Here is a 57,671-nt window from a genome sequence, read left to right as displayed (position 1 = left end):
GCCGCCGCGGTACGGGCCATGGCGGTCGGTCCGCTGGCCGATGGCCGACCCACCCTGGTGACCGGCTCGGCCAACGGCACGATCCGCCAGTGGGACGTCGAGACGGGCAGCCGATCGGGTCGGTGCGCCAGCACGGCAGCGGCGCGGTATGGGGCCTGGCCATCACCGTGACTGTCGCGGCAACGCCCTGGAACGCGCGACCGGCTGTGTCCGTCCGCGCGCAGATCGACTCCGCCCGGGTCGAGGACAAGCTCGGCCGACGGATTCTCGCCGCGCACCTGGAGGGGCTGCTGGGTCAGCTGGCCGCGCACTCCGACAGCACCAACGCGGTGGTGCACGTCGACGGGCCGTGGGGCGGGGGCAAGAGCACGCTGGTCAAGCTGCCCCTGCACGACGAGCACACGCACGGCCCGTCCTGGACCCCGCCGGTCGTGGGGGACTACGAGGCGTGGCGGGACGGCGCGGTGGCGCCGGAGTGGTGGTCGCTGGGCGCCGCGATCGAGCGGGAGGTGCGCCGGTCGAGGCCACGGGTCGTCCGCGTCGTCATGCAGGCGTGGTCGGTGGTGGCGCGGACGCTGCGGTCGCCCGCGACCCTGGTTGCCCTCGCTGGCATGGTCGCCTGGCTGCGCCGCTGGACGCGGGAACAACTCGGGTACGTGCGCAGTGAGGCCACCCCGGAGGCCCTGCGGGCGCGCGGCGACCACTTGCCGCACACCTACGCGGACCTGGTCCCGCCCAATCCCCGCATGATCAAACGCGTCGCGAACGCGCTGGGGGTGCTGCTGGTGGTCCAGATGCACGTCCGACACACCGAGGGTCTCGGCGCCATCGTCATCGGCGGCGCCCTGTGGCGGCGGAGGTCTCCGCGCGCACCCGGGAAGCGGGGGTGAGGACGGCGAAACCACCAGCCGCCAAAACCGTCGTCTTCGTCGCGATCTACCTCGTCGCGGCCGTCTTGGCGATGACCTTCCTGCACGACAAGGTGCCCGGGATCGGCGGCATGGTCGGCGGTCTGACAGGGGGCTTGATCGTCGGCGCGCTCGTGAAACGCCACCGACGCGACGACTCCACCCCGAGCCCGTTATCCGACTGCCGAGGGGAAAAGAGGCCGCAATGAGCGCACGACGAGACCCGGGCACGATAGTGGTGTGGGCGCTTGCCGTGATCGGTGTGACGCTGATCGTCGTCTCGGTAACCCTCACCATCATCGGTGACGCGGACCCGAACCGGCGGGAGTGGACCGGGACGGCCGTCCTGTCGCGGATCGAGTCAGACGTCACCGAACCCGGGTGGGCGTGTCTGGTTGGATCGGTGAGTGCTCTGGTTCGATGAAAACGACGTCGCCCGGCTCGCCGGCCCCGGGTACAGGGAGCTCGCCTACCCGTACCTCTACCTCGCCGACCCTGTTCTGTCCCGGGACGAGTTGGTCGCGGACGTCGTCGGCACGGACGAGCGAGTCCGGTTGGCCAAGGCCGACGGCGGAATGGACCACTCGTGCACGTGCCCAGCAGGCCTGGCAGGGGTGTTCTGCGCGCACTGCACCGCCACCGCCCTGTCCGCGCTCGCGCAGTTCGGGCCGCCGGACGTCGTGTCGCTGCGGCATCGGATTGGTGATCTGGGCCGGTTCGGCAGGATCGCGAGCACGAACCTCGCGCGGTGGTCGGAATTGCTCGATGCACTGCTGGCCGACCTGGAGGTATCCAGCCAGGAGGGCTACCCCGCCCTCGTTCGGCCGTGCTACCAGGACCTGCTTGGGGTCTTGGTGCGCCAGCAGGTCTACGTCGACTCCGAGGAAGTGGAGGAATCCGTTCTGCGCAGCCTGGAACGGGTCATCGCGGGATTCACCGACACGTGCCGCGCCGAACCAGCGCGCGGTGACGAGCTCGCCGAATGGGTGATCGACCTCCAGACACAGACGGATTCGCTGTTCGCGCTGGAGCTCGCCGATGTCGTCGACATCCTGGGCGAGGACGGTCTGGTGTCCTACCGCCACCTGGTGAACGAAGCGCGCCGCCGCGTCACCGACGATGACGACGACCATTCGCGGACCATCCGCTACCTCCACGACGAGCTCCACCCCGACGTGCACGACGACCCGAGCCGCCACGCGAGGGCCATGGCACGGCGCGGCGATCACCGGGAGCACGCCCGTCGGTGCTGGGACCTGTTCACTCGGCACCCGGACGAACGCCGCTACCGCGAACTCCTCGCCGCTTCGGCCCCGCTCGGCGCAGAGACCTACGCCACCGGTCGAGTCCTGGCCCACCTGCGCGAACTCGCGGCGGGACCGGGCCCCAGAGCGTGCACACCCCTGGTCGACCACTTGGTCGCGGGTGGCGACATCGCGGGAGCCTGGGCCGCGGCGCGCGAGTTCGGTCTCGACAGCGCGGACCTGCTCGCCCTTGCCCGCCGCCGGGCCGCCACCCACCCGGCGGAGGCGATCTCGACCATCCTCCACGCCGCCGTGCAGACGGTGGACCACCGCAGCGGCCACCTCGGCTTCGCGCGCGCCGCGGGCCTGCTCGCCGAGGCGGCCCTCCTGCACGACCGGGCAGGCCTGGACTTCGAACCAGTCAGGAGCCGCTTCACCGCGGTGTACGCCCACCACCCGCTCCTACTCGCACTGATCGACGACTGCCTCCCGAGCAAGGCGACGCCACCGGACTGACACCCCGTGGCGGCCCGCCCGGGTGCGCTCCGCCAACACATGCTGGGGGCGCCCGGCGATCGCCACATCCGCACGATCTCGGCGCGGGCGAGCTCCGCGACGCGCTCGACGCCGCCTTCGCCACCGACCACGGGTCCGCGCCGGTGGACGTGGACCTCACAGGGGTGACGTCCACGGACTCGGCCGGGTTGTCGGTGCTGCTGCGCCCCACCAGACGCGCCACGGCCACCGGGCGGCGGCTCGTCGTGGCCGCCACCCCGGCGGACCCGGTGCGGCGGGTGCTCGACCTCAGCGGGCGCGGCACGATCTTCCCCTTCGTCGACCAACCGGGGCACCGGGACGAATAGCGGCGCTCTACCGCGGCACCTCGGTGACGTAGACGCGTGCGCTGCGCCGGGCGAGGACTGCTTGGAGCTGGTCGACGCTGTCAAACTCGTTGCACAGCAGGAAAAGGTGCCGCCCCTCGGGGCCGCCGAGCGCGCACGAGGAGCAGGGCAGATCGGTCTCGACGTGGTGGGTGATGTCACCGCCCCCGCGGGGGCCGCTTCCCGTGTGTGCTCGGGTGTCGGCGGTTTGGCACCAGATGCCGCCATCGGCGTCGACGCAGATGCCGTCGGGCCCCAGGCCTTCCGCCCAGGCGCGGCGGCCGGACAACGTGCCGTCGGCGGCGATGTCGAAGGCGGTGAGTCGTCCGGCGAAGGACTCGGCGACCACCAGGGTCGGGCCGCCGGGGGTGGGCACCATGCCGCCGGTGAACAGCTGCGGGGAGGGGAGCGAAACGACCACGGTAGCCTCCAGGCGGAAATCGCGCCGACCGCAGGCAGGCGGCGATCCTCGAGGCGGCCGCCACAGCGTTCCTCGACAACGGGTTCCGCGGGACCAGCATGGACGCGATCGCCCGCACCGCGTACGTCGCCGAACAGACCCTCTACCAGCACTTCGGCGGTAAGGAGTGACTCTTCGCCGAGATGGTCTGCGGGGCCGTCAACGCGGTGGCCGACGCCCTTTCCGCCGGGATCGAGCAGCTCGGCGCCTGCGACGACCTAGCCGCGGACCTCAACCGGCTCGCCGTGCTCCAACCCCGCGTACTCGCCCTGCGCCGTTTGGTGATCGCCGAAGCGTCCCGTTTTCCCGAGCTGGGGCCGGGGCGGACGATGACCCCGCAGCCCGCGGGTTACCCGGAGGAGGATGACCCGTGGGCTGCGGGACTGAGGGTGTTGGAGGTGCCTCCCGGGTGCGCGATGCGATCGCCGACGTGCCGGATGTGGCGGCGGTGGTGGGGGAGTTGGTGGCGTTGGCCGGTCGGGCCAGGAACGCGGGTCAGCCGCTGTTCTCCTGGGTGTGCCTGTACCCGATCTGCGGTCAGCGCGTTGTCGACGGTGAGCACTCCACGTACCTTGTGTCCACATGAGACCGCAGTGCGGTTTCGGTTGTCCGGACAACGCTGTCGCCGTGGCATGGGCACCACCACCAACACCAGTACCAGCAGCGCTTCGAACCCGATGCTGTCCACCATGCCCCACAGCGTGAACGGCACCTCCCGGGAGTTCTCCCGCCAGGTGCCGCAGGTGAGAGCCAGCAGCGCGCCGGACAGGGCGGTGACCAACAGCGTGCCGCCGGCAGGAGCGGGGATCGGTTGTCGGCGTTGCAGCGGCCGGTGGACGGCCTTGAACTCGGCTGGGGCGGTGTAGCCGTCGGCACCGCCGAGCCCGCGGCACGCCAGGGCCCGGCTCGCGGCGGTGCTCGAGAAGTTCGGGCAGGTGCCCGCGGACGTCCGTAGCGGACTGTGCGGTACTCGGGGCGCGGGCGTGGTTCTGCTCCAGCAGGACGCTGTTCAGGTCGACGTGGCAGTGCGCAGCGGGGCGCCGAGCCGGTGCAGGTGGCCGAGTACCTGCCGGTAGGAGTCCAGCAGACCGGTCTGGGTGTACGGGATGCCGTGCTCGCGGCAGAACTCCTCCACGATCGGCTGGGCGCGGCGCAGGTGCGGGCGGGGCATGTTCGGGAACAGGTGGTGCTCGATCTGGTAGTTCAGGCCGCCGAGGACGAAGTCGGTGAGCCTTCCGCCGCGGATGTTGCGCGAGGTCAGCACCTGCCTGCGCAGGAAGTCGGGCGGGTCCCCGGTCACGGTTGGCATCCCCTTGTGGTTCGGTGCGAACGCGCACCCCATGTACACACCCCAGAGCGCTTGGTGCACGACGATGAACAGCACCGCGACGCCCGGCGAGAGCACGATGAACACCGCGGTGAGGTAACCGGCGATGTGCGCGGAGAGAAGCGCGCCTTCCAGCCGGCGCGCCCTCGTCTCACCGCGCCACACCGCCCCGACCCCCGACACGTGCAGGTTCAGCCCCTCGAGCGTGATCAGGGGGAAGAACAGGAGGGCCTGGTGCTTGGCCATCCAGCGGAGCAACCCGCGCTTCCCGCTGGCTTGGCCCGCGGTGAAGGCCAGTGCCGAGATGTCGAGGTCGGGGTCGTGTTCCTCGTGGTTGGGGTTGGCGTGGTGCCGGTTGTGCCCGTGGACCCACCACTGGTAGCTCATGCCGACCAGACCGCCGTGCACGACACCGACCGCGTCGTTCGGTCGACGGGTGCGGAAGATCTGCTTGTGCCCGGCGTCGTGCCCGACGAATGCCAGCTGGGCGAACAGCACGGCCAGCAGCGCCGCGATCAGCAGCTGCCACCACGAGTCGCCCAGGAAGGCGAAGCCGACCCACGCCCCGGCGAACGCGAGCAGGTTGGCGGTGATCACGACGGCGTAGTACCCGTGCCTTCGGCGCAGGAGCCCGGCGTCGCGCACTTGCGCGAGCAGGTGGGCGTAGGTGGCGGTGTCGAGCGTGCCCGCGCTCACGGGCGCCGCGCCGCGGAGAACCCGATCTCGCGTGAGCGGAGCTGGTCGGCGGGGGTCGGGGTATGGCGGGCCGGTTCGGCCGCGGGATGGCTGAACACGACTGGTGAGACCGGCGGGCGCGCGGAGCCCGCGCGTGGGTGTGACAAGGGAACTCCTCAGGACTGGCCTGCGGCGGATCGCGCAGGCGGAGGGGTGAGCGGGGCCGGCGGCGTTGAGCGCCCAGCCGGGGCCCCGGAGTCGGGTGGGGTTCGGCATCGGCCGGGTGGCGTCGTCGAGGTCCTCATCACCCGGATTGGCAAGTTCGGCGCGAACCCGCAGTACGGACGCTACGCGCTCCGGTGGACAACCACCACCGCACGTGGGTGAAGGGTGGGCCATTCCTTGACCGCCCCGCGCGGGTGTGTTCCACTGGGACCGGTTGAAGATTTTTGTGTTCGTTGATCATCGACGCCCGCAGAGGTTTTTGGCGAGCGTCGCATCGGTGCCCATCCGGGCCTCTTGATCCCGCGCTCGCAGCCCGCCCACCTCGGCCGAGGTGGGCACATGTTACAGCGGCAAGGAGATTCCATGGCCCAGGGCACTGTGAAGTGGTTCAACTCGGAGAAGGGGTTCGGTTTCATCTCCCCTGACGACGGTGGCGCCGACCTGTTCGTCCACTACTCGGAGATCACCGGTGGCGGTTTCCGCAGCCTGGACGAGAACGCCAGGGTGCAGTTCGACGTCGGCCAGGGCAACCGGGGCCCGCAGGCCACGGCGGTGTCGGTCCTCTGAGCACCACCACGCCGCCGGTGCGCCCGCGTTCGTCGCGGGCGCCGGGCGGCGCCACCCGCGCGGTGGCGCTGCTGCGCCCCGCCCGGCGCGACCAGATGCACGCGGTGCCCGGCGCCGACCCGAAGTCCGCTGCGGACGCCGGGAGCCGGGAACTGGAAACCGCCCTCGCGGTGTACGTCCGCCAGGTGGCCGAGCGGATCGGTGTGCCCTCCGACGCGGTGACGCACGAGGTCACCGACACGGCCACCGCCTACATCGGACTCACCGCCCGCGTCGCCGCACTCCCGCTGCGCGACCTCATGCTCGTCTGGGACGAACGACTCGGCTGGTCCATCGCGATCGAGCCGTGCGGCAACGACCAACCCCCCGTGATCTGCCACCTCGGCGCCGAGATCGCACCTGCACCCGCCTCGGTCGCGCGGTTCGTCAGCGACGTCGTCGGCGGCCACCGGTACGGCGGCGGAGGGCCCACACCCACCCGGATCGATCGGAGCGCCCTGGCTGGGCGCATGGTCGCCCGCCCGGCGTAGGGAGCACGGCGGCACCGGGCATGCGCGAACGGATCCGCGCGAACCGCGTCGACAACGCCCCGACACGATCCTCGGTCGAGGGCCTGCTTGGCCGCGACATGTCCCAGTCCCGGATCGTCCTGTGCGCCGGAAACCGGAGTCCGAGAAGCGGAAACCCTTGGCGCCGTTGAACCTGACCGCTCTCCGCGCTGAACCCCCGACCGACCCACATCCGTCCACAATGGTCGGAGTGCCGGACCGGCTCCGCGCGCGGTCGGAACCGGTCCGGCGGTGCGCGACACGCGGGCCGGATCCGAACGTGGGCGCGTGGCGGTGGCGTGGGTGCTACGCTTCAGGTCCAGGGCCCGCCTGGTTCTGCCGCGGGTCCCATTGAGTCGGCGACCACGCGCCGCGGCCCGATGCGCCGGGCAGGACGCCCTTCCACGTTCGGAGAACTCCATGGCGGCGCGCCGCCTCACCACCCCTGCGGCCGACACCGGCCAGACCTCTTTCGACGCGCTCGGCGTGCCCGCCGCCCTGGTCCAGGCGCTGGCGGGCGCGGGTGTGCACCGGCCGTTCCCCATCCAGGCCGCCACCCTGCCGGACTCCCTCGCCGGACGCGACGTCCTGGGGCGGGGTCGGACCGGCTCCGGCAAGACCTACGCCTTCCTGATCCCGGTCCTGGCCAAGTTGGCGGCGGAGCCCGCGCGGCGGGCGCCCGGCCGACCGCGGGCGCTGGTGCTCGCGCCGACCCGTGAACTCGCCTGCCAGATCGAGGCGTCGGCTGCCCCGCTGGCCCGCGCGCTCGGCCTGCGCGTCCTCGCGGTGTTCGGCGGAGTGCGCCCCGGTCCGCAGATCACCGCCCTCCGGGCCGGGATCGACCTGGTGGTCGCCTGCCCCGGCAGGCTCGTCGACCACGTGGAGGCGGGCCACGTGCGCTTGGACGCGGTGCGCACGACCGTGTTGGACGAGGCCGACCACATGGCCGACCTCGGTTTCCTCCCGGTGGTCCGCAGGCTGCTGGACCGGACCCCGAGCGACGGTCAGCGGCTGTTCTTCTCGGCCACCCTGGACGCGGGGGTGGACGTCCTGGTGCGCCGGTACCTGCACGATCCGGTGACCCGCAGCGTCGACTCCGCGCAGTCCCCGGTCGACACCATGGCGCACCACATGCTGCACGTGCGCGCCGACGACCGGATGCCGGTGCTGGTCGACCTGACCTCGGCGCCGGGGCGATCCCTGGTGTTCACCCGCACCAAGCGCGCCGCGACCAGGCTGACGCGTCGGCTGGTGGCCGCCGGGGTGCCCGCGGTCGAGCTGCACGGCGACCTCGGCCAGAACGCCCGGACCCGCAACCTGGCCGCGTTCGCGGGCGGGTCGGTCACCACGCTGGTGGCGACCGACGTCGCCGCCCGCGGTATCCACGTCGACGGTGTCGAGGTGGTCATCCACGCGGACCCGCCGGAGGAGCACAAGGCATACCTGCACCGCTCGGGGCGCACCGCCCGGGCGGGCGCCGCGGGCACGGTCATCACGCTGATGACCGACGAGCAGGTGGCGGGGGCGCGCGAGCTGAGCCGCAAGGCCGGGATCACGCCGACCATCACCCGGCTGCTGCCCGGCCATCCGCTGCTCGCCGAACTCGTGCCCGGCGAACGCGTTCTCGTCCCCGCGTCGGCCGCGGCGCCTCCCGAGGACCGCGGTCGGCGTCAGCGGCGCGCCTCGGCCACACGGACGGCGCGGGCGGCGCGACCGGAGGGCCGCGACACCCGGGCGCCCGCCTCGGGTTCGGCCGCCGCGTTCTCCGCGGGTACGAAGGCCGGGCGTCGTCACCGCTGAGTCGTGCCACCGACAGTCGAGGCCACCGAACGGTGTCGGAGGTACGCAACGTGGCTCAGGCGGCCACGCGGGATGACAGCGAATCGTCCTAGGTGGATGGTTGCGGCGCGCTAGATGCGCTGTCCGTCAAGCCTTGGCGGTACAGCAGCCGGACTGGACACCAGGTTCGCGGCCGCGCGACAACGCGGGTGGCGCGTTGTCGCCCCAGCGACGACCGCGCTGTGGGATCGGGGTTGGTCGGTCGGGGACAAAAGGGATCCTGGCGGGAGTGCTTTCGTCGTGTTCTCCGGCGGTCCGGACGCGTGCGCAGGAAGCAGGTATCCGGTTTCAGGAAAATGTCGGACGAGCTCCGCCGCGGTCTCGGGGCGTAGGTCGTGGCGGCGGGGGCGTTACGTCGGGTGCAGGCCCGGCTCGTCGGTGAGGTCCGGGGCCAGGGGTGTGGGGCTGAGTGACGTGTCGTCCTCACCTTCTTCCAGCAGCGTGTTGGCCGCCCCGACGATGCGCCCGTCGGGGGTGCCGACGACGTCGAGGTCGCGGTCGGTGTAGTCCACCCTGGCCAGGAGGCTGCGCATGGCTTCGAGGCGGGCGCGGCGTTTGTCGTTGCTCTTGACGACGGTCCAGGGGGCTTCGGGGATGTCGGTGGCGCGGAACATCGAGACCTTGGCCTGGGTGTAGTCGTCCCAGCGGTCGAGGGAGGCGAGGTCGTTGGCGCTGAGCTTCCACCGGCGGACCGGGTCGACCTGGCGGGTGATGAAGCGGGTGCGCTGCTCGGCGCGCGAGACCGAGAACCACAGCTTCACCAGGATGATGCCCTCGTCGACCAGCATCCGCTCGAAGTCGGGGGCCTGGCGGAGGAATCGCCGGTACTGCTCGTCGTCGCAGTAGCCCATGACCCGCTCGACCCCGGCGCGGTTGTACCAGGAGCGGTCGAACAGGACCATCTCGCCCGCGGTGGGCAGGTGTTGGACGTAGCGCTGGAAGTACCACTGCCCGCGTTCGCGTTCCGACGGCGTGCCCAGCGCGACGACCCGGGCGCCGCGCGGGTCGAGGTTCTCGGTGAACCGCCGGATCGTGCCGCCCTTCCCCGCCGCGTCGCGGCCCTCGAACACGATCACCACCCGCTGCCCGGTGTCCTTCACCCAGTACTGCAGCTTGAGCATCTCGATGTGCAGCAGGCGCTTGGCCCGCGAGTACTCCGCGCGCCCCAGCCGCTCGGTGAAGGGGTAGTTCTCGCGCCAGGTGTCCACCACCGTCCCGTCCGGACGGAGCAGTTCCGGCTCCTCGCCGTCGGTGAAGCTGACCTTCACCTCGTCGGACAGTTCGGGGAACGCAGCCGCCGCGGACAGGAGTTCGTGCTCGGTCATGCCGTTCTGGTACCCGCGCACCAGGGAATCAACCAGACATTTCGCCTGATGTCCCGGTGTGCCGCACGCCGGAGTCGCGGACCCCGGTCGTCTGCCCGGTCCGCGCCGCGTGGGTGCGCGGCCGGCTCAGTCGTGTTCCTGGCGGGTGCAGACGGAGTGGAGCACGGTGAGGGCAGCGGTGATGGCGGGGCGGCGGCCGGTGGGCAGGCGCCAGACTCCGTAGATGCGGCGGATGGGGGGTGAGCGGATGGTGAGGGGGCGGACGGTCGGGGGGAGGGTGCCGCGGCCCATGCGGGGGACCAGGGCCAGGCCGAGGCCCTCGCCGACGAGTTGGATCTGGCTGGCGTACTCGCTGACGATGTGGGTGAAGCGGGTGGGGCTGGGGGTGCGGTGGAAGGCGTTGATCAGGAAGTCGTGGGCGACCGAGCCGGGTTCGTGCAGCCAGGACTCGTCGCGGAGTTCGTCGAGGTCGACTGACGGGCGGTCGACCAGGGGGTGGGCGTGGTGGGCGAGGACGTCGGACAGGTCGTCGCCGATGTGCCGGGATTGCAGGCCCTCGGGCAGTGCCAGCGGGATGGCCATCCAGTCGTGGGCGACGGCGAGGTCGGCGGTGCCGCGGGCGACGAGTTCGACGGCGCGGTGCGAGTCGGCCTCGATCAGCCGCAGGGACAGGGCGGGCCAGGTGTCGGCGAGTTCGCGCAGCGCGGCGGGCAGGACGCCGCGGGCGGCGGTGGGGAAGGCGGCGATGGTGAGGGTGCCGGTGACGGTCTCGGCCTGCGCCTGGAGTTCGGCGTTCATGCTCTCCAGCTCGATGACGATCCGCCCGGCCGACTCGGCGAGGACCCGGCCCGCCGGGGTCAGCGTGGTGCGGCCCGCCTGGTGTTCGACGAGCTGTTGGCGCACGTCCCGGCTGAGCCGGGCGATCTGCTGGGAGATCGCGGACGGGGTGTAGCCGAGCGCGCTGGCGGCGGCCGTCATGGACCCGTGGGTGGCGAGGGCGTCGATCGCGCGCAGTCCCGCCAGGCTCACCGTCAGCACGCCGGCGTCACCTCACTCTCCGTACCCGCCGCCAGGGGTCATCCTGGCACAACACCGGCACGATCCGGGCAACTGTCACGCACCGCCATCGATCGTCAACGGCAAGTGCAGTACCGCGTCCACCTCGACCTTCACCGACCGCAGCCCGACGACGACCGTCGTGCGGGCCGGCTTCCACTCGCCGAAGTGGGCGGCGTAGGCCCGGTCGAACTCGGCGAAGTCGGCCGCGTCGGTCAGGTACGCGGTCACCTTCACCACGTCGGTCAGGTCGCCGCCCGCCGCGCGCACGACCGCGGTGAGGTTGCGCAGTGCCAGCGCGGTCTCGGTGGCCACGTCGGCGGGCTCGTAGCCGCCGTCCGGCAGGCGCGGCACCTGTCCGGACACGTGGACGGTGTCGCCCGCGCGCACGAACGGCTGGTAGTGGCCCGCGGGCGGGATCATCCGCGGGTCACCCGGATCGCCTCGGAGAGCTGGTAGGCGTTGAACCGCTGGCCGGTGGCGAAGTCGGCGTCGATCCCGGCCAGGAACGCGAACGCGGGCGCCAGCCGGGACGGCGGCACGATCCCGATCCGCATCTCCTCGGTGTAGTGGGAGTCCGACATGGGTGTGTCGATGGGACGGCCGGTGGAGGTGGTGTTGACCGCGATGTTGTGCTCCTTCCCCTCCAGCGCCAGTACTTTCATCAGCCCTTCCTGCGCGTGTTTGCCCGGCGTGTACGCGGTCTCCTTGACGAAGCCGAACAGCGCGGACCCCGAGGACAGGAACACGATGCTTCCGTCCCGCGCCTGGACCATGTGCGGCCAGACGGTTTTCGTCAGCGCGTAGGCCGCGCCGAGGATGATGTCGACTTCGCGCCGCCAGTCCTCGAAGGTCACGTCCAACATGGACACTTCCTTGAGGACCGCGGCGTTGTGGATCAGCACCCGGGGCGTGCCGTAGTGCGCCAGTGCCAGCTCGACCGCGTCCGCCGCGGCCACGGGATCGGCCAGGTCCACGACGAGCGGCAGCACGTCCGCGCCGTCGGCGCGCAACTCCTCGGCCAGCGCGGTCAATTTCTCGCCCTGCACGTCCACCATCGCCACGCGCATGCCGCCCGCGACCAGCTCCCGCGCGATCTCGCGGCCCAGCCCCTCGGCGGCACCGGTCAGGAAGGCGACCTTGCCGTTGATGTCGATCACGCGGACACCCCTTCCCGGGTGGTTCGGATGGCTTCGGAGAGTTGGAAGGCGTTGAACCGCTGGCCGGTGGCGAAGTCGGCGTCGATCCCGGCCAGGAACGCGAACGCGGGCGCCAGTCGCGACGGCGGCACCATCACCGCGCGCAGGGCATCGGTGTAGGTGTAGGCCAGCGGGCCGTCGATGGGCGCGCCGGTGGTGATGGTGTTGACGGCGACGCCGTACTCCTTTCCCTCCAGCGCGAGCACCTTCATCAGCCCTTCCTGTCCGTGCTTGCCCGCGACGTAGGCGGCCTCGCCTGCGAAGCCCGACAGCGCCGAGCCCGACGAGACGAACACGATGCTGCCGTCCCGCGCCTGGACCATGTGCGGCCACACCGCCTTGGCCAGCACGAACGCGCTCTGCAGGATGCTGTCGGACTCGGCCTTGAACGCCGCGACGTCGAGCTCCAGCACGGGGACCTCGCGGAACACCGCCGAGTTGTGCACGACCAGGCGGGGCGTGCCGAACCGCCGCACCGCCTCTTCGGTGGCGGCGCGCAGCGCGTCCGCGTCGGTGAAGTCGGTGACGAACGCGTGCGCGGACGGCACTTCCTCGGCCAGCGCACGCACGGCGTCGGCCTGGTCGCACAGCACCGCCACGGTCATGCCCGCGGCGGCCAGCTCGCGGGCGACGGCGTGGCCGATGTCCTCGGCGTTGCCCGCCACGATGGCGAACCGGCCGGTGGGGTCGATCATCCTGGTTCTCCTAAACGATCTCGGCGACGAGGGCGACGACCTGGCCGGGCGACTCGATCCGGGCCAGGGTGGGGCGCAGCAGGGCGAGCGCGGTGCGCGGGAACGGCGCGCGGAAGGTCTCCAGGACCTCGTTGGACACCGGGTCGAGCAGGTGGCCGACGACCGTGCCCCCCTCGACCACGGTGCCGAGCGCGGACTCGCGCAGCACCGGCTGGTAGATGCCCGGCCGGGAGGTCGACAGCGGCAGCTTGCCGGTGGCGGGCGTGCCCGGCTCGTCGGGCAGGTCGGCCTCGGTCAGCACGCCTGCCTTGCCCAGGGCCCGGCGCAGGCCGCGGGTGACGGTGGCGGCTCTGTCCTCTTCGAACTCGCCGCGCCCGCCCATCTCGATCCACACCGCGACCGCGCCGCGCACGCGGGCGTACCCGGTGAGGCTGGACGCGCGGTCGGGGCCGTCGAGGATCAGCGGGGTGCCCATCCACTCGGCCACGTGCTCGCTGCCGGGGAACCGGTAGGTGAAGCAGTTGATGTTCCAGCTGCCGCCGCCGTGCACGTCGAGCACCACGTCGGCGCCGTCGACCGCGTGCTCGGCCAGCACCGCGGCCAGTCGCTGGGTGTGCGAGCCGCCGGGGTCGCCGGGGAAGGAGCTGTTGAGGTCGAGCAGGTCCAGGTGGGTCTGGCGGGCGTCGGCCTCGGTCGCCAGCGGGTGCGCCACGGGCACGACCCGCAGCGTGCCGAGCAGTTCCTCCCGCCGCACGGAGGCCAGCAGGCGGTTGACCGCGAGGGTGCCCCAGGGGCCCTCGTCGCCGTGCACGCTCGCCACGACCAACCCGACCGGGCCGCCGTGCCCGACCGTCCCGATCCGCACGTCGACGGTGCCGTAGGCCAGTGACGAGGCAACCGGGTGATCGTTCCACTCGATCGTCTCCGCGAGTGTCGGCATATTTCCCTCCTGATGTCCATTGCGCGCAACATTCGGTCGACGGATTCTGTGCAGACCCGATCGCCGAGCACAAGACAGAGTTCGGCAACGCGCCCGGTTACGTTTGCTTGACGCACACATCCCCAGCTCGGACCGCGATTAGCAGGTCTTAACGGGGGGCTTCACCGATTGTTGCTTGCCATTCCCGCGAACTCGCCTGTTCACTCTGATGACCTCGATCCGCCCCATCGTTGAGAGATGTGGAGCAGCATGAAAGGTCGAAAGATTTCCGCCGTACTCGCCGTCGCCGCGGTGGTGACCGCCTGTTCCACCGGCACCCCGGGGGGCGGCGCCGACACGGGCAACCTGGTCACGGGTGATCCCAACACGGTCAACACCGGCACGGCGAAGCAGGGCGGCACGATCACCTACGTCCTGGAACGCAACATCGTCAACTGGAACCCGCTCGGGGCCGACATCGGCGTGGCCACCCAACTGGTCGCCGACGTCTACGACCCGGCCCCGTTCGTCACCCTGCCCGACCTGAAGACCGTCGAGCTCAACAAGGACCTGCTGGTCAGCGCCGAGCAGACCGGCACAGCACCGCAGACACTGGTGTACAAGATCAACCCCAAGGCGGTGTGGAACGACGGCACCCCGATCACCGCGGCCGACTTCGACTACGTCCGGCGCGCCTCCGACCCCAAGCTGTGCCCGAAGTGCGAGGCCGCCTCCACGATGGGCTACGACCACATCACCTCCCTGGTCGGCACGGACGACGGGCGCACGGTCACGGTGACCCTCAGCGAGCCGTTCGGAGACTGGAAGTCGTTGTTCGGCCCGATCCTGCCCGCGCACGTCGCCCGAAAACTCGGCGACGACGGCACCCCCGAGGGCCTGGCCACCTCGTTCAACGACGGGTTCCGCTACAAGGACTCCTTCCCCGACTGGTCCGGCGGCCCGTTCATGTTCAAGTCCTGGGAGACCAACCAGGCCGCCACGCTCGTGCCCAACCCGAAGTGGTGGGGCAAGCCGGTCACGGTGGACAGCCTGGTGTTCCGCGTCATCACCGACACCTCGCAGGAGGTGCCCGCGCTGCAGAACAACGAGGTCCAGATCATCAACCCGGACCCGCAGGTCGACCTGCTGCGCAACGTGCAGGCGCTCGGCGGCGTGAAGTACCAACTCGTGCAGGGGCTGCGCAAGCAGATGATCCTGCCCAACCTGAACAACCCCGCCATGCGGGATCCCGTACTGCGCAAGGCGTTGTTCACCGCGATGGACGTCGGGCAGACCATCGGCAAGACCGTCGGCCAGCTCACCTCCGACGCCCGGCCGCTGCGCAACCGGATCTACGTACCGCAGCAGCCCGGCTACAAGGACAACCTGGGCACGCTGGGCACCGGCGACGTCGCCAAGGCCACCTCGATCCTCACCGACGCGGGCTACAAGATCGACGCGGGCAGGCTCATCGATCCCAGGGGCACGCCGGTCCCGCCGCTGACGATGCGCTACATCCAGAACAACCAGATCCTGCAGACGGTGTGCCAACTGTTCGCCGACACCGCCAAGAAGCTCGGCGTGACGGTGGACGTGCAGACCACCGACTCGGTCGGCGCGACCGTGACCCACCAGGCGGGCAAGGACTTCGACCTGTTCGCGATGGGCTGGATCGGGCAGACGTTCCTGGCCTCCCAGTACTCGCAGGCGTTCATGACCAAGGCGGGCCTGAACTTCGGCGGCTACTCCAGCCCGGTCGTGGACGACCTGCTCACCAAGGCGCTGCGCGCCACCGACGAGACCCAGGTCGCCGGGTTCCTCAACGGGGTGGACGCGCAACTGACCGAGGACGCCTACATCCTGCCGCTGTACCAGGTGCCAGACCTGTTGGTGTACAAGGCGAACCTGGTCAACGTCCGGGCCAACGGCACCTACTTCGGGCCGCCGTACAACGGCGGCGAGTGGGGCATCACCGGCTGACGCGTGGCGCGGGTCGCCCGACCCGCGCCACCCCAGGGGAAGGCAGGCAGCGATGTTGGCTTACGTGTTGCGGCGGTTGCTGCACGCGGTCCCGATCGTGCTGGTCGGCTCGTTCATCACGTTCGTCATGGTCAGCGCGTCCGGCGACCCGCTCGGCGACCTCAAGGCCAAGCAGCCGCCGGTGCCCAGGGCGGTGCTGGACGCCGAGGCGCACCGGATGCGGCTCGACCAGCCGGTGCTGGAACGGTACTGGCACTGGCTGACCGGCATCCCGCGCGGCGACTGGGGCCCGTCGGTCAAGAAGATCGACATCGGCGCGGAGATCTGGCCCCGGCTGTGGGTCTCGGCCCGCCTGGTGACCCTCGCCGTGCTGCTCGCGCTGGCGCTGGCCCTGGTGGTCGGCGTGGTCAGCGCGGTCAAGCGGTACTCCGCGGTGGACTACGCGTTCACCGCCATCGGGTTCCTGCTGCTGTCGATGCCCGCGTTCTGGCTCGCGATCCTGCTCAAGCAGCAGGCGATCGACCTCAACCAGGCCACCGGGTCCACCCTGGTCTACACGGTCGGCGAGGCCTCCATCCCACCGCCGACCGGGTTCTGGCCGACCGTGGCGGACGTGCTGGGCCACCTGGTGCTCCCGACCATCGTGCTGGCCATGACCGCCTTCCCGCCGTGGAGCCGGTTCGTGCGGTCCTCGATGATCGAGGTGCAGGAGAGCGACTACGTGCGGTTGGCCCGCGCCAAGGGGATCAAGCGGCGAAAAGTGCTGGTGCGCCACGCGTTGCGCACCGCGCTGGTGCCGCTGACCACGGTCGTGGCGCTGGACCTGGCCGTGCTGTTCTCCGGCGCGGTGGTCACCGAGACCGTGTTCCAGTGGCGCGGCATGGGCTCGTTCCTGCTGTCCGCGGTGCGGGACAAGGACATCTACGCCGTGATGGCGTGGCTGCTGCTGGTGTCGGTGATCGTCGTGGTGTTCAACCTCGTCGCCGATCTGCTCTACGCCGTGCTGGACAGGAGGGTTCGCCTTGGTTGAGATCACGCGGGCGGGCGGCGACGTGCCGGTCGCCACCCCCCGGTGGCGGCTGGTGGCGCGCCGGTTCCTGCGCCACCGGCTCGCCACCGCCAGCCTGGTCGTCTTTCTGCTGCTGGTGCTGCTGGCGTTCGTCGGCGGCGCGCTGTGGCACTACTCCTACGACGTGTACACCCCCGACAACTCCCACCCGCCGTCGCTCGAGCACCCGTTCGGCACCGACGCCACCGGCTACGACCTGCTGGCCCAGGTGCTGCGCGGCACGCAGCGGTCGGTCGAGATCGCGTTGTTCGTGGCCGCGGTGTCCGGGGTGTTCGGCAGCGTGTGGGGCGCGGTGGCCGGGCTGCACGGCGGCAAGGTCGACACGCTGATGATGCGCGTCGCCGACCTGGTGCTGATCTTCCCGGCGATCGCGGTGGCGGCCGTGCTGGCCAACAACGTCGGCGCTTCCAGCCAGGGCTGGCTGTTGATCGGCCTGGTGCTGGCCGCCCTCACCTGGCCCTACGTCGCCCGGCTGGTGCGCGGCCTGGTGCTGTCGCTGCGCGAGCGCGAGTTCATCGCCGCCGCGCGCACCTTCGGCGCGGGCTCGTGGCGGATCATCTTCCGGCACGTGCTGCCCAACGCGCTGGGCACGATCATCGTCGCGGTGACCATCATCGTGGCGGTCGCGATCCTGGCCGAGACGGCGCTGTCGTTCATCGGCTTCGGGGTGCGCCCGCCGGACACCTCGCTGGGGCTGCTGATCAGCCAGAACCAGACCGCGGTGGCCACCCGGCCGTGGCTGTTCTACTTCCCCGGCCTGTTCATCGTGCTCATCGCGCTGAGCGTCAACTTCATCGGCGACGGGCTGCGCGACGCCTTCGACAACACCCGGTCCCGGAGCAGGCGATGACCCGGCAGGCGACGACCGAGGTGCTCGGCGTCCACGACCTCACCGTGTCCTTCCCCGACGAGCGCGGCCGGGTGACCGCCGTGCGCGGGGTGTCCTGGTCGCTGCGGGCGGGGGAGGTGCTCGGCGTGGTCGGCGAGTCCGGGTGCGGCAAGTCCGCGACCGCGCTCGCGGTGATGGGGCTGCTGCCGCACGGCGCGCGGGTCGGCGGATCGGTCCGGTTCCGCGACCGCGAACTGCTCGGGCTGCGCGACGACGAGCTGGCCGCGGTGCGCGGCCGGTCCGTGGCGATGGTGTTCCAGGACCCGCTCTCCGCGCTGAACCCCGTCTACTCGGTGGGGTTCCAGGTCGCCGAGGCGGTGCGGGCGCACCACCCCGGCCTGGGCCGCGAGGAGGCCGTCGAGCGCGCGATCGCGCTGCTGGAGCTGGTCGGCATCCCCAACGCGCGCGACCGGGTCGCGGACTACCCGCACGAGTTCTCCGGCGGGATGCGCCAACGCGTGGTGATCGCCATCGCCATGGCCGACGACCCGGACGTGATCATCGCCGACGAGCCCACCACCGCGCTGGACGTCACCATCCAGGCCCAGGTCCTCGACGCGCTGCGCACCGCCCGCGAGCAGACCGGCGCGGCGACCGTGCTCATCACCCACGACCTCGGTGTGGTCGCCGGGCAGGCCGACCGGGTGGTGGTGATGTACGCGGGCAAGGTCGTGGAGTCCGGCACGGTCGAGGAGGTCTTCTACACCCCGCGCATGCCGTACACCCTGGGGTTGCTGGGCAGCCTGCCCCGCCTCGACGGCGCCCGGGACGCACGGCTGACCCCCGTCGCGGGCACCCCGCCCGCGCTGGACCGGCCCATCACGGGGTGCGCGTTCGCGCCGAGGTGCCCGCTGGCCACCGATCTGTGCCGCACCGAGGAGCCACCTCTGGCGCCGGTCGACGGCGAACACCTGGCCGCCTGCCACTTCAGCGCCGACCTCGTCGACAGGCGCCCGGAGGACGTGTTCCCACCGCGCCCCGCGCCCCTGCCGCCGGACACGCCCGTGGCCGAGCAGGCCACGCCGATCGTCACCGCGGCCGGGCTGGTGAAGCACTACCGGGTGCGCGGCGCGGGCCTGTTCCGCCGCGACCGGGGCGAGTTGCACGCGGTGTGCGACGTGTCGTTCGACCTGTCGACGGGGGAGACGCTGGGGCTGGTCGGCGAGTCCGGCTCGGGCAAGTCGACCATCGCGAGACTGCTGATGTCCCTGGAGGACCCGACCGGCGGCAGGGTGCTGCTCGACGGTGAACCACTGGCGCGCCGCGGGCACGCCCGGGACCTGCAGATCGTGTTCCAGGACCCGATGAACTCCCTGGACCCGCGGATGACCGCGGCCGACCTCGTCGCGGAACCGCTGCGGGTCAACGGGACCGGCCGCCGCGAGGCGCGGGTCCGGGCGCTGGAGCTGCTGCGGTCGGTGGGGTTGTCGGGGGCGGGGTCCGAGCGCTACCCGCACGAGTTCTCCGGTGGTCAGCGCCAGCGCATCGGGATCGCCCGCGCCCTGGCCCTGCGGCCCCGGGTGCTGGTGCTCGACGAACCGGTGTCCGCCCTCGACGTGTCCGTGCAGGCCGATGTGATCAACCTGCTGGAGGACCTGCGGGACGCGCTGGGGCTGGCGTACCTGTTCATCGCCCACGACCTGTCGGTGGTGCGCCACATCGCCGACCGCGTGGCCGTGCTCTACCTGGGGCGGGTGGTGGAGACCGGGGACCGCGACGCGGTGTTCGACCACCCGCGCCACCCGTACACGCGCGCACTCGTCTCGGCGGTGCCGCTGCCCGACCCGCGCAAGGAACGGGCCCGCGAGCGGATCGTGCTGACCGGCGACGTACCCAGCCCGGTGGACCCGCCGTCGGGCTGCCGGTTCCGCACCCGGTGCCCCGAGTACCTGGGCGGGTTGACCGACGCGCAACGCGCCCGGTGCGCCGGGGAGGTGCCCGCGCTGCTGGACGGCGTGGCCTGCCACTGGGCGCGGCCGTGAACCACCTGGACCACTCGACAGCAGAGGGAGACACCGACATGGCGGCAACCCGTGACACCGTGGAATCCCGGCGGGTGCTGCGCACGCACCTGCCGGAACGGGCCGACACGCTCGGCATGTCCGTGCGGGAGGCGGACCTGGGACTGCGGTTGGACGGCGCGGGCCACGGGCTGCTGGACACCACCCACTTCGACACCGTCCGCTTCCCCCCACCGCCCTGGGCGCTGACCGCGTTCACCGCCGCGGCAAGCGACGGCGAACTCGCCTACACCGGCTACCGCGGCAACGCGGCGGTGCGCGCGACGTGCGCGCGGTCGGTGTCCGGGCTGCTCGGCGTCGACGTCGACCCGGACCGCGAGATCATCATCACCACCGGCACCCAGGGCGGCCTGTTCGCCACGCTCAGCGCCCTGGTCGACGCGGGCGACGTGGTGGCGCTGGCGGACCCGGAGTACCTGTTCGTGGAACGGATGCTGCGGTTCCTGGGCGCCCGGGTGGTGCGCGTGGGCATGGTCGAGCACCCCGCCGGGCCGCAGCTGGACCTGGCCGCGCTGGAGACCGCGGCCCGCGCGGGCGTGAAGCTCGTGCTCACCTCGAACCCGAACAACCCCACGGGCACCGTGTACACCCCGGAGACGGTGCGCGGGCTGGCCGCGCTCGCCGTGCGGCACGACTTCCTCGTGGTCGTCGACGAGCTGTACTGCAGGCTGGTCTACGACGACGTCCCGTTCACCCACCTCGCGGCGGAACCGGGGATGGGGGAGCGGACGGTGACCCTGCTCGGCGGCTCGAAGACGGAGTCGCTGAGCGGGTACCGGGTGGGCGTCGCGATCGGCCCGGCCCCCGTGGTCGACGCGATCGAGCAGGTCATGGCGATCTCCTGCCTGCGCGCCCCCGCGTACTCCCAGCACGTGCTGACCCACTGGTTGGTCGACGACGTCGAGTTCGTCCGCGCCCGCGTCACCGAACTGGCCGCTCTGCGGGAGCTGAGCGCGCGGCGGCTGCGCCGGGTCGGTGGCCTGGTGGTGCGGCCCGGCGCGGGCACCGCCTACCTGTGGCCGGACGTCTCCGCACTCGGCCTCGACGACGTCCGGGTGGCGCGGGTGCTGCAGGAGCGGGCCGGGGTGGTCGTGAGCCCCGGGTACCAGTTCGGGCCGTCCGGCCACGGCCGGTTCCGGGTCTGCTACGCCCGCGAGGAGACCGGCTGGGCGGCGGCCCTGGACCGGATGGTCGACGCGCTCGGCGACGCGGCGGTGACCTCGTGACCAGGGTCGTGATCTGCTCACCGCTGGAACCCGACCTGGTCGCCCGCATCGCGGCGGTCGACCCTCGGGTGGAAGTGCTGTACGAACCGGAATTGCTGCCCGTACCGCGCTACGAAGGCGACCACGTCGGTGTCCTGCCGGAACTGACCGGCGCGCAGCGGGCCCGGTGGTTCGACCTCACCTCCACGGCCGAGGTGGCCTTCGACTTCGACCGCCGCGCCCCCGACCGGGTCAACGAGGACTTCCCCCGCCTGCGCTGGCTGCAGGGCACGAGCGCGGGCCTGGGCCGGTTCACCGACCGGTACCCGCTGGACCTGTCGAAGGTCGTGGTGACCACGGCCGCCGGGGTGCACGCGGTGCCGCTGGCCGAGTTCGTGCTGGCGGGCCTGCTGCACTTCGTCAAGGACATCCCCCGGCTCAAGGCGTGGCAGGCCGAACGCCGCTGGACCCGCTACACGAGCCGGACCCTCGCGGGCCAACGCGTGCTGGTGGTCGGCCTGGGTGCGGTCGGCCGCCACACCGCGGCGGTGCTGGCAGGTCTCGGCGTCGAGGTGATCGGCGCGATCCGCCCGGGCGGTACCGCCACCGCCCCCGGCGTCTCCGCGGTGGTGACCTTCGACGCGATCGGCCCGGTGCTGCCCACTGTGGACGCCGTCGTCCTGGCCTGCCCGCTGACCCCGGCCACCGAGGGCCTCCTGGGTGCCGCCGAGATCGCCGCCATGAAGCCGGACGCGGTGGTGGTCAACATCGCCCGCGGCCAAGTCGTCGACGAGCTCGCCCTGACCACCGCCCTGGCAGGCGGCGCCCTGCGCGGCGCGGTGCTGGACGTGGCCACCGTCGAACCCCTGCCGAACGACTCGCCACTGTGGACTCTCCCCAACGTCGTGATCTCACCGCACTCCGCCTCCACCGCCGCCAACGAGAACGCCCTCATCACCACCCTGTTCTGCGACAACCTCCGCCGCTGGCTGGACGGCACACCCCTGCGAAACGTGTATCGGCCGGATCTGGGCTACTAGCCATGGGCACCCCGCACGTCCACCACACTCCCCGACTTCCGCCCGGCTCTGCGGCCACCTGCCGACTGCCGATCACCATCCGGATGGCGGGCGCGGTCCTGGCGACACGGCCCCGGCAGTCGCAGGCCCGGCTGGCCGACCAGCCACGCCGGGAACGGCCGCTGGACGTACTGAGCGCGGCGAGCGGCGATGACGCGCGGGTCAGCTGTCGCGCTCGGCGTCACGTCGGGCAGCGGCGGTCGCGCGGTGATCGACCGACTGGTCGACGCGCAACTCCTGGAAGATGGCCATGGGCAGTCCGACTCGGCGGGACAACGCCGATACCGCTTCCACGACCTGCTCCGCGAGTTCGCCCGAGAACAGTCGGAGTCGACAGCGGACACTCGCGCGGTGGTGCGGGCTCTTCTCAGCCGGTACCTGCGCGAACAGGGGCGGTGGGCGGAAGTGCCCACCTCGATGGGACGATCTCGCAGCGGGACCGACGCACCCCGAGCGACCGTTGACGCGCTGGTGCCGTGCGACGACCCGGTGCCCGCTCCGACCGACCGCAGCGACTCAGAGCACGTAGTCCTCGCGCAGGTAGTGCCGGTAGAGCGTGGACGCGACGAGTGCCGGGTCGCCGCCGGCCAAGGCGTCCACCAGGTCCCGGTGCATGCGGGGCATCTCGGCCAGGTCGAGGTGCTGCTCCTCGAGCGAGGACCGCATCACCGCGCCCATCTGCGCGTCCATGCCCGCGAACAACCGGGCCAACCGCGGCTTGCGGGCGGCAGCCACCAGACTCCCGTGGAAGGCGGTGTCCAGGTCGACCATCACCGCCAGGTCCCGGTCGCGCGCGGCGTGCTCCATCCGCGCGACCAACTCGGTGAGCGGGTCCACCAGTTCGGCGGCGCCGTGGGCCAGCACGGCCCGCACCGCGCCCTCTTCGAGCACATAGCGGGCGTAGCAGGCGTCCTGGATGTCCTCGTGGGACAGTCGCGTCACGATGCTGTGCCTGCGCGGGCTGATCTCGACCAGGCCCTCACCCGCCAGCCGGGCGAGGGCGGCGCGGACCGTCGCGCGGCTGACGCCCAGCTCCTCGGCGATCGACGCCTCGATGAGGCGGGTGCCCGAGGGCAGTTCGTTGTTGAGGATGCGGGTGCGCAGCAGCCGGTGCACCGTGTCGGGCAGCGACAGGTGTTCCAGGTCAGGCACCGGGGCACCCCAGCAGCTCCGGCGTCACTCCCACATGGCCGACGGGGTCCACCCGCACGTCGATCTCCGCCGTCGGTCCGCACCGGACCGGCATCGCGCCGGGACCGTGGCCGGGCAGCGGGCTCCCGGCGTGGACCAGCACCGCCACGGTCGACCACCCTTCCCTGCGCCCGGCGTTGTGCCGGACGTCGACGTCGTCAATGCATACCAGATCACCCAGCCGCCAGTGCGCCGCCTCCGCCGGGCCCACCTGCAGGTCCAGGTCCCACTGGTGCGCCGGGCGCCCGAACCCGTTGCCCACCAGGTGGGAGGGCACGCGAGCGCGCACCGACCGGCCGCGCAGGGCGGGCAGGAGCGCGGGGTCCACGTTGAGCGAACCCACCGCACCCTGGCCGTGCGCGTGGACCGCGACCTGGTCGCCGGGCACCATCCGCGCCAGCACGTCCTGCGGGTACACCACGATCACCCGGCCCTCGCGCTTGCCCAGCACCCGCCCGGTCGCGCCGCGCGCGTCCCCGGTGCGCACCACCGCGGCGTTGCCCAGGCAGGCGAACGCCGTCAGCGCGTGGTTGGCGGCCGGGTCGGGATGCGTGAGCGTGACACCGGGCGCCGCGTGGTCGGCGTCGACGTCGAACACGCCGTCGCCCAGGCGCAGCCCCAGCACGACGCCGCCGGTCGCCGTCGGCACGTACGGCAGGCCGTCGCGGTCGATCAGGTACGGGGTGGCGCCCAGGCGCGGCGTCTCGACGACACCGAGCAACGTGGTCCGGACCAGGGTGTTCACCAGGCGGCTCCGAGGTTCGCGGTGGGGTCGTCGACGAGGTCGAAGGCCGCGGCGGGGCCGGTGAGCAGCGTGCTGGGTCCTGGTCCGTGACCGAACAACCGGCAGTCGCCGGTGCTGATCGCCCCGATCGCCACGTACCCGGCGCGGTGGCCGCGGCCGAAGCGGTGGTCCTGGTCCAGCAGCACGACGAGATCACCGATCCGCAAGTCGACGCGGCCCATCAGGTCGGTGTTGGCGAACTCCGACACCATGCCCGCCCCCGCGCCGACCGCCGACGACGGCACCCGGGCGGCGACCCGCACCCGCAGCCGCCCGTCCGGCGCGGTCTCCACCGGCAGTCGCGGCAGCAGGTCCGGGTCGAGGTTCCGCACGCCGACCTCGGGGTGGTCCAGCAGTCGCAGCCCCTGCCCGCGAGCCCGGATCGCCACCCGGTCGCCCGGCGCGACCGCCGCCGCGTCATCGAGGTCCACCAGGACATAGGCGTGCTGGCCGAGGACCCGTCCCCTCGGGCGCCCCTCGACGAGCACGGTCACCTCGTTGCCGACGCACGTCAGGTACTGCAGCGCGTGGTTGGCCGCCGGGTCTGGGTGCCACACCGACAGGCCGGGCTCGAGGTGGTCGGCGGCGTGGCCCGTGGCCGGGTCGCCGACCCGCACACCGAGGGTGACCCCGCCCATACCGGGCAGCAGGAACGGCCGCCCCTCGGCGTCGACGCGGTAGCCGAAGCGGTCGCCCAGCGGCGGGCAGACCTCGCCCACCAGGACCTGGGTCAGCAGCCGATCGGCGTTGCTGCGCGGGATCACCGGGAGCCGAACCGGAAGCCGTGCGCGCGGATCGCGGGCGCGGTGACCGACCCGTTCCACACGTTCATGATGGGCTGCGCCCGCAACTCCGCGCCCACACCGTCCACCGTGGTCAGCAGGTCGAAAACGGACTGGGTGAACCGGGCACCCCGCACGGGCTCGGCCAGCGTGCCGTCCACGATCCGGAAGCACGCGTCGCGGCTGACGCCGGTGATCGTGCTCGCCTGCCGGTCGACCAGCCGGGTGTACCAGAACCGCTCGACGTAGAGCCCGTCGGCCACACCCGCCACCAGGTCGTGGTCGGTACCGGGCGCCATCACGACGTTCGCCGCGACCGGGGCGGGCAGCGACTCCCGCGCCACATGGGCGTGGCCGGTCCGGTCGCCGACCGCCGCGCCGACCAGCCCGGCGGTCAGCAGCGGCACCACGGCCTTGGACGTGCCCGACACGTCGAACGGGATGGGCAGCCCGAACGGGTGCGACGCGTCGTCGGCCACCGTGACCAGCTCGGAGGCCACCCGCCGCCCCGGCCCGGTGGCCACGCCGACACCCGCCTCGGCCAGACCGCCGTCGAAACCGAGCACCCCCAGGAACCCGAGCAGCTCCCCGGTGGCCTCAGGTCCCAGCACAACGGTGTAGACGCCGTCGAGCAGCGGTTTCCTGCCGCGGGTGCGCACGGCGCGGGCCACCACGTCCGCCACCGTCGCCGGGGTCAGCCCCAGCCCGTCACGGGACCGGTGCAGGTTCGCCCAGTGCGCGGAGCCGTCCCCGTCGCCGACCGTGAGACTCCCGGTGGCCTCGGTCGCCACCACGTGCCGCAGCGCACCGGTGCTCGAGGCCACGGCGAGCTGGGTCACGGCCCGGCCGACCATGCCCGCCGCGGTGGCGCCCATCTGTCGCGCCGACGCCATGGCGTGCGCGGCGATCGCCACCCGGGCGGGCGCGTCGAAGGCGGCGGTGTCCTCGTGCCAGAGCAGGTGATCGTCGCTGATTGCGTTCTCGGGCGTCCACGCCGAGCCGGGACCGCGCGCCGAGCGGCCGAGGTCGCGGGCGATCGCGGTCGCCCGGCGGACCGCGTCGGGCACGCGGTCGAGCGCGCTGGTCGCGACCCGCGCGGCGTGCCCGTCGACCACGGCGCGCACCACGACCTGCTGCTCGGTGATGTCCTGCGGCTGGTGGACCCGTTCACCGGCGAACCTGGTGTACTCCCCGGCACGCGCCAGCAGCGCGACCTCGACGTGGTCGGCGGCGGCCCCGCGCACGGCCGCAGCGAGGAGCTCGGTGGCGCGGGCGGGGTCGACGGGCGCGGCGAAGCCCATCACGCCACCCCGATCCGCACGCCGCGCACCAGCGTGGACGGCGCGCCGTGGCTGAGGAAACCCCACTGCTTGGGCTCGCCCTTGCCGCACGGGTAGCCGAAGATCCGCAGGTCGTCGGCGACTGCCTCGACCGAGCCCCAGAACCGCGGGGTGGTCCCGCCATAGGAGAAGTTCTTCAGCAGCCTGCCGCGTTTCCCGCCGCGCACCTCGTAGGCCACCTCGGTGCCGAACTGGAAGTCCCACCGGCGCTCGTCGATGGACCACGACCGGTTGTCCTCGGCGTAGAAGCCCTCACCCAGGCGGTCGCACAACTCGTCGAGCGTGCCGGTCCCGGGTTCGAGGTAGACGTGCGTGGCGAAGCACACCGGCGTGCAGCCCCACCCGTCGGAGCGCGCGGCGCCGGTGAGCGGCAGGCCCGCGCGCGCTGAGGAGTCCAGTGTGGAGAGTGTGTCGCGGACGATTCCCCCGCCCACCAGGGTGCGGCGGCGAGCGGGCGTGCCCTCGTCGTCGAACGCGAAGCTGCCGCGGGTGCCCGGGACGGTCGGGTCGCTGGTGATGGTGACGGCGGGGGAGCCGTAGCGCAGGGAGCCGACGTCGCCGACGCCGATGAACGAGGTACCGGCGAAGTTGACCTCGTCGCCGAGGATCCGGTCCAGCTCCAGGGCGTGCCCGGCGGACTCGTGGATCTGCAGCGACATCTGCTGCCCGCCGAGCACCACGTCGGCGGTGCCCGAGGGCGCGACCGGCGCGGTCAGCAGCGCCACCGCCTCCTCGCCCACCCGGGCCGCGTTGGCGACGAGATCGCGCCCGAGCGCGAACTCCCACCCGGCCGCGGCCGTGTCGCCGTGGAAGGAGTTCGGGTAGCTGCGCCGCTGCACGTCACCGTGCCCGGCGGCCAGCACCAGCACGAGCACCCCGGTCTCCAGGAAGTGCTGGTGCTGCCGCGACCCGGCCGAGTTGCCGAAGTGCCGGTGCTGGCGCTTGGCGTTGACCCCCACCTGCGCGGACACCACCTCCCGCGGCACGCACGCAGCGTCCAGCGCCTCGCTCAGCAGCGCCTGCCGGGTGTGCTCGGCGACGGCGAACGGGTCCTGCTCGACGACCGTCTCGTACCGTCCGCTGTGGACTTCCAGCTCCGGCAGCCGCACCGGCTCCGACGCGCCCCGCGCCGCCACGGCCAGCGCGTGCGCCCGGCGCGCCGCGGTCACGGCGTCCGCGCTGTCGGCCAACGGACGCGCGGCGAATCCCCAGACGCCGTCGACCAGCACGCGGACGCCGATGCCGAGGGTGTGCTCGACGCGCTCGTCCACGTCCGCACCGCGCTGCCGGTACACCCGCAGTTCCTCGGCCTCTACCAGCCGCACGTCGGCGTGCTCGACCCGACCGTCGACCGCGTCCAACGCCGCCTCCACCAGCGCCGCGGCGGTGGCGTCGTCGGCCAGCGCACCCCACCCGTGCGGGCTCACGCCGCGCCGCCGAGCGGGAAGTCCACCCAGGCGCGGCGGTGGAACGACGCCTCGAACGCGTTGATCGTCTCCTGCACCAGCGCGCTCTGCTCGAAATCGCCCTGGTTGGTGTCGCCGCCGTCGAGGAGTTCGGTGGCGAAATCGGCGCAGAGGTTGGCGTAGAACAGGGCACCCCAGTCCTCTGTGGACGCGCCGCCCGGGGGGAAGAACTCGGCGGGCACCTCGCGTTCGACGTACTCGGCGGCGTCTTTGGTGGCGGTGCGGATCGTCTGGCAGACACCGAACTCCTCCACCAGCCGCACGATCAGCGCGCCCTCGGAGCCGTAGAGGCGGGCCTCGATCCCCGGCAGGTTGCCGACCGTGACGTAGGAGGACTGGATGGACGCGATCAGGTCGTTGTCGAACTCGCAGATCCACATGTCACCGTCGTCGATGTTGAGCCGCTGCCTGCGCCCCGTGGTCTGGACCACCCGCTCGGGGACGAAGTTGCGCATCGTCCCGACGACGGAGGTCAACCGCCCACCCGCCCACCAGTGCATGATGTCGATGATCGGCGCCCCGTAGCCCTCGATGGACGAGGTGGCGAGCACGGCGGGGTCGGCGTCGGGGTCGACCTGCCGCATCGGCGTGGCCGGGTCGATCCACTGGCTGTTCTGCTCGAACCCGTTGAACACGTACGGCGTGCCGATGAACCCGGCGTCGATGAGGCTCTTCGCGTACCGCACCGCGGGCGCGTACCGGAAGGTGAACCCGAGCTTCGTCTTGAGCCCCTTGGCCCTGGCCGCCTCGGCGAGAGCCCGCGTCCGCCGGAAATCCCGGTGCACCGGCTTCTCGCACAACACGTGCTTGCCCGCCTCGATCGCCGCCGCCGCCACCTCGTAGTGCGCGGAGTTGGCCGTGGCGACGTCGACGACATCGATCGAGGGATCGTCCAACACCTCCCGGTAGTCGGTCGAGGCCCGTCGCACCCCGAACCGCTCCGCCGCCTCGCCGAGCACCCGCGGGTCGGTGTCGACCAGCGCCACCACCTCGACCCGGTCGTCCCGCGCCCAACCGGGCAGGTGCGCCCACTGCGCCCACCGCCCGGCCCCGATCACCGCAACCCGAAGCCCGTCCATCGGCCCTCCTCCACTCGCCGCTTCCACCGTAGGTCGATTGTCGATTGTCGACAACTGTAATGGATAGTGGTGCGGGTCACAGAGGGGGCGGACCTCCGCACCCTCGAACGCAACGAATTGCTGACCCGCACCTTCACCCCGTCGGTGCCGGTGCGGGTCGACTACGAGCTCACCTCGCTCGGACAGTCCCTGCTTGAGCCAATCCGGCACCTCAAGGACTGGGCCGAGTCCCACAGGGCCGACGTCGACGCCGCGCTCACCACGAACCCGGCGAATCCCACGCCGCGAGCGACAGGCGGCTCTCGAACCGGCGCCGCTCCCCGCTGAACGGGTCGGTGAACTCCAACACCCGCGCCAACAGCTGCAGCGGACGCGTGAAGTCGTCCAGGGGTTTGTCGCGCAGCACCGGGTAGAAGTCGTCGCCCAGGATCGGCAGGCCCAGGCCCGCCATGTGCAGGCGCAGCTGGTGGGTGCGGCCGGTTTGCGGGCGCAGCCGGTACCGGGCCAGGCCGTCCCGCGCCTCGAGCACCTCCACGCCGGTCACCGCGTTCGGCTCGCCCTCGACCTCGAACGCGGTGATCACGCCCCGCTCCTTGACGATCCGGCTGCGCACCACCGCGGGCAGCGGCACCGCCGGGTCGAACGGGGCCACCGCCTCGTACTCCTTCACGACCAGCCGGTCCCGGAACAGCGTCTGGTAGCGGCCGCGCGCCTCCGGCCGCACCACGAACATCAACAACCCCGCCGTCACCCGGTCCAGCCGGTGCGCCGGGCTCAACGTCGGGATCCCCAACTCCCGCCGCACCCGCACCAACGCCGTTTCCACCACGTGCTTGCCGCGCGGGATCGACGACAGGAAATGCGGCTTGTCCACGACCACCACGTCGTCGTCGCGGTGCACCACCGCCAACTCGAACGGCACCGGCACCTCCACCGGCAGGTCGCGGTGGAACCACACGAACATCCCCGGCACGAACGCCGCGTCCACCCCGACCGGGCCGTCCAGGCCGACGATCCGGCCTTCGCGGAGCATCTCGTCGATCCGGTCCGGCGCCACCCTCGGCAGCCGCTCCACCAGGTGCTCGCGCACCGTCGACCACGGGCCGTCGTCCGGCAGCCGCAGTCGGGCCGCGTCCAGGCCGTGCCGCTGGGGGAGGGGGGAACGGAGCTTGCGCCTCACCCACCCAGCCTAATCACGGCTTCCACGGCGACCGCACCACGCCATCGGCGTCCGGCACCGCCGCCACCGCCAACCGCTGGTCGTAGTCCACCCCGGGCAGCGGGCCCCGCACCAGCACCGGCACCGAACCCAGCCGCGCCTGCACCCCGGCGGAGTCCTCGTCCTCGGACGGCCGCCCGACAACCGGATCCGGCCACACCCCCACCAACGACCGCTCCACCATCCCCGCGGCCACCGCCGCCACGTCCTCGGCCGTCCGGACTCGGAGCCACCGCGTCAGGTCGTCCGCGAACCGCTCCTCCACCAAGACCGTCCCCCGCCCCGCCGCCAACTCCGCGACCTCGGACCAGAACCCCTCGTCGGCCGGTCGGACCCTCGAACAACAACTCGGCCAATACGGCGTGTACCACCACCGCTGCGGGAACGGCCCAGCGGCCCGGGCCGACGCCACGGCCCGGACGCACTCCTCCGCGCTGCTCACCTGCATGTCCTGCCCCTTGCCCACGTCCACGGTGAACACGTCCGGTGTCCTCAGGAAGCAGTGCAGCCCCTCGCCGCGCAACATCAACCGCACCAACTCCGCGGCCGCGGGCAGCGACACCCGCGCGCCGTCGCGCAGGCCCCGCAGGTCCGGCCCGAACAACCGCGCGAGCAGCGGATGCGCCACCAGGTCGTCCAGCGAACACCCGCTGTCCACGCTGGGACGAAAGACCTGCACCCACGACTCTCCCGCGTCCTCGGCGAAATCCAGCACCGCCGCCACATACGCCGCCTCCAACGGCCCCCGGCGACCTCGGGCCGACGTGGTCCGCTCACCGTCCTTGGCCGACCCCAACCAGCGGCGTCACAGCTCCCACGGTGACCAGACCACACCCGTCCGGGTCCGGCAGCACCGCCGCCACCAGCCGCTCCCGCTCGTCGAGCACCACCGACGGCACCGGTCCCAGCCGAGCCGCGACCTCCGGGAACTCGTCGTCGAGGACGACCATGTAGTGGATCCGGTCGCCCTCTTGCCACACGATCCGCAGGTGTGTGCCCTCCGGCTGCGGTCCGCTCAGCGCGTCGGCCAGGTCCGGCCACACCGCGACCAGCGACCGGGGCGCCAGCCGCGCCCGCACCGCCTCCAGGTCCGCATCCGACATCACCCGGAACCACCGCGACGCGCCGAAAGACTCCTGCACGAGCACCGCGCCCCGCTGGGCCACCAACTCGGCGACCTCGGCCCAGAACCCCTCATCGGCCTGCCGCGCCTTCGACGGACAGCGCCGCTCCTCGTACGGTGATTCGGTTCGCCGCTCGGGGAACAGCCCCGCGGCCCGAGCCGCCGCCACCGCCCGCACTCCTCCGCGCTCCGCAGCATCAGGCGCACCAGCTCCGAGGCCGCCCGTGGCGACACCCGAGCACCGTCGTACAGACCCCGCGGGTCCGACCCGAACAACGCCACCAACTCCGGGTGCCATATCGGGTCGTCCAGCGACCGCCTGACGTCGGGGGCGGGGTCGAGGATCTCCACCCACGACACCCCGGTGTCCACGGCGAAGTCCACCGCCGCGGCCACGTACGCCGCCTCCAGCAGGCCCCGGTCGCTCTCGGCGGGCACGGTGCCCTGGTAGGAGCCGTCATCGGCGCGGTCGGCCGGGTCGTACTTGGTCACGCGGTAGTAGAACAACGCACCCTCCCCAGTGGACTGATCACCGGGATCCCGCCACCGCTGCTAGGCAGGTACGGAGCGCTTTTCCGGCACCGGGGGAGCGGCACCCACCACCACGTCTCGCATCAGGCCGATCGATGCCAGCGCCAGCAATCCCGCGGCGCCGCCGATCCAGCCCACGGCCGCGCCGATCGACTCGCCGCTTACCGTGCCCACGGCGGTCTGTGCGCACGCCAATCCCACCGCGCCGCCGATCTGTTTGGCCAACACCGATCCGGCGGTTGCCGCGCCCATGTCCGCGCGGTCCACGGCGTTCTGCGTGGCGATGGTGATGCCGCCCATCGCGGGGCCGACTCCCACGCCGGTCAGCAGCAGCCAGGCCCCGGTGATGACCACCGATGTCGACGGCCCCAGCGTGAAGAACCCCAACGCGCCGAGGGTGGTCACCGCCGCTCCGGCCAGCAGTACCGGTCGGGTGTGCCTGGTTCGCAGGATCAGGAGAGCGGTCAGGCGGTTGCTCGTCACCATGCCCACCAGCAGCGGCAACACCGACAGGCCCGACGCCGTGGCCGAGAAGCCGCGTATGTGTTGGAAGTACAGGGGCAGAAACACGCCGATCGGCAGTACCGCGATCTGGAAGAAGAAACCTCCCGACAACAACGCCGCGTACGTCCGCCGTCGCATCAGGTGTGGTGGCAACACCGGTGTCGACGCCCGCCGCTCCACCGGCACCAGTGCCGCCAACAGCAGTGCCCCGGCCGCCAGCGGCAGCAGCACCTCCGCGTCGCGCCACCGCGCGTCGCCGGTGCCCTTGAGGCTCAACCCGATCAGCACCAGTGACAACCCGGCGCTCAGCAGTGCGATGCCCGCCACGTCCAATCGGCCTGACCGTGGCTCCGGTTTGCTCGGTGGCAGCGCCGACGCGATCACGGCCGCCGCCGCCATGCCCACCGGTAGGTTCACCCAGAACGCCCACCGCCAGTCCGCGTGGTCGGTCAGGACGCCGCCGACCAGCGGGCCGCCGATCAAGCCCAGGATCATCATGACGGCCACCGCCGTCTGCATACGGACCACGCCGTCCTCGCGGCCCGGTGGGTTCAGGTCCCGCACCAACGCCATGCCCAGGGTCAACAACGAGCCCGCGCCCAGGCCCTGGACCGCCCGCGCCACGATCAGCGCCGTCATCGAACCGGCGAAGCCGCAGGCCGCCGAACCCGCCAGGAACAGGACCAGGCCCACCAGGAGCAGTCCGCGGCGGCCGCGCAGGTCGGAGAAGCGGCCGTAGATCGGGACGCTGATCGACGAGGTCAGCACGTACGCGGTGACCAACCAGGTGTACCAGGTGTCGCCGCCGTGCAGTTGGTCGACGATGCGCGGCAGGGCCGTGCCGATGACCGTGCCGTCGAGCATGGCCAGGAACGCGCACGCCAGCAGCGCGATCGTGACCAGCAGGCGTCTGCGCGGGGTCAGTTCGTCGTAGGTCACCGGGGCTGTCCGCCGAGCGCGCCGTGGAGGAAGACGTCCACGAACTGCTCGACCGTGGGGGAGAGGTCGTCGCCCGCGGACCGGGTGCGGGAGAACAGCATCGCCAGGAAGATCGTCGCCAGTGTCTCCGGCGGCAGCCGCAGCGAGTCCCGCTCCGGCTCGAACAACTCCGCCACCGCCGCGCTGGTCCGCCGTTGCGCCGCCTCCCGATCCGACATCGCGGGGCCGGAGTCCGAGCTGTCCGCATCGGACCGCGCGGGCGCACCCGGGCCGCCCGCCGCGCCGCGCAGGCGAGTCATCAGCACCTCCGCGCGGCCACCGCCCGCGCCACGGTGCCCCGACGCGTGCAGGGCGCCCAGCACGCGCCCCATCCGCCCCAGGTAGGCCTCCATCGCCGAGGCCACCTCCACCAACCGCTCCGCCAGCGGCTGCTCCAACGGGATCGCCGCGATCTCGCCGAGCACGTGGTCGGTGCGCAGTGCCTCCGCCACGCACGCGCTGAGCAGTTCCTCCTTGTCGGCGAACACCCGGAACACCGTCGCCTCCCCGATGCCTGCGGCGCGCGCGACCTGCGCGGTGGTCACCGCGGCGCCGTGCTCGGCGACCAGGGGGAGGGCGGTGCGGACGATCATCTCTCGGCGCTGTTCGGGACTCATCCCCGGCGCGCGCTTGCGCGGTGCGTTCGGTGTCACGCCGACAAGCGTACGGAGTGAGCACTCACTCCGTCAATCAAGAAGTGAGTACTCACTCCGACGCTGGGCGGTCAGCTGCACGGACGTTGGTACGGCTCCTCCGGGAAGTAGTGCTTCCAGGTCGACTCGCCCATGGTGGTGATGCTCAGGGTGCAGATCTGCGAGATGACGTCACCGGGGTCGAGGTACCACACGCGCACGCCGCCTTTGGCCGGTTGCGGCAGTTGTCGGTTGTCCGGGGAGAACCGGAAATCGCGGCCGGCCAGGTCGGCATCGGGTATGACGGTGGTCAGCCGCGGGGTGGGGTCGGTGAGGTCCCAGACGCGGACCGTGCCGTCCACCCCGGACGTCGCGAGTCTGGTTCCGTCTGCGGACATGGTCATCGTTCGCAGTGGCCCCACGCCCTCGAGAACGCCTCCCCGGTGTGGCAAGGCTTCGGTGTTGGGGACAGCGGGGTCGTCCAGCGAGCTGTAAGTCACCTCAGCTCCGTCGCTGATCGCGGCGAGGGCGCCGTCGGCGCTGAGGACCGGGAGCACCGGCCGTGGGATCGCCGGGAGTGACCTGGAGCGGTCGTTGTGCACGCCGGGCAACTCGCGGCACGGGAAGTTGCCCGGCACGAAGCAGAAGACCCCGCCGTAAGTCGCCAGGTATGCGGATCGGTTCGCGAGGCTCCACACCTGTACGACGCTCCGGTAGGGATAGGGCCCGTCCGGGGCGTCGCTGGAGGTGTAGAGCCACCGACCGTCGGCGGTCACCCCTGGGTGATCCGGCTTGTTCGGGAAGACCGCCCTCGTGATGGGGCCCGCCGCGGATGGGCGGGTGGTGTCCCACACGGTGCCGTCCTTGCCGATGGCGACGGGCTGGTCGGCTTCCAATGCCACGTCGGCCAGCGGTACCGGTGCCGTCCACCGCGCAGGCGGGTCGTGCGAGCCCACCGGCCAGACCACCACGGTGTCCCCGCCGAAGGCGCGTACCTGCCCGAGGCCCGTGGAGACACCGACCGCGGTGAGCTCGAGCTCCGGCTGGGGCGCGGTGTAGTCGACGGGGGCGTGTCTGCGCAGCAGGGCTGTCAGCGTTCCGATGGTGTCCGGGCTCGGCGAGATCCTGTGCGCGGCCAGGGCGAGGTTCAGCGCGCTCGCCCGGTCGACCAGCCGCACCGCGTCACGCAGGGCGTCTCGGGCGTTGACCTGGTTGGCCGCGGACCGCCTGGCGTCGGCCTCGGCCGCCCGCAGCGCGTCGGCGCGTTGCCACTGGACGACCGCGACGTAGCCCGCGGCCGTGGTGAGCAGGAGCAGCACGCCGAGCACGGCCGACAGCACCAGCAGCCTCCGGGTCCGCCGCCGCGAACCGTCCCGCTGGCGGGCGGCGTGCTTGTCGGAGGCGGCGAGGAACCGGGCGGTGCGGTCGTCGAGCCGGGTGTTCGAACCGGCCAGCCAGTCCGTGGCGGCGTGGAGGCGGGTGCCGGTGTGCAGGTCGCCGGGTTGGCGACCGCCGCGCTCCCAGACCTCGGCGGCCTCGATGAGGGCCTGGTGGACCACGGCGCCCGCGCGGTCGGCGTCGATCCAGGACCGCAGGCGGGGCCAAGCGCGGAGCAGGGCCTCGTGGGCGATCTCCACGGTGGTGTCAGCCGTGGTGAGCAGCCCGGCGTCGGTCAGCGCGGTGAGGACCCGCGCCGCCGCCGCGGGCGCGGTGGCGAGCAGGCGTTCGCGGTCGAGGCGACGGCGGGCGTCGTGGGTGCCGTCCCCGATGTGCACCAGGCGCATGAGCAGGACGCGGGCGGTTTCCCGGTCCTCGGCGCCGAACTGCTCGTAGACGAACTCGGCGGTGGCGGCCACCGCCCCGCCGATGCCGCCGCTGCGCTCGTACCCGGCGATGGTGAGGACCCGGGCCGCCCGGTGGCGCCAGGTGATGTTCATGGCGTGCGCGACGAGGGCCAGCGTGCCGGGCGAGTCCGGCGGCAGCGCCGCGACCTCGCGCAGCACGAGGTCGACCAGCCCCGCCTGCAGGTGCGCCCCGACGACCCGGGCGGGGCGCTCGATGGCGACGCGCAGGTCGGCGGCCGACATGGCGCCCAGCAGTACCTGCCCCCGACCCAGCGTCGACCAGGGCGGGGTGGACGGCGCAGTGCGGCAGGAAGTCCGCGCGCACGCACAGCACCACCGACGCCGTCGCGGTCAACGCGTGCAGTGCCTGGACGAACTCGGCGCGCCGGGGCTCGTCCGCGAGGGTGAACAGCTCCTCGAACTGGTCGACCACCAGCAGCGGCCTGCGCCCGTCGGGGACCTGGTCGGTGGCCGCGCGCAGACTGGCCAGGGGCGCGTTGGTCGGGGTGATCACGGCCGGGTGCCAGCCCTGGGAACCGGTCAGCGCGCCCCGGGCCAACGCCGGGACCACCCCCGCCCGCAGCAGTGACGACTTGCCCACCCCGGACGGGCCGCTCACCACCAGCAGCCCCGGGTCCGCGACCCGGTCCGCCAGGTGGTCGAGCACCCGGTCGACCACCGCCGCGCGGCCGAAGAACCAGCGCGCGTCGTCGACGCCGTAGGACGCCAGGCCCGGGTACGGGCAGGCGCCGTCGGCGGGCGCGACCGCCGGGTTGACCTCGTCGTCGTCCTCCGGTCGCCACGCCAGGTTCGGGGCTAGCACGAACCGGTCGATCGACTGGGTGGCGCTCTTGCGCGGACGGGGCAGCCGCCGGGCCGCCAGGACGCGGTCGAGGTGCTGGTAGGCGTCTTCCAGGGTCAGCTCGGCCGGGCCGCCGGGTTCGCCTTGGTCGAGCAGTGCGATCAGGGCGCCGGAGAACGCGGTGTGCCGGGCGCCCGGTGGGGCGAGCGCGACCTCGTCGCGGGCGGCGGAGGCCATGACGAACGTCCCGCCGGGGTGCGCGGCGACTGCGGCGACCGCCGGGTCGGCCAGCGACGGTATCGCCCGACCGGAGAAGCAGCAGTCCAGCACCACCAGCCGGTGCCGCGCCCGGCTTTCCGAGAGGTACCGGCACACCTCGGTGTACGGCAGCGCTGTCGCGGGCAACCGCAGGGCACCACCGTCGCCCGCGCGGGACGCCAGGTACAGGTCACCGGTGGAGCCCAGCAGGCCGTGGCCGACGTAGTACACCAGCAGCGCGGACTCGGCGTGCTCGACCGCGTCCGCCAGGGCCAGCCCCATCTCGGACGGGTTCGCCGCGACCGAGACGACGGTGATGTTCTCCGCGAGCATGCCGCACCGGTCGACGAGCACCCGCGTCAGGTCGGCGACGGTCTCGGGCACGGCCGCGATGTCCGGGAGCCCGGACCCCGGCACGTGCCCACCGGTGCCGATCAACACAGCCCTGGCGCCTGCTCCGTGCAACAAGGTCATCGATCACGCAACCCTTCACCGCGACCTGACCAAGATCGCTACCCTCCCACGGCGCGTTACCGCGGTCCGGAACGCGTTGCGTCGACCGGATTCGTGTGCACGCCCACCGCGATTCTCCGCAACGAGCACAGAAAGGACGCCACACCATGACCGACCCCCTCGACCGCATGCGCCGCGGCGACTGGTACCTCGACGGCCCCGAACTCGTGGCCGCCCGACGACGCTGTTGGCACCTGCAGAACCGCTTCAACGCCACCGGTCCCGACGATGACAGGGAACGCAGGCACATCCTCGAACAGCTCCTCGGCCGCATCGGCCCCGACACCGTCGTCATGCCCGGGCTCCAGATCAGCTACGGCACCCACACCCGCCTCGGCGCCAACACCTTCATCAACACCGACGTCCTGCTCATGGACGACGCCCCCATCACCATCGGCGACGACGTCCGCATCGGCCCCCGCACCCAGCTCACCACCGCCCTCCACCCCGTCGACGACCACCAACGCCGCCGCGAAGGCTGGGAGCAGGCCAAACCCGTCTCCATCGGCGACAACACCTGGCTCGGCGCCGGGGTTATCGTCTGTCCCGGTGTCACCGTCGGTGCCGACTCCGTCATCGGCGCGGGCAGCGTCGTCACGCGCGACATCCCGGCCCGCACCCTCGCCGTCGGGAGCCCCGCTCGGCCTGTCCGCGAACTCTGAGTCCCCTGCGCGGCTATCGGTCAGGGGTGGCGGCGGCCAGGAGTTCGAAGAGGTCGTAGACGCACTCGCCGGTCCAGATGGTGGTGGCGACGGCCAGGAGGGGGAGCAGCACCGCGGGCCAGCGGCGGCGGGTGTCGGTGGTCATCAGGGCGGTGACGCGGCGTGGGACCGTGCCGGGGTGGCGCTCGGCGCCCTGGCCATGGGCAGCGGCCTCAACGCCATCGCGTTGGGGGAGGAGACCGGCCGGGCTCTCGGCGCGAACGTCACCGCCCTGCGCGCGGGCGGCGCCGTCGCGGTCACCCTGTTGTGCGGCGCGGCCACCGCGGCGGCGGGTCCGGTCGCGTTCGGCGGTCTCACCGTCCCGCACATCGCCCGTGTGGTCACCGGCCCGGACAACCGGTGGGTGCTGCCCTACTCCGGTGTGCTGGGCGCGGTCCTGGTGCTGGGCGCGGGCGTCCTGGGGGGGCGTGGTGTCGGCGCCGGGCGAGGTGGAGGTCGGGATCGTCATGGCGCTGATCGGCGCACCATCCTGCGAACCCTCTTCGGCGACGGCCCCACGCGGACTGGAACTGGTGGTCAACCGCTTCCCGCCTGCCCCGCCTCTTGGTGGCCATCGCCGTCGGCCTGGCCCTGGGTGCCGCCGGCGCGATATTCCAAAGCGTCTCCGCGAACCCCCTGGGCAGCCCCGACATCATCGGCTTCACCACCGGCTCGGCAACCGGCGCCCTCCTGGTCCTGCTCTTCTGGCGCGGCGGCCCCATCGGCGTACCCCTGGGTTCGGTCCTGGGCGGCCTGGCCGCGGCGGTCCTCGTCTACCTGCTCGCCTACCGCAACGGCATCCACGGAACCCGCCTGATCCCGGTCGGTATCGGCGTCAGCGCCGTCCTCTTCGCCGCCAACGGCTTCCTCCTCAGCCGCGCCTCGCTGCGAGAGGCCCGCAACGCCCAACTCTGGCTGGTGGGCAGCCTCAACGGCCGCGGCTGGGACGAGGCCACTCCCGCCTGGATCGCGTTGGCCGTCCTGCTCCCCCTCGCGCTCCTGCTGGGCAGGCGGCTGGCCATGCTCGAACTGGGCGACGAAACCGCCCTCTCCCGCGGCGTCCCCGTCGAGCGTTCCCGCCTCTACCTGGTCCTTGCCGGTGTCGGCCTCACCGCCCTGGCCACCGCCGCGGCGGGCCCCATCACCTTCGTGGCCTTGGTCGCCCCTCAGATCACCCACGGCCTGGTCCGCTCCGGCAGTGCCAACCTGGCCACTTCGGGCCTCACCGGCGCCCTGCTCCTGGTCACCGCCGACCAGGTGGGCCAACACCTCGTCCCCCGAGTCCAACTCCCCGTCGGGCTGACCACAGGGGCACTCGGCGGCGCCTACCTGATCTGGCTCCTCACCAACGAATGGCGCGCCAAACGCTGACCGGTGCTCGACGGAACTCGACGGCGAGGTCGCGCGTTCATGATCGTGTTGCCTCGAAACGGTGGGAGATGGGTCATGTCCCGTGCTCGAGTCGTGTGGGCGCTGCTCGCCGTCACCGCGGTCGGCGCCTGCACCACGTCGCCGGGGCCCGCGGATCCCAGCCGCACGCCGGGACCTTCTGGTACCGGCGGCCTGCCCGGCGCGGCGGGCGTCGGCGATCCGTACTACCCGGAGGACGGGAACGGGGGCTACGACGTCCTCGGCTACGACGTGGCGATCCGGTACGACCCGAGTTCGGACGAGTTCGGCGGTGACACGACCGTCACCGCCGTGGCGTCCGCCGACCTGAGCCGGTTCAACCTGGACCTCATCGGGTTCCAGGTCGGCGCGGTCGAGATCGACGGCAAGCCCGCGAAGTTCGCCCGCGCGGGCGTGCACGAGCTGGTGATCACCCCTCCCGCGACCGTGACCAAGGGGGCGACCTTCCGCACCAGGGTCACCTACTCGGGAACCCCTGAGGGGGAGGACGATCCGTCGACGGACGGCGACGGTTGGCGCAAGGCCCGGTCCGGCGGCGTGTTCGTTGCCGGGCAGCCGCACTCGGCGAGCACCTGGTTCCCGGTCAACGACCACCCGTCGGACAAGGCCACGTTCCGGTTGACCGCCCGGGTGCCCGACGGGTGGAGCGTGATCGGCAACGGCCGCGAGGAACCGCCGTACAGCGCGGACGGCTGGACCACCTACACCTGGGTCGAGGCGAACCGGATCGCGCCGTACCTGACGACGGTCGGCATCGATCACTGGACGTTCGACCGGTCGACCTACCACGGGCTCCCGCTGGTCAGCGCCTACGCCCCGGGTGTCGAGTTCCAGCGGGCCACCGAGGCCCGGCTGCCCGAGGTCCTGGACTTCCTGGCGAGCAAGTTCGGCCCCTACCCGCAGGACGCGGCGGGCGGCATCTTCATCAACGAGGACATCGGTTTCGCCGTGGAACTGCAGACCCGCCCCATCTACGGCACCGAGGACGACCTGGGGATCGTCGTGCACGAGCAGGCCCACCAGTGGTTCGGCAACAGCGTCTCCCTCAACCGCTGGTCCGACATCTGCCTCAACGAGTGCTTCGCCAGCTACGCGGAATGGCTGTGGGACGAGGCCAAGAACGACACCGACCTGGACGAGACCTACCGCCAAGCCGTCGCCAAAGCCGACGACGCCTTCTGGAACCGCCCCCTGCTCGACATGGGCCCCGGCAAGGAGTTCACCGCCGTCTACGACAAGGGCAAGCTCGCCATGCACGCCCTGCGCCGCACCCTGGGCGAGGCCAAGTTCGACCAGCTCCTCACACGCTGGACCAGCGAACACCGCGACGGCAACGCCAACTGGGCCGACCTGGAGAAACTCGTCAACGACATCGCGGGCCAAGACCAGACCGCGTTCCTGACCGAGTGGTTCCACAAGGCAGCCAAGCCCAGCGACCGGTTCCTCTACCCGGGCTCACTGCGCGAGTAGGCCACCGCGCACCAACCCGCCCAGCCGAGAGCTGGCACAAGCCGCGCCGCGAACGGCGAGAGGACACCCCCAAGGCGCGCACGGGCTCGGGCCGACGGCGAGACGGTCCTCGCCGGTCACGGTGTGCACTAGGCCGGTGACGGTGACGGTGACGTCCCACCGGGCACTACGCTGAAGATGCACGTCCAAGACGGCGAGAAGCTCAAGGACGCGGACGGGCTGGCGGTCGAACTCGGCACGTACTCCGGGGAGCCGGCGGAGGTGTTCGGACCGGGTGACCGGGTACCGAACTACACGCTGCTGCCGCCGGAGAACCTCAACATCGCGTCCGGGTCGTACACGGTGGGCCAGCGCGCCCAGTTGAGTGAACTCCTGATCTCGGACATGGGGATATGCCACTGGGCGGCCTGCCGGGAGTTCAGAGTGCGCTAGTGCACCGACGAAGTGGAGGAGTCCGGTGGTGGTCCTCCAACACGCAAACGCGGGATCCATCCCCACTCGGAGTGTGACGCTCCGTGTTGGGATGATCATGTCCTGAATTTGTCAGGACCGTTGAGAGGCCTGGCAGGAACCTTGACCCTGCCGTGGGTGTGACTCAATGTCACGGCCTTGATTGGAGAGCCAGCGCCTCGGGAACGTTTGATGGCCGGCTCTTACCTGAGGGGTGGCGGCGCAGATCCGGGCGGGTCCGTCATGCGGTGGTGGCAGCAGGTTTCGGTACAGCTCGGGAGCAGCGTGGTCAGGAGCGGTGTGTCGTATTCAGGCGGCCGGTCGCCAGCCCTGTTGATCAGCGCCTGTCCCGTCGAGCAGGGCTGTTTCCGGCGAGACGATGACGTTGCCGGTGAGGGTGAGCAGTCCCCGCGCGAGGACTACTGGCGAGACGGCGCCCCTGAGAGGGGCCGGGAGCGAACAGCCCCGCTCGCGCGGGGACGACCCTTATTGACCTGCGGCACTGTGGACCGTAACGCTGTTTCTTATTCACTTTGTGTTGAGGGTGAGGGGCGTCTCGATGATATGTGCGCATGTCGGTGTCGGGCTTGTGAGGGGGCCGGTTTGGACGTGGTTGCGGTCTTTCCACGTGAGGTGCTGTGCGCTGTCCGTGTGGGCGACTGGCGGAACGGAGGCACCATGGTGGTCTACAAGTGGTGTGCGAGGAAGAGGCAGCGCACTGAATTGGTCTACCAACGTCGGATGTCCAGGCGTATCGACTTGCTGTGAGCGAGGCAGCATCGGCGATCGAAGAGGAGCCATGTTCACGGAACAGGCGTCGACCTGCTGGCGTCAGTTCGATGGGGGAGGGGCAACCGGGCCGACAGCGGGAACGTCCACCCGCTGTCGGTTTTCGAGCAATAGGTGGACGATCAGGCGCCGTGTAAGACCCCACCCGCGCCGCGGCGGTACGGCGTGGTGTTGGCCAACGCCCGGCCAGGAGTCAGTCGGACAGGGCGGCGAAGGCGGCGAGGACGAACGTCCGTGTGAGCTGGCGGCTGCGCTCGGGGCGAGATGTTGGCCCTTGATGCTGGTGCCGGAGCTGAGGGTGACCGGGGCGATGCCGGTGTAGGCCGCCAGATGCCTCGAGGAGGCGAAATGGGAGGCGTCGCCGACTTTGAGCAGATGTGGGCGGCGGTCTTGACACCGATGCCGGGCATCGAGGTCAGGACCCCGGCAAGAGGGTGTGCATCAAGTATCCTCTCAACCTGCTCGGCACCCTGTTTCCGTTGCTGGAGAATGGTTTTCAGGCTGTCCGCCAGGCGCGGCAGGACGGTGTCGGCGGCGGCGGTGCCCGGGACGGTGACCGTCTGCTCGCCGAGGGCGGTCATGATCGCCTCGACCAGCTTGTCGCCGAGGCGGGGCGCGTGGACTTTCGCGATGGCGGCGAGTTTGTGGCGGCCAGCCTTGGCGATGCTGGCCGGTCCGCCGCAACGCGAGAGTGCCTCCAGGACGGCCGGGTGGCTGATCTGCGGGCCGATGGCGTGTTCGAGAGCGGGGTGGATCCCGGTGAGCAGCCCGCGGATCCGATTGGAGATGCGGGTGGCTTCGTCGGCCAGGTCGTCGTAGAACCCGACCAGCACCTCCAGCTCGGCCAGCGCCTCGTCACCGACATCCACCGGGCGCAGCGTGTGCGGCAGGCAACGGGCCGCGTCGGCGATAACGAACGCGTCCCGGGCATCGGTCTTGGCCCGGCCCGGGTAGAGGTCGGCGATACGGCGCATCGCCAGGCCGGGCAGGTAAGCCACCCGGTGACCGGCGGCGCGGGCGACCGCTACCGGCAACGCCCGATCGTGGCGGGCTGGTCGACCACCACCAGCAGTGTTGTGTGAGCGGCGAGCTTCTAACAGGGCTTCTAGTTTGGGTTCGGTGTTGGGCAGCGGGGCGTCGTGCAGCGGTTGCCGTCCGCGTGGTGGTTGTCCTTACCGACGTCCAAGCCGAGGAACACGCTGAAAATGCTGCTCATTCCCCATGCCGTTCGTTCGCCGCGTCGTGGTCACCGATCAGGCATCGAGCGCCGGCACCCACGTTACGACGAGACCCACCAATGAGGTTCCCCGATAAACTCAGAGGGGTGGTTGCCTGGCTTCGGTTGGGGATGCCGGGATGATGGATGGCTCGAGTTGGTCGGCGTACCGGGCGGTCTCGTACTCGTCGGGGCTGAGCCGGCCGAGCTCTTTCTGGATGCGCTGGGTGTTGTGCCTGGCGTCGATGTAGCTGAAGATCGCGTGGTCGGCCTCGTCGCGGGTGCGCCAGGAGTTTGCGGTATGCGAGTTCGATCTTCGGTGTGGAGAAGAAGTTCTCCATCGGCGCGTTGTCGTGGGAGTCGCCGACCGACCCCATCGACGGCGGGATCCCGTTGTTCGCCAGGCGTTGCGCGAAGCGGATCGAGGTGTAGGTGGTCGAGCCGCGGTCGCTGTGGTGGATCAACTCGCCTTTACGGACATCCCGGGACCGGATCGCGTACTCTAGGGCGCCGAGCACGAGGGTGGTGTCGCGGCCGTCGCTGGTCTTCCAGCCCACGGTCCGGTTGGAGAACGCGTCCCGGACCGCGGCCGGTCAGAACACGCCCTCGCCGGTGGGGATGCGGGTGGCGTCGGCGACCCACAGCCGGTCCCGGGGCCGGGGCGGTGAAGTCCCGGTTGACCAGATCCGGCGCCGGTGTGGCTCGTGGATCACGCCGGGTCGAGGGTGTTCGCCACTTCTTGCGCAGGAACGCGCCCTGCGACTCATGGCCGCGCATCAGCCGTTCGACCCGTTTGCGCGACACCCCGGTCCCGTGGCGGCGCAGGGTCGCGTACACCCGCGGGCTGTCGTAGGGTGCCGCCTGAGGTGGTGTAGATGTCCACGATCTCGGCCACCAGCTCCTCATCCTGACGCTGCCGCGGTGACGGGTCCGCCTGGCGCTGGACCCAGCCGTAGTAGGTGGAGGAGGCGATACCGAGGACCCGGAGGATGGGCTCGACCCCGAAGCGGCCGCGAAGCTGTGACACGAGCGTCACGACCGTCGCCGGGTCGAGTTCCGCGTTCTCCCGCCGAAGCCCTCGCAGCTCGTCGGACTCACTGGCCGTGGACCGGCCGTCACGCTCGCCGCAGTCGGCCTCGTCCTGCCGGAGCAGTTACGCAGTGCTTCGAGACGCACCCCGAGCTGCTCGGCCAGCCGCCGGACTACCGGCTTGGGATCCGACTCCCGATACAGCCGGACCGCACGAGCCCTCAGCTCATCGGGGTACTTCTTCGGTGCTGCCACGGACGACTCCCTTCAGATCCTATCGGACCATGCTTGAAAGTCTCCGAGCTACCGGGGGAACCTCAACGGGAATACAACGGGCGTTCCAACCGGTCGGCCTTCTCGGCCGGGTATGCGCGCCAGCCCGCCTCGGTCCTGGCATAGACCGCTGGGAGGAGCTCTACGAGCACTCGACGCTTCACCGCATCAGCGCCCTGATCAGCGGTATCGACAGGGCCCCGGCGGGGTTCTTGCCGTCGTCGGCGTGCATGCGGCTGACGACCGGGAGCCAGGGTTAGCTCGCCTTCGGCCTTGTTGTCGTGCAGGTAGAACCCGGTGTCGTGGGGCTCGATCGTCTTGATCTCCACCACGGCAGCTCGGTTCGGCGGCGCGTGTTCGGTGTTCAGCTTCTCGTACTCCGCGCTTCGGCAGGTCAGCACGACCTACAGGCCCTCGCTCGCCGCGTCGATCGCGGCGAGCGCCGAGGGCATCAGTGCCGTGGGAATCTCGCCCAACCCATCCAATACGGCCATGACCGGTTCGCGGCCACCAGCCCTGCCGCGCCCGAGGCGCTCAGGACGGCGGGGTATTCCTCATGCGCCCTGGCGCGGCTCGGCAATTGCGCGACGAGTTGCTCGCCCAGACCGTCGGGCCAGTCGCCGGCTCCGAGTTCTCGGTCGTGTCCATGCCGGACCCAGTTCGACCATCAGGTGCTCGTTCGTGATTGGAGGCGGCGCCGCTCGTGTTGCGTCCCGAACCTCTGGCGTTGTGCAGTCTGTTCCTTAGTGGCGGGTGGTGCGGTCACCACTGTGTTCTGTCCCTCACAGGGACGTGATTGGCGAGGTGCCGTCCGCCGTCCGGCGGTGGGGGCATCCCCGCGCGTGGGAGAGCGCAGGGGAAGGGTCTCCAGGTGGTGTCCCTTGTTGATGATGCGTCGGTGTCCGCCTCACGGGCAGAGCGAATTTCTCGTTGGTCGTTTTCTCGCTAGCTGGTGTCATGATCAGGTGTTTTGTTGAGCCCGTGGGGTTGATTGCCTCTTGTTGTCGATCTCTCCAGGCTGCATAGTCCCGTGTGCGTCGACTGGGGTCGCGCTTCTGGGGAGCGCGCGTGGTGAATGGATGGGGTATCCGTGTTCGGACGACTTGGCGTGCTCGCGTGCGCACTCAGCACCGCGGTGGTCGTGCTGCCGGTAGTTCCCGCCGCCGCGCAGCGATCTTCGCAACCGGTGGTAGCGGTCACCGAGGCTGCGACGGAATCGGCCGCGCGGGTGGCCGCGCGGGTGTCGGGTCGGCGGGTCGAGGTTCTCGACCAGCGTTCGGAGTCGGCGCAGGTATTCGTCAACCCCTCGGGGTCGTTGACACTCGAGCAGACCGGGAAGCCAGTGCGGACCAGGAAGAACGGGGCGTGGGTCGACATCGACACGTCTCTGCGGCTCGACGGTGGTCGGGTCGTCGCGGGCGCTACCGCGGTCGACGTGAGCTTTTCGCCCGGTGGCTCATCGCCGTTGATGGCGTTCAGTCGCAACGGCAAGCGGATGGCCCTGTCGTGGCCGGGTGTGCTCCCGGCGCCGGTGCTCTCCGGTGACACGGCGACCTATCCCGAGGTGTTGAAGGGCGTGGACCTGCAGCTGCGCGCGGAGGCCGGCGGTGCGCGGTTGCTGGTCGTGGTGAAGGACCGTGAAGCGGCGGCGAACCCGGAGTTGGCGGAGCTTCGGTACCGCTACAGCGTTTCCGGTCTGCGACTGCGCCAGGAGGGCGGCTCGGGCGCGGTGTCGGCTGTGGACGACTCGGGTGCGGTCGTGTTCGCGGCCGGTACACCGGTGATGTGGGACTCGAGCGACGCCCAGCCCGCAGCTCGGAGGGCTCAGGTCTCGCAGGAGGACGGGCCCTCGCGCAAGGAAGCGGCGATGCCGGTGCGGCTCGACCGCGCCGAGCTCGCGGTCGTGCCGGACGCGGAGCTGCTCTCGGCGCCGGACACGGTGTACCCGGTGTCGATCGACCCGTGGTTCACCGCGGACACGTGGGCGTGGACGTATGTGAACAGGAAGTTCCCCAACCAGTCGTACTGGTCGTCCGGGCGTGAGGTGGGAACGAACTCGGGCTACGAGTCGACCGACGGCACGACGCAGCGGGCGTACTTCCGGATGGGAACGAGCGCGGTCAACGGCAAGGACATCATCAGCGCGACCTTCCGCGCGAACATGTACCACAGCTGGTCGTGCGCGAAGACCGAGACGCAGTTGTGGGCCGGTGGCGACATCGGCCCGGGCACGACGTGGAACAACCAGCCGTGGCGGCGCTACATCACCTCGGTGACCGCGGCGAAGAAGTCCGGTGGGACCGGGGATTGCGCCCCGGGGATCGTGGAGTTCGACGCGAAGTCCGCGGTCGTGGAGGCGGCGGCGAACAACTACGCGAACACCGTGCTGTCGCTGCAGGCACCGGTGGACCGCGAAAACGCCAACGACACGCAGTCGTGGAAGAAGTTCAGCTCCGACCCGAAGCTGGTGATCGAGTACAACTCGACCCCGGACACGCCCTCGGCGCTCTACGCCGACATCAACCTGCCGTGCGCCTCGGGCGTCAACCGGCCGGTCACGAACACCTCGCCCACGTTGTTCGCCACGGGCACCGATCCCGACAGCGCGAACGTGCAGTTGCAGTTCGAGTGGGCCAAGCTCGACGGCACCGCGGTGGGCGGTTACACGACGCCGGCTCTGGCCTCGGGAACCCGGTTCTCCGCAGTGATCCCGACCTCGAGCTTGGCGGACGGAGTCGCGTACAAGTGGCGCGTCCGCGGGGCGGACAGCCGGGTGTCCGGCCCGTGGAGCGGGTACTGCGAGTTCGGCTACGACACCACCAGACCCACCGCGGTTCCGGGGGTGAGTTCGTCGTCGTTCCCCGAGAACGACCTGGGCATCGCGGCCGGGTCGCGGGGCGAGTTCACCTTCACCTCGGCAGACCCGGACGTCTACGGCTACCGCTATGGGCTAACGGAGAACACGACGTACTTCGTTGCCGCAGGCCCCGGGACCGGACGCCCAGCGACGGTGCCGGTGGTCGCGCCGTCGAGCACGTTGTTGACGCTGTACGTCTACAGCATCGACAAGGCGGGCAACAGGTCCGACACCTACCGGGCGTATCCGTTCTACCCCGACGAGCCCGCGTCGACCTCGCACGTCAAGCACGACGTCAACGGTGACGGTCTGGCCGACGTGGCCGCGATGCGCCAGCTCGACAGCGACGAGTCCGACTTCCTGAGCTTCACCTCCTCCGGCACCGGCCTCTACCCGATGACGCAGAGTTGGTACAGCGGCCCGAACACGGCGTTCCTGCCCGACCGAACCAAGGTCCTGGAGGGCGATGCGAACGGCGACGGCCGTAGCGACCTGCTGGTACTGCGTGACGACGGCGGCTACCGGGTGACGTTGTGGGTGTTCTACGGCAACGGTCTCGGCTACACCGCGCCCTCGGCTCCGGCCTGGGACAGCGGTCCCAACGGATGGGACCTCAACCGGGTCAAGGCCACCATCGGCGATGTCAACGGCGACGGCAAGGACGATGTCATCGCGTTCTACAACTACTTCAACGCCACCTTCTCCATCTTCACCCTCCTCAGCACCGCGACCGGAGCGCAGGCACCCACCACGTGGTGGAACACCCCGCCGGGCTCGGCGGAGTGGGCCAACCTGTCGGTGATCTCCGGCGACTTCAACGGTGACGGCAAGGACGACGTCGGCTGCACCTACGACTACGGCAACGCGCAGACCAGGTTGTGGTACCAGTACTCGACCGGGACCGCGTTCGGCGGCGGCGTCATGGCCTGGGACAGCGGTGTCAACAACTGGAGTATGGGCCGGGGCAAGTACGTGGTCACCGACGCCAACGGTGACGGCAAGGACGACCTCGTGGCGTTCTACAACTACTACAACGCCACCTTCAGCGTGTTCACGTTCAAGTCGACCGCGACCGGAGCGCTGGCTCCCACCGTCTGGTGGAACAATCCGCCGGGCAACGCCGAGTGGACGAACATGACGCCGTTCGCGGGTGACGTCGACGGCGACGGGGACGGCGACATCGGCTTCGCCTACCAGTACGCCAACCGGCGCACCGCGCTGTGGTTGAACTACTCCACCGGATCGGCGTACGGAGCACCGCTGGAGAAGTGGAACAGCGGCGACAACGGACTCGACTCCACCCGCACCCGGTACTTCTGACCCACACCGCTTCCGTCCGCACGGCCACATCCGGCACTCGGGGAGATCAGCCATGCCCGCAGCTCAATGGAAACTGTCTCTACGCCTGACGGCGGTCGCGGCGATCGCCGCCCTGGCCGCGGGTGCGATGCCGGAATCGGTCGCCGCCGCCGCGCCGGAGCGAGACCGCGAGATCGCGCTCCCCGCCCCGCAGCGGGAACTCTCGGTACCGGTGCGCCTGGCCGACGCCCCGATCAAAACCGACCCCGCCCCCAAGCACGCCTTGGGCGCCACACCGGCGGTGGCATGGCCCAATGGGGTTGATACCGAGGTCGACCTCGGCGCCACTACCGGCTTGGTCAAGGCGGCCCAATCGCCGCTCTCGGTGAGCAGGCCACAGGCGGCCAAGGCGGGCCTTGCCGCACCGGGCAAGGTTCGGGTTCGCTCCGTGGAGACGAAGTCGCCCGGCTCATTGGCTTTCCGGGTGGATGGCGGTCAGACCAAGCCGGGCGTGCGGGTGTCGGTCGACTACGGCCGGTTCCGCTCGGCTTTCGGCGGTGACTGGGCGTCGCGGCTACGGCTCGCGCGCCTGCCCGAGTGCGCTCTGTCCACTCCGGACAAGCAGGAGTGCGCGCCGACGGAGGTCGCCTCGACCAACGACACCAAGGCCGGGACGATCGCCACGGACGGCGTCGCCGATGGCCGCATGTACGCTCTCGTAGCCGGCCCCTCCGGCGGTGGTGGCGACTTCGGCGCCAGCGCGCTCGCTCCGTCGTCCACCTGGAACGCGGGCGGCTCCTCGGGCGAGTTCACCTGGTCGTACCCGATGCGGGTACCTCCGACGCTGGGTGGCGCCGCGCCGCAGGTGTCGCTGGCGTACTCGTCGGGCAGCGTGGACGGTCGCACCGCTTCGACCAACAACCAGCCGTCGTGGGTCGGTGAGGGCTTCGAGCTGTCCGTCGGCGGCCATGTGGAACGCCGGTACAAGGCCTGCGCCGATGACCTCGGCGGCAACAACGGCCAGACCAAGACCGGTGACCTGTGCTGGGGCACCGAGAACGCGTACGTCACGTTGGGCGGCAAGGCCAGCGAGCTGATCCGCAACGACGCCGACGGCGTGTGGAAGCTCAAGAACGACGACGGCTCGCGCGTGGAGAAGACCACCACCTCCGGCAACGGCGACAACAACGGCGAATCCTGGCGCATCACCACCGTCGACGGTACCCAGTACCACTTCGGCACCCGTGCGACGTCGAATTCGGTGTGGACGGTGCCGGTGTTCGGCAACAACTCCGGTGAGGACTGCTACGTCACCGGGTCGTTCGCGACCTCGTGGTGCCAGCAGGCTTACCGCTGGAACCTCGACTACGTGGTAGATCCCAACGGCAATACCACCGTTTACACCTACCAGACCGAGTCCAACCTCTACGGCCGCAACCTCGCCTCCGCCGGCGCCACTTACCACCGCGGTGGCTGGCTCGACCGCATCGACTACGGCACCAACAACGCGGTCACCACCGCCCAGGCCCCGATGCGCGTGCAGTTCACCGCCGCCGACCGCTGCGTCACCGCGGGCGCCACATGCACGTCCTCGACGCCGTCGAACTGGCCGGACGTGCCCTGGGACCAGAACTGCGCGAGCGGCACCTGCGCGGGCAAGGTCTCACCCACCTTCTGGACCCAGAAACGGCTGAACAAGATCACCACCCAGGTCTGGGGCGGCACCGCCTACCGCGACGTCGACTCCTGGACGCTTGACCACCGCTACCTCGACCCGGGCGACAGCACCAGCGCGGCCCTGTGGCTGGAGTCGATCAAGCACACCGGCCTGGTCGGCGGCACCGCGACCGTGCCCGAGGTCAACTTCAACGAGGTCCCGCTCAGCAACCGCGTCGACGGCATCGACACCCTGCCGCCGCTGGTGCGCTACCGCATCTCGTCCATCGCCAACGAGACCGGCGGCCAGATCGCCGTGACCTACTCCGACCGCGAGTGCAACCGCAACGGCGCCATGCCCACCTCACCGGACTCCAACACCAAACGCTGCTTCCCGACTTACTGGACCCCCGACGGCCAACCCCAGCTGCTGGACTGGTTCCACAAATACGTCGTTACCAGCGTCACCGAGTCCGACAACACCTCCGGCGGCCGCCCGGTCCTCACCAGCTACGAGTACATCAACACCCCCGCCTGGCACTACGACGACGAGGACGGCCTCGTCCCCGCCTCGCGCAAAACGTGGTCCCAGTGGCGCGGCTACGGCCAGGTCGGCGTCATCGTCGGTGACTCCACCGTCACCAAGACCCGCACGGTCACCACCTACCTGCGCGGGATGGACGATGACAAACTCGCCAACGGCACGCGCCGCGACATCTGGGTCGCCGACGGCGCGGGCGGCACCATCGAGGACAAGAACGTGCTCGCGGCCTCAACCCGCGAGACCGTGACCTACAGGTCGGCTACCGACAACACCGTGATCTCCGCGACGGTGGTCGATCCGTGGATCTCCCCGGCCAAGGCCACGAATGTCCGTCCTTGGGGCACCACGACGGCACATCTGGTCACCAACACCAGTGTCCGAACCAGGACTGCCCTCGACGCGGGCGGCTGGCGCAACACCCGCGTCGACACCACCGTTGACGAGACCAGCGGGCAGCCGCTGACCGTGTCCGACCTCGGGGACGTCGCCACATCGACCGACGACCTGTGCACGAAGACGACCTACGCGGTCAATTCCACAGCGTGGCTGCTCGCCTACCCGAGTCGCCAGGAGATCTTGGGTGTCGCCTGCACCGGCACCGCCTCGTATCCCGCGGACCTGGTCTCCGACAAGCGTACCTACTACGACGGTGCGACCGTGCACGGCACGCCCCCTACAAAGGGGAACATCACGAAGACAGAGGTCGCGAAGTCGTGGGGTGGATCCGCGCCCGCCTATGTGGTCAGCGACCGTGCGACCCATGACCAATACGGCCGTGCGGTCGAGTCATGGGACGCGGCGGGCGAGCGCAGCACCATGGCGTTCACCCCGGCCACGGGCGGGCCGGTGACGCAGACGGTGATCACCAACCCGCTCGGCCACGCCATCACCACCGGTGTCGAGCCCGCCTGGGGGACCCCTGTATCGGTCAGTGACGCGAATGCGCGTCGAACCGATGTGCAGTACGACGCCCTCGGTCGTTTGTCCAAGGTGTGGTTGCCGGGTAGGCCGATCACCTTGAGTGCCAGCATCGAGTACCAATACGTGCTGCAGACCGGTGCGGCCAACTACGTCGCCACCAAGTCCCTACGGGTCGATGGCAGCACCTACACCTACACCTACGCCTTCTACGACGGTCTCCTGAGGCCTCGCCAGACTCAGGCGCCGTCGCCTGGTGTCGCCGGTGGTCGAGTCATCAGTGAGGTCCACTACGACGCACGTGGTTCGGCCTTCAAGAGCAATGGGCCGTTCTACAACAGCGCTCCTCCGGACTACACCCTGGTCACGCCGGTCAATGACAACGATGTCCCCAACCAGACGGTGACCGAGTTCGACGGGGTCGGCCGAAAGACAGCCGAGATCCTCCGAGAGATGGGCGCCGAGAAGTGGCGGACCACGTCGACCTACGGCGGCGACCGTGTGCACGTGGACCCGCCCGTGGGTGCCACCCCCACTACGACGATCACCGACGCCAGGGGCAAGACCACGGAGCTGCGGCACTACCTCGGCTCTGCTCCGACGGGGACGTACCAGAGTACGACCTACACCTACACCCATGCGGCGGAACTGGCCACGGTCACCGACCCCGCAGGCAGCGTGTGGCGAAACTACTACGACCTGCGGGGCTTCAAGACCCGGGAAGAGGACCCAGCGAAGGGGGCGACTAATTACACCTTCGACGACGCCGGCCGCCTGAGCAGTTCGACGGACGCGCGCAACGTCACCCTCGCCTACGAGTACGACAAGCTTTCCAGGAAGAAGGCCGTCTACGACGGTTCGCTGATCGGCACGAAGCGCGCGGCGTGGACATATGACACTGCGGCAAACGGCATCGGCATGGCCGCGTCGAGTACGCGCTTCGACAACCAGAACGCCTATACGACGACAATCAACGGCTACGACACCGGCGGCAGGTCGACCGGCACCACGGTCACCATCCCCGCGGCGGAAGGTGCACTTGCGGGCTCGTACTCGACCACTGCGGCGTACCGCCCCAACGGAAGTCTGGAAAGCCTCGCTTACCCCGCGGTCGGCGGACTTCCCGGTGAGACCGTCGCGATCGGCTACAACGCCCTGGGACTGCCCGACACCCTCACCGGAGCGAGCAGCTACGTCAAACAGACCACCTACACCGACGTCGGTGAACTCGGCCAGCTGGTCACCTCGACCGCGGCGACAGGCAAGAAGGTTACCCAGACCTTCTACTACGAGCGCGGAACGCGGCGGTTGTCGCAGTTGCGCCTCGACCGCCAGGCGACCGGGCTGAACCAGGGAAATCTCTACTTCTCCTACGACGAGGCGGGCAACGTCAAGCGGATCGCGGACCTGCCGATCGGGCTCGCGTCGGACATCCAGTGCTTCCGCCACGACAGCCAGCAGCGGATCACCGAGGCTTGGACTCCCTCGACGGACAACTGCGCGACCAACCCGACCGTCGGCGGGCTCGGTGGTCCGGCTCCGTACTGGCAGTCCTACGCCTACGACGCGATCGGTAAGAGGACCGGCGAAACGCAACATGCCGCGGCCGGCGACACGACCAGGACATACACGTATCCGGCGACCGGTCAGCCGAGGCCGACCAGTCTCAGCCGGGTCACCACGACCAAGCCCGGTGTGCCGACGACCACCGACGCGTTCACCTACAACGACGCTGGTGACACCCTCACGAGGAATGTGGCAGGCCAACCGGGACACACGCTGACCTGGGACGCCGAAGGCTCGCTCGCCTCGGACACCGCGGGTGGGCAGACCACGACCTTCCTCTACACCGCCGAGGGGGAGCGACTGCTGCGTCGTGACCCGACCCACACGACTCTGTACCTCGGTGACACGGAGCTGCGGTGCAACCGAGCCGCGGGCACTGTCACGGGGACTCGCTACTACACGTTCGCCGATCGTGTCATCGGCGCGAGGACCGCCGCCGGTGTCACGTGGTTCTCCGCCGACCACCACGGCACGAGCCACTTCGCGATCGACGCGGTCACCCTGGATGTCCAGCGCAAGCGGTATCTCCCGTTCGGTGGCAGTCGTGGGGCCGCGCCCGGCGTGTGGCCCGGCGAACGCTCGTTCGTGAACGGCACCACCGACGCCAGTACGGGTCTGGTCCACCTCGGCGCGCGTGAGTACGACCCGGCGGTCGGCCGGTTCATCTCGGTGGACCCGGTTCTGGACGTCACCGATCCACAGCAGATGAACGGGTATGCCTACGGCAACGGCAATCCCGTTACGTTGAGCGACCCCGGTGGCGATTTCTCCGACTGCGGATGCGCGTCTGATCGTTACGGCTATGACAACGTGCTCTACGAAGCCAACGGCTTGAGCCCGATCACCGCCGCCGCGGCGAAGGCATACCTGAAACCCGCGCAGCGGGACCGTTGGCAGGCAGCGGTGAACCGCGCGACCCAACGAGCCTTGATCCCGAAGCCCAAACCGCGCCCGTGGGCGAAGGACATGGAGCGCGTCAAGGCCGAGGTGGCGCAGCGGGTAGCCGACGGCAGGTCCTATGACGAACTTCTGGACTACGACAACGGTGCGCCCTCCCATATCCAGGAGGCGATGCGGGAGGAACTGCACTCGGAGCTGTGCAAGTCCTACAAGGAGAACTGCGTCGACATCGGGATCGAGATCGCCTCGGCCACGGTCTTTGTCGCCGCTCCGATCGGTGTCGGCACGAAGAAGTTCGAGTCCGCTGACATCGTGCGCTCGGCTACGGAGCAGGTGCTCACGGAGAACACGATGGAGACCCTGATCGAGGAAAACCTGTCGGAAGCCGAGATCAGGGTCATGAGGGAGAAGCCGATGCTTACCCGGATGTTCGCGGGCACAGCGGTGCACCGGGCCACCGAAAAGATTTTGGCGAGACTCTTCCCGAAACGGTTCGAGTACAACGCGTCTCGTGGACCGGACTACTTCGACAAGCAGAACAACACGCACGTCGAGTTGACCACTCGTGGGCAGGTCACGGCCCATTACCAGAGGGGTGGTGCGTATAAGGACACCGCCTACGTGGCCTACAATCTGAACATGATGGCCTCACAACGGTGAACAGGAGTCGGACCGTGTCGTCAGTGCGGCGTTTGGAGTTGGAAGGCGTTCACGTCGACGAGTCCTTCGTGGGGCTCGAACTGGACTACTTCGACGCGATGTCGGCACGGTTCGACCGCTGCGCGTTCGACAAGAGCAGGATCCGTCGAGCATGCTTCGGGTCGGGGACCGAGGTCACCGAGTACGTTGACTGCACGTTCGACGGGGCGCACATCAGTGCCCCGTCGCCCGGCGTGGCGCGGTTCGAGCGTTGCGCTTTCCGGGACGCAAAGTTGTCGAAATGGCTTTGCGAGTCGGTCGAGTTTGTCGACTGTGTATTTACCGGGCGGATTAGCGAGGTAAACTTCACCGCGGCCCGGCGTGGCGGTCGAAACCGTTTCGAACGTAACGACTTCAGCGCTGCCACCTTGGTCGGAGTCGCTTTCCGTGGCGGCATCGACCTGCTTGACCAGCGATTGCCCGCGACTGGTGCGCATATGGTGGAGGATAGTGATGTCACGATCCCGAAAATGCTGGTTCTCGCTGAGGCGTGGCCGCCCTCTCGTATCAAAGACGTCGTCGTGTCGTATCTGGAAGTGCTCCTCCCGCGCGTGCGGAACGGACAGCGGCACGTATTGTTCACGGCCGCGACCTGGGATCAGCGAAGCTACGACGGTCTGGACGTATACAGGACACTCGTGGATCTCGCGGGCCTCAGCGGCGGCCGGTGATCTGGCGTCGGTGGAGCGCTGTCCCGAGTTCGAGGCGCACGTCAGGGGAAGTCCGTCCGCTGGGACCGCTCGGGCAAGGCAACCACCGCCTTCGGTGAGGTGTTCGTCCCCGGAGGACCGAGCTACCGCTGCCATGCGCACCACAGTGACCTCGACCGGCCAGCCGCGACCACCCGGGTGTCGTTCCCAGGCGGGTGACCGGAACGAAGCCACAGCCGAACCGGGGTTCCGGCACGCCGCCTCTGCTTCGAAACCGGAAGGCTTTCGTGCGGTATTCCTGGCCTGGCCGCCTCGACAGGCGGACCGACGGTCGAGCGGCCATTGCACGTGGTGGTCCCGCTCCCGGGCCGCCTCGCCGGTGGCCGGCTTCATCGCCGCGGTCCGCAGGAACACCGGGTTCGCCTGACCACCGTTGTCGGCAAGGAACCGGCATAGCGAAGGCGCTTACGCCATCGCCGGGGTGACGAGAGCGTCCCGATGCACATCGGCCCGCTGCAGAACACTCGCGTCCTCCGGCACCGAATCAAAGGACGTCCCGGGAGACGCGCACGCCGCCTACCGATGCTTGGTCGAGGCCCGCTGCACCAGCCGACTGATCTGGAAGTCGATCGGTCTCGGTTGGTTCCTCGCCTGCGTCGAAGTCCGGGCCACGACCGGCGGCGGCTCAGTTGTCGCGGGGTTGTTCGGACAGGAAGCGTTCGAATGCGGCGCCCAGTTCGTCGGCGCTGGGGACTTGTTCGGTGTCGGTGAGCAGGGTTTCGGGGCTGCTGGTGAAGGCGTCGTACTGTTGTTCGAGGCCGTGGACCAGTTCGGTGATCTCGTCGGAGTCGGCGATTTGCCTGGCGATCTCGGCGTTGGCGCGGGCGGCGGCTTCGCGCAGGGGGTCGGTCGTGGTGACCAGGCCCGCGGCGGAGGTCAGGGCGTCGAGGAGCTTGAGGGCGGCGGCCGGGTAGGTGCTCTGGGCGAGGTAGTGCGGTACGTACGCGGCGAGGCCCATTGCGTCGTGGCCGGCCTGTCCGAGGCGGTACTCCAGCAGCGCCGACAGGTGACCCGGCACCTGCACCCGGCTGAACGGGGACTTGTCGGTGACCAGCTCGGGCCGGGTGGCGTGCGAGATGACCGTCAGCTCCCTGGTGTGCGGCACACCCATCGGGATGCCGTGGAAACCGATGGTCAGCCGCACCCCCCACCGCTCGACGAGTCCGCGCACGGCCGCGGCGACGGCCTCCCAACCCCGGTCCGGCTCGGGCCCGGCCAACAGCAGGAACGGCGTGCCTAGCGCGTCGTGCAGGAGGTGGACGACCAGTTCGGGGGCGGCGTAGTCGACCCAGCGGTCGGTGTCGTAGGTCATCGCGGGGCGGCGGGCGCGGTAGTCGATGAGGTCGTCGACGTCGAAGCGGGCCACGACCCGGTGCTCGTGGGTCTCCAGCAGGTGGGCGGCCACCGTCGCCCCGGCGGAGCCCGCGTCCATGAAGCCGTCGACGTGGTGCAGCAGCACGACCCCGGCCAGGTCGGGGACATCCGAGTCGATCTCGACCAGGTCGTCCGGGTCCAGCGCCACCACATACCTCCCACGATCAGGACTTTGTCCTGCTCAACGCCCCGGACGGCCGCGCAATTCCCCGTCGGCCGAGGTTTCACGACCGTGCGTCCCCGGCGGCGTGACGCGCACCTCCTCGCCTCGGTCTCGCCTCGGTCACCGGGCGGTGGGCGCGGGAGCCCGGGAGTCAGGTGGTGCCGGGGTGGGCGCTGGACCCCATCGAGGTGACCGTGTCCGGGGAGGGGCGGCTGGGCCCCGGCGGCACGGTGCCGGACCTGTTCATCGCCGATGGGTCCCCGAACGGTTCGCAGGCGTTGGAGAAAGTCAGCTGATCCCTTGGCGTGCGTCGGAGGGGGACGGCGATCAGTGGTAAGTGTGGGCGCCCGCCCGCGGGTTGACTGGGAACGTGGTGTGGGGCTGGCTGGGGATTCCCTAGGCCCTGTCCTCAAAGCCAGAGGGTGAGGGCGGCGAGGTCGATCATGGCTTGGTAGGACAGGGCGGTCTTGTCGTAGCGGGTGGCGATCGC

Annotated in this window: 51 protein-coding genes and 4 pseudogenes; 25 read left to right on the top strand and 30 right to left on the bottom strand. The window is 70.7% G+C overall.

The annotated features are described in order from the left end of the window. The first annotated feature begins 89 nt into the window (after positions 1-89). The 4 genes from CLV40_RS20495 to CLV40_RS40350 all read left to right on the top strand — a co-directional run bounded on the left by CLV40_RS20495 (position 90) and on the right by CLV40_RS40350 (position 3,015). Positions 90-890, top strand: coding sequence for a P-loop NTPase fold protein (locus CLV40_RS20495; RefSeq protein WP_146108131.1), 801 nt, complete (start codon positions 90-92; stop codon positions 888-890). Continuing rightward, positions 887-1,117, top strand: a complete 231-nt coding sequence (locus CLV40_RS20490; RefSeq protein WP_146108130.1) for a hypothetical protein — start codon at positions 887-889, stop codon at positions 1,115-1,117. The genes CLV40_RS20495 and CLV40_RS20490 overlap by 4 nt, the downstream gene beginning before the upstream one ends. 198 nt (positions 1,118-1,315) lie before the next feature. Further along, positions 1,316-2,668, top strand: coding sequence for a hypothetical protein (locus tag CLV40_RS39685; protein WP_146108129.1), 1,353 nt, complete (start codon positions 1,316-1,318; stop codon positions 2,666-2,668). After that, a complete protein-coding gene (locus CLV40_RS40350; RefSeq protein ID WP_146108157.1) occupies positions 2,635-3,015 on the top strand; it encodes an STAS domain-containing protein in 381 nt (126 codons plus the stop codon). The genes CLV40_RS39685 and CLV40_RS40350 overlap by 34 nt, the downstream gene beginning before the upstream one ends. Positions 3,016-3,022: 7 nt before the next feature. On the opposite strand, the gene CLV40_RS20475 is transcribed toward CLV40_RS40350, so the two are convergent. After that, positions 3,023-3,454: an SMP-30/gluconolactonase/LRE family protein gene (locus CLV40_RS20475; protein ID WP_245931419.1), complete on the bottom strand. Its 432-nt coding sequence runs from the start codon at positions 3,452-3,454 to the stop codon at positions 3,023-3,025. 44 nt (positions 3,455-3,498) lie between these two features. On the opposite strand from CLV40_RS20475, the gene CLV40_RS40825 reads away from it, so the two are divergent. Both CLV40_RS40825 and CLV40_RS38135 read left to right on the top strand, forming a co-directional pair. Further along, positions 3,499-3,624 (top strand): helix-turn-helix domain-containing protein, encoded by a 126-nt coding sequence (locus CLV40_RS40825; protein ID WP_104480724.1) that lies wholly within the window; start codon positions 3,499-3,501, stop codon positions 3,622-3,624. A gap of 278 nt (positions 3,625-3,902) precedes the next feature. Continuing rightward, positions 3,903-4,079 (top strand): hypothetical protein, encoded by a 177-nt coding sequence (locus tag CLV40_RS38135; protein WP_181043619.1) that lies wholly within the window; start codon positions 3,903-3,905, stop codon positions 4,077-4,079. A gap of 423 nt (positions 4,080-4,502) precedes the next feature. On the opposite strand, the gene CLV40_RS20465 is transcribed toward CLV40_RS38135, so the two are convergent. Then, positions 4,503-5,516: a fatty acid desaturase family protein gene (locus CLV40_RS20465; protein ID WP_104480582.1), complete on the bottom strand. Its 1,014-nt coding sequence runs from the start codon at positions 5,514-5,516 to the stop codon at positions 4,503-4,505. 567 nt (positions 5,517-6,083) lie between these two features. On the opposite strand from CLV40_RS20465, the gene CLV40_RS20460 reads away from it, so the two are divergent. The 3 genes from CLV40_RS20460 (at position 6,084) to CLV40_RS20450 (ending at position 8,635) form a co-directional block, all read left to right on the top strand. Then, positions 6,084-6,287, top strand: coding sequence for a cold-shock protein (locus tag CLV40_RS20460; RefSeq protein WP_104480581.1), 204 nt, complete (start codon positions 6,084-6,086; stop codon positions 6,285-6,287). Positions 6,288-6,304: 17 nt separating this feature from the next. Beyond that, positions 6,305-6,817: a DUF6292 family protein gene (locus CLV40_RS20455; RefSeq protein WP_245931418.1), complete on the top strand. Its 513-nt coding sequence runs from the start codon at positions 6,305-6,307 to the stop codon at positions 6,815-6,817. A 438-nt stretch (positions 6,818-7,255) separates the two neighbouring features. Next, positions 7,256-8,635 (top strand): DEAD/DEAH box helicase, encoded by a 1,380-nt coding sequence (locus CLV40_RS20450; RefSeq protein WP_104480580.1) that lies wholly within the window; start codon positions 7,256-7,258, stop codon positions 8,633-8,635. 389 nt (positions 8,636-9,024) lie between these two features. Here CLV40_RS20450 and ppk2 read toward each other — a convergent pair whose 3' ends face one another. The 6 genes from ppk2 to CLV40_RS20420 form a co-directional block, all read right to left on the bottom strand. Continuing rightward, positions 9,025-9,999, bottom strand: coding sequence for a polyphosphate kinase 2 (gene ppk2, locus CLV40_RS20445; RefSeq protein ID WP_104480722.1), 975 nt, complete (start codon positions 9,997-9,999; stop codon positions 9,025-9,027). A 126-nt stretch (positions 10,000-10,125) separates the two neighbouring features. Then, positions 10,126-11,037, bottom strand: coding sequence for a LysR family transcriptional regulator (locus CLV40_RS20440; RefSeq protein WP_104480579.1), 912 nt, complete (start codon positions 11,035-11,037; stop codon positions 10,126-10,128). Between the two features lie 75 nt (positions 11,038-11,112). Then, positions 11,113-11,478 carry a RidA family protein gene (locus CLV40_RS20435; protein ID WP_104480578.1) on the bottom strand — a complete coding sequence of 122 codons (366 nt, stop codon included), beginning with the start codon at positions 11,476-11,478 and terminating at the stop codon, positions 11,113-11,115. Beyond that, positions 11,475-12,215, bottom strand: a complete 741-nt coding sequence (locus CLV40_RS20430) for an SDR family NAD(P)-dependent oxidoreductase (protein ID WP_104480577.1) — start codon at positions 12,213-12,215, stop codon at positions 11,475-11,477. The genes CLV40_RS20435 and CLV40_RS20430 overlap by 4 nt, the downstream gene beginning before the upstream one ends. Beyond that, on the bottom strand, positions 12,212-12,949 hold the full coding sequence (locus tag CLV40_RS20425; RefSeq protein WP_104480576.1) for an SDR family NAD(P)-dependent oxidoreductase: 738 nt from the start codon (positions 12,947-12,949) through the stop codon (positions 12,212-12,214). Before CLV40_RS20425 ends, CLV40_RS20430 begins: the two co-directional genes overlap by 4 nt. 10 nt (positions 12,950-12,959) lie before the next feature. Continuing rightward, a complete protein-coding gene (locus CLV40_RS20420) occupies positions 12,960-13,889 on the bottom strand; it encodes a succinylglutamate desuccinylase/aspartoacylase family protein (RefSeq protein ID WP_104480575.1) in 930 nt (309 codons plus the stop codon). Between the two features lie 249 nt (positions 13,890-14,138). Here CLV40_RS20420 and CLV40_RS20415 point away from each other — a divergent pair, with 249 nt between their 5' ends. Genes CLV40_RS20415 through CLV40_RS20390 form a run of 6 tightly spaced genes read left to right on the top strand, consistent with a single transcriptional unit; the run spans position 14,139 to position 22,072 of the window. After that, positions 14,139-15,848: an ABC transporter family substrate-binding protein gene (locus tag CLV40_RS20415; protein WP_104480574.1), complete on the top strand. Its 1,710-nt coding sequence runs from the start codon at positions 14,139-14,141 to the stop codon at positions 15,846-15,848. A 52-nt stretch (positions 15,849-15,900) separates the two neighbouring features. Then, a complete protein-coding gene (locus CLV40_RS20410) occupies positions 15,901-16,878 on the top strand; it encodes an ABC transporter permease (RefSeq protein ID WP_104480573.1) in 978 nt (325 codons plus the stop codon). After that, positions 16,871-17,767 carry an ABC transporter permease gene (locus CLV40_RS20405; RefSeq protein ID WP_104480572.1) on the top strand — a complete coding sequence of 299 codons (897 nt, stop codon included), beginning with the start codon at positions 16,871-16,873 and terminating at the stop codon, positions 17,765-17,767. The genes CLV40_RS20410 and CLV40_RS20405 overlap by 8 nt, the downstream gene beginning before the upstream one ends. Beyond that, entirely contained in the window at positions 17,764-19,788 is a 2,025-nt protein-coding gene (locus CLV40_RS20400) for a dipeptide ABC transporter ATP-binding protein (RefSeq protein WP_104480571.1), read from the top strand. The genes CLV40_RS20405 and CLV40_RS20400 overlap by 4 nt, the downstream gene beginning before the upstream one ends. A 38-nt stretch (positions 19,789-19,826) precedes the next feature. Further along, positions 19,827-21,053 carry a pyridoxal phosphate-dependent aminotransferase gene (locus CLV40_RS20395; RefSeq protein WP_104480721.1) on the top strand — a complete coding sequence of 409 codons (1,227 nt, stop codon included), beginning with the start codon at positions 19,827-19,829 and terminating at the stop codon, positions 21,051-21,053. After that, entirely contained in the window at positions 21,050-22,072 is a 1,023-nt protein-coding gene (locus CLV40_RS20390) for a D-2-hydroxyacid dehydrogenase (protein ID WP_104480570.1), read from the top strand. Before CLV40_RS20395 ends, CLV40_RS20390 begins: the two co-directional genes overlap by 4 nt. Before the next feature lie 201 nt (positions 22,073-22,273). Here the strand turns inward: CLV40_RS20390 and CLV40_RS40345 are convergent, their stop codons facing one another. The 7 genes from CLV40_RS40345 to CLV40_RS20360 all read right to left on the bottom strand — a co-directional run bounded on the left by CLV40_RS40345 (position 22,274) and on the right by CLV40_RS20360 (position 28,753). Then, positions 22,274-22,405 (bottom strand): hypothetical protein, encoded by a 132-nt coding sequence (locus CLV40_RS40345; protein WP_281261675.1) that lies wholly within the window; start codon positions 22,403-22,405, stop codon positions 22,274-22,276. Between the two features lie 222 nt (positions 22,406-22,627). Then, complete coding sequence (locus tag CLV40_RS20385; RefSeq protein ID WP_104480569.1) at positions 22,628-23,263, bottom strand: GntR family transcriptional regulator; 636 nt, start codon at positions 23,261-23,263, stop codon at positions 22,628-22,630. Beyond that, positions 23,256-24,047: a DUF4438 family protein gene (locus CLV40_RS20380; protein WP_104480568.1), complete on the bottom strand. Its 792-nt coding sequence runs from the start codon at positions 24,045-24,047 to the stop codon at positions 23,256-23,258. Before CLV40_RS20380 ends, CLV40_RS20385 begins: the two co-directional genes overlap by 8 nt. Then, positions 24,044-24,850, bottom strand: a complete 807-nt coding sequence (locus tag CLV40_RS20375) for a DUF4438 family protein (protein ID WP_181043618.1) — start codon at positions 24,848-24,850, stop codon at positions 24,044-24,046. Before CLV40_RS20375 ends, CLV40_RS20380 begins: the two co-directional genes overlap by 4 nt. Then, on the bottom strand, positions 24,847-26,169 hold the full coding sequence (locus tag CLV40_RS20370; protein WP_104480566.1) for a metallopeptidase TldD-related protein: 1,323 nt from the start codon (positions 26,167-26,169) through the stop codon (positions 24,847-24,849). Before CLV40_RS20370 ends, CLV40_RS20375 begins: the two co-directional genes overlap by 4 nt. Continuing rightward, complete coding sequence (locus CLV40_RS20365) at positions 26,169-27,635, bottom strand: TldD/PmbA family protein (protein WP_104480565.1); 1,467 nt, start codon at positions 27,633-27,635, stop codon at positions 26,169-26,171. Before CLV40_RS20365 ends, CLV40_RS20370 begins: the two co-directional genes overlap by 1 nt. Beyond that, positions 27,632-28,753, bottom strand: a complete 1,122-nt coding sequence (locus tag CLV40_RS20360; RefSeq protein WP_104480564.1) for a Gfo/Idh/MocA family protein — start codon at positions 28,751-28,753, stop codon at positions 27,632-27,634. The genes CLV40_RS20365 and CLV40_RS20360 overlap by 4 nt, the downstream gene beginning before the upstream one ends. 66 nt (positions 28,754-28,819) lie before the next feature. On the opposite strand from CLV40_RS20360, the gene CLV40_RS20355 reads away from it, so the two are divergent. Further along, positions 28,820-29,080, top strand: a complete 261-nt coding sequence (locus CLV40_RS20355; RefSeq protein WP_342752287.1) for a winged helix-turn-helix transcriptional regulator — start codon at positions 28,820-28,822, stop codon at positions 29,078-29,080. On the opposite strand, the gene CLV40_RS20350 is transcribed toward CLV40_RS20355, so the two are convergent. The 7 genes and pseudogenes from CLV40_RS20350 to CLV40_RS37320 form a co-directional block, all read right to left on the bottom strand. Further along, positions 29,010-29,933 carry a pseudouridine synthase gene (locus CLV40_RS20350; RefSeq protein ID WP_104480562.1) on the bottom strand — a complete coding sequence of 308 codons (924 nt, stop codon included), beginning with the start codon at positions 29,931-29,933 and terminating at the stop codon, positions 29,010-29,012. The genes CLV40_RS20355 and CLV40_RS20350 overlap by 71 nt on opposite strands. Before the next feature lie 13 nt (positions 29,934-29,946). Next, complete coding sequence (locus CLV40_RS20345) at positions 29,947-30,696, bottom strand: hypothetical protein (protein ID WP_146108128.1); 750 nt, start codon at positions 30,694-30,696, stop codon at positions 29,947-29,949. A 49-nt stretch (positions 30,697-30,745) separates the two neighbouring features. After that, positions 30,746-31,264: a hypothetical protein gene (locus tag CLV40_RS20340; protein WP_146108127.1), complete on the bottom strand. Its 519-nt coding sequence runs from the start codon at positions 31,262-31,264 to the stop codon at positions 30,746-30,748. 383 nt (positions 31,265-31,647) lie between these two features. Beyond that, the gene (locus tag CLV40_RS20330) at positions 31,648-33,069 is read right to left on the bottom strand and encodes an MFS transporter (protein WP_104480558.1); all 1,422 of its coding nucleotides are present in this window, start codon (positions 33,067-33,069) and stop codon (positions 31,648-31,650) included. Continuing rightward, on the bottom strand, positions 33,066-33,725 hold the full coding sequence (locus CLV40_RS20325) for a TetR/AcrR family transcriptional regulator (RefSeq protein WP_104480557.1): 660 nt from the start codon (positions 33,723-33,725) through the stop codon (positions 33,066-33,068). Before CLV40_RS20325 ends, CLV40_RS20330 begins: the two co-directional genes overlap by 4 nt. Before the next feature lie 107 nt (positions 33,726-33,832). After that, positions 33,833-34,144 carry a WD40 repeat domain-containing protein gene (locus tag CLV40_RS40580; RefSeq protein ID WP_342752291.1) on the bottom strand — a complete coding sequence of 104 codons (312 nt, stop codon included), beginning with the start codon at positions 34,142-34,144 and terminating at the stop codon, positions 33,833-33,835. Positions 34,145-35,299: 1,155 nt separating this feature from the next. Continuing rightward, positions 35,300-37,118: pseudogene (locus tag CLV40_RS37320) on the bottom strand (caspase, EACC1-associated type); the annotation flags it as partial. A 146-nt stretch (positions 37,119-37,264) separates the two neighbouring features. On the opposite strand from CLV40_RS37320, the gene CLV40_RS20310 reads away from it, so the two are divergent. After that, on the top strand, positions 37,265-37,819 hold the full coding sequence (locus CLV40_RS20310; RefSeq protein ID WP_104480554.1) for a sugar O-acetyltransferase: 555 nt from the start codon (positions 37,265-37,267) through the stop codon (positions 37,817-37,819). A gap of 13 nt (positions 37,820-37,832) precedes the next feature. Here CLV40_RS20310 and CLV40_RS40575 read toward each other — a convergent pair whose 3' ends face one another. Further along, positions 37,833-37,964: a hypothetical protein gene (locus CLV40_RS40575; RefSeq protein WP_342752285.1), complete on the bottom strand. Its 132-nt coding sequence runs from the start codon at positions 37,962-37,964 to the stop codon at positions 37,833-37,835. 54 nt (positions 37,965-38,018) lie between these two features. On the opposite strand from CLV40_RS40575, the pseudogene CLV40_RS40570 reads away from it, so the two are divergent. From CLV40_RS40570 to CLV40_RS20290, 4 genes and pseudogenes are all read left to right on the top strand, one after another. Beyond that, a pseudogene (locus CLV40_RS40570) lies at positions 38,019-38,222 on the top strand (iron chelate uptake ABC transporter family permease subunit); the annotation flags it as partial. A gap of 203 nt (positions 38,223-38,425) precedes the next feature. Further along, positions 38,426-39,229 carry a FecCD family ABC transporter permease gene (locus CLV40_RS20300; protein WP_181043617.1) on the top strand — a complete coding sequence of 268 codons (804 nt, stop codon included), beginning with the start codon at positions 38,426-38,428 and terminating at the stop codon, positions 39,227-39,229. A 75-nt stretch (positions 39,230-39,304) separates the two neighbouring features. Then, positions 39,305-40,738 carry a M1 family metallopeptidase gene (locus CLV40_RS20295; protein WP_104480552.1) on the top strand — a complete coding sequence of 478 codons (1,434 nt, stop codon included), beginning with the start codon at positions 39,305-39,307 and terminating at the stop codon, positions 40,736-40,738. A 162-nt stretch (positions 40,739-40,900) separates the two neighbouring features. Continuing rightward, positions 40,901-41,170: pseudogene (locus CLV40_RS20290) on the top strand (putative adhesin); the annotation flags it as partial. 849 nt (positions 41,171-42,019) lie between these two features. On the opposite strand, the gene CLV40_RS39675 reads toward CLV40_RS20290, so the two are convergent. The 6 genes and pseudogenes from CLV40_RS39675 to CLV40_RS37305 all read right to left on the bottom strand — a co-directional run bounded on the left by CLV40_RS39675 (position 42,020) and on the right by CLV40_RS37305 (position 44,896). After that, on the bottom strand, positions 42,020-42,307 hold the full coding sequence (locus CLV40_RS39675) for a hypothetical protein (protein WP_245931433.1): 288 nt from the start codon (positions 42,305-42,307) through the stop codon (positions 42,020-42,022). A gap of 476 nt (positions 42,308-42,783) precedes the next feature. Further along, positions 42,784-43,077: pseudogene (locus tag CLV40_RS39670) on the bottom strand (IS110 family transposase); the annotation flags it as partial. Positions 43,078-43,189: 112 nt separating this feature from the next. Further along, the gene (locus tag CLV40_RS41005; RefSeq protein ID WP_104480550.1) at positions 43,190-43,750 is read right to left on the bottom strand and encodes a DDE-type integrase/transposase/recombinase; all 561 of its coding nucleotides are present in this window, start codon (positions 43,748-43,750) and stop codon (positions 43,190-43,192) included. Beyond that, positions 43,665-44,099 carry an IS3 family transposase gene (locus CLV40_RS40815; RefSeq protein ID WP_146108125.1) on the bottom strand — a complete coding sequence of 145 codons (435 nt, stop codon included), beginning with the start codon at positions 44,097-44,099 and terminating at the stop codon, positions 43,665-43,667. Before CLV40_RS40815 ends, CLV40_RS41005 begins: the two co-directional genes overlap by 86 nt. Positions 44,100-44,225: 126 nt before the next feature. After that, positions 44,226-44,477: a transposase gene (locus tag CLV40_RS40810; protein WP_146108124.1), complete on the bottom strand. Its 252-nt coding sequence runs from the start codon at positions 44,475-44,477 to the stop codon at positions 44,226-44,228. 62 nt (positions 44,478-44,539) lie between these two features. After that, positions 44,540-44,896, bottom strand: a complete 357-nt coding sequence (locus CLV40_RS37305; protein ID WP_146108123.1) for a hypothetical protein — start codon at positions 44,894-44,896, stop codon at positions 44,540-44,542. A 689-nt stretch (positions 44,897-45,585) separates the two neighbouring features. Here CLV40_RS37305 and CLV40_RS20270 point away from each other — a divergent pair. Genes CLV40_RS20270 through CLV40_RS20260 form a run of 3 tightly spaced genes read left to right on the top strand, consistent with a single transcriptional unit; the run spans position 45,586 to position 55,605 of the window. Then, positions 45,586-48,672, top strand: coding sequence for an FG-GAP-like repeat-containing protein (locus CLV40_RS20270; protein ID WP_181043615.1), 3,087 nt, complete (start codon positions 45,586-45,588; stop codon positions 48,670-48,672). 52 nt (positions 48,673-48,724) lie between these two features. After that, positions 48,725-54,895: an RHS repeat domain-containing protein gene (locus CLV40_RS20265; protein WP_146108122.1), complete on the top strand. Its 6,171-nt coding sequence runs from the start codon at positions 48,725-48,727 to the stop codon at positions 54,893-54,895. A gap of 23 nt (positions 54,896-54,918) precedes the next feature. Continuing rightward, positions 54,919-55,605, top strand: coding sequence for a hypothetical protein (locus CLV40_RS20260; RefSeq protein ID WP_104480546.1), 687 nt, complete (start codon positions 54,919-54,921; stop codon positions 55,603-55,605). 664 nt (positions 55,606-56,269) lie between these two features. Here the strand turns inward: CLV40_RS20260 and CLV40_RS20255 are convergent. Further along, positions 56,270-57,166, bottom strand: coding sequence for a PAC2 family protein (locus CLV40_RS20255; protein WP_104480545.1), 897 nt, complete (start codon positions 57,164-57,166; stop codon positions 56,270-56,272). Between the two features lie 173 nt (positions 57,167-57,339). On the opposite strand from CLV40_RS20255, the gene CLV40_RS38130 reads away from it, so the two are divergent. Beyond that, the gene (locus CLV40_RS38130; protein WP_181043614.1) at positions 57,340-57,477 is read left to right on the top strand and encodes a hypothetical protein; all 138 of its coding nucleotides are present in this window, start codon (positions 57,340-57,342) and stop codon (positions 57,475-57,477) included. The last annotated feature ends 194 nt before the right edge of the window (positions 57,478-57,671 follow it).

This window comes from Actinokineospora auranticolor (assembly GCF_002934265.1).
GTDB classification, from domain to species: Bacteria; Actinomycetota; Actinomycetes; order Mycobacteriales; family Pseudonocardiaceae; genus Actinokineospora; species Actinokineospora auranticolor.
This window is presented reverse-complemented; position numbering and strand designations above follow the sequence as displayed.

Excerpts from the sequence above, each read along its gene's own strand:
- CLV40_RS20460 (WP_104480581.1), top strand. The coding sequence starts at position 6,084 with ATGGCCCAGGGCACTGTGAAGTGGTTCAACTCGGAGAAGGGGTTCGGT.
- CLV40_RS20450 (WP_104480580.1), top strand. The coding sequence starts at position 7,256 with ATGGCGGCGCGCCGCCTCACCACCCCTGCGGCCGACACCGGCCAGACC.
- ppk2 (WP_104480722.1), bottom strand. The coding sequence starts at position 9,999 with ATGACCGAGCACGAACTCCTGTCCGCGGCGGCTGCGTTCCCCGAACTG.
- CLV40_RS20435 (WP_104480578.1), bottom strand. The coding sequence starts at position 11,478 with ATGATCCCGCCCGCGGGCCACTACCAGCCGTTCGTGCGCGCGGGCGAC.
- CLV40_RS20425 (WP_104480576.1), bottom strand. The coding sequence starts at position 12,949 with ATGATCGACCCCACCGGCCGGTTCGCCATCGTGGCGGGCAACGCCGAG.
- CLV40_RS20420 (WP_104480575.1), bottom strand. The coding sequence starts at position 13,889 with ATGCCGACACTCGCGGAGACGATCGAGTGGAACGATCACCCGGTTGCC.
- CLV40_RS20415 (WP_104480574.1), top strand. The coding sequence starts at position 14,139 with ATGAAAGGTCGAAAGATTTCCGCCGTACTCGCCGTCGCCGCGGTGGTG.
- CLV40_RS20410 (WP_104480573.1), top strand. The coding sequence starts at position 15,901 with ATGTTGGCTTACGTGTTGCGGCGGTTGCTGCACGCGGTCCCGATCGTG.
- CLV40_RS20400 (WP_104480571.1), top strand. The coding sequence starts at position 17,764 with ATGACCCGGCAGGCGACGACCGAGGTGCTCGGCGTCCACGACCTCACC.
- CLV40_RS20395 (WP_104480721.1), top strand. The coding sequence starts at position 19,827 with ATGGCGGCAACCCGTGACACCGTGGAATCCCGGCGGGTGCTGCGCACG.
- CLV40_RS20370 (WP_104480566.1), bottom strand. The coding sequence starts at position 26,169 with ATGGGCTTCGCCGCGCCCGTCGACCCCGCCCGCGCCACCGAGCTCCTC.
- CLV40_RS20360 (WP_104480564.1), bottom strand. The coding sequence starts at position 28,753 with ATGGACGGGCTTCGGGTTGCGGTGATCGGGGCCGGGCGGTGGGCGCAG.
- CLV40_RS20325 (WP_104480557.1), bottom strand. The coding sequence starts at position 33,725 with ATGAGTCCCGAACAGCGCCGAGAGATGATCGTCCGCACCGCCCTCCCC.
- CLV40_RS40580 (WP_342752291.1), bottom strand. The coding sequence starts at position 34,144 with ATGACCATGTCCGCAGACGGAACCAGACTCGCGACGTCCGGGGTGGAC.
- CLV40_RS20310 (WP_104480554.1), top strand. The coding sequence starts at position 37,265 with ATGACCGACCCCCTCGACCGCATGCGCCGCGGCGACTGGTACCTCGAC.
- CLV40_RS40575 (WP_342752285.1), bottom strand. The coding sequence starts at position 37,964 with ATGACCACCGACACCCGCCGCCGCTGGCCCGCGGTGCTGCTCCCCCTC.
- CLV40_RS20295 (WP_104480552.1), top strand. The coding sequence starts at position 39,305 with ATGTCCCGTGCTCGAGTCGTGTGGGCGCTGCTCGCCGTCACCGCGGTC.
- CLV40_RS40815 (WP_146108125.1), bottom strand. The coding sequence starts at position 44,099 with ATGAGGAGCTGGTGGCCGAGATCGTGGACATCTACACCACCTCAGGCG.
- CLV40_RS20265 (WP_146108122.1), top strand. The coding sequence starts at position 48,725 with ATGCCCGCAGCTCAATGGAAACTGTCTCTACGCCTGACGGCGGTCGCG.